The organism is Novosphingobium sp. HR1a (assembly GCF_015594425.1).
GTDB classification, from domain to species: Bacteria; Pseudomonadota; Alphaproteobacteria; order Sphingomonadales; family Sphingomonadaceae; genus Novosphingobium; species Novosphingobium resinovorum_A.
The window spans coordinates 1-57,671 of sequence record NZ_JABXWS010000062.1 but is presented as its reverse complement, the minus strand read 5'-3'; the positions used below and the strand labels follow the sequence as shown (position 1 = coordinate 57,671).

Annotated in this window: 40 protein-coding genes (1 of these 40 running past the window's edge); 18 read left to right on the top strand and 22 right to left on the bottom strand. The window is 68.1% G+C overall.

All coding sequences use genetic code 11. The annotated features are described in order from the left end of the window. Positions 1–554, top strand: the 3' end of a protein-coding gene (egtB, locus tag HWN72_RS17415) for an ergothioneine biosynthesis protein EgtB (protein ID WP_211150852.1). 697 nt of this gene lie to the left of the window's left edge; the window shows 554 of its 1,251 coding nt (coding positions 698–1,251); its start codon lies off the left edge, out of view; its stop codon occupies positions 552–554. A gap of 3 nt (positions 555–557) precedes the next feature. Then, on the top strand, positions 558–1,544 hold the full coding sequence (egtD, locus tag HWN72_RS17410; protein ID WP_211150851.1) for an L-histidine N(alpha)-methyltransferase: 987 nt from the start codon (positions 558–560) through the stop codon (positions 1,542–1,544). A 5-nt stretch (positions 1,545–1,549) separates the two neighbouring features. Here egtD and HWN72_RS17405 read toward each other — a convergent pair whose 3' ends face one another. The 10 genes from HWN72_RS17405 to HWN72_RS17360 form a co-directional block, all read right to left on the bottom strand. After that, positions 1,550–2,842 carry a glutamate carboxypeptidase gene (locus HWN72_RS17405; RefSeq protein ID WP_211150850.1) on the bottom strand — a complete coding sequence of 431 codons (1,293 nt, stop codon included), beginning with the start codon at positions 2,840–2,842 and terminating at the stop codon, positions 1,550–1,552. Between the two features lie 145 nt (positions 2,843–2,987). Next, positions 2,988–5,285, bottom strand: a complete 2,298-nt coding sequence (locus tag HWN72_RS17400; protein ID WP_211150849.1) for a TonB-dependent receptor — start codon at positions 5,283–5,285, stop codon at positions 2,988–2,990. Positions 5,286–5,527: 242 nt separating this feature from the next. Continuing rightward, on the bottom strand, positions 5,528–6,802 hold the full coding sequence (locus tag HWN72_RS17395) for a M20/M25/M40 family metallo-hydrolase (protein WP_211150848.1): 1,275 nt from the start codon (positions 6,800–6,802) through the stop codon (positions 5,528–5,530). Positions 6,803–7,072: 270 nt separating this feature from the next. Continuing rightward, the gene (locus HWN72_RS17390) at positions 7,073–8,044 is read right to left on the bottom strand and encodes a sugar phosphate isomerase/epimerase (protein WP_211150847.1); all 972 of its coding nucleotides are present in this window, start codon (positions 8,042–8,044) and stop codon (positions 7,073–7,075) included. A gap of 32 nt (positions 8,045–8,076) precedes the next feature. Beyond that, positions 8,077–9,357: an MFS transporter gene (locus HWN72_RS17385; protein ID WP_211150846.1), complete on the bottom strand. Its 1,281-nt coding sequence runs from the start codon at positions 9,355–9,357 to the stop codon at positions 8,077–8,079. After that, positions 9,354–9,689: a zinc ribbon domain-containing protein gene (locus HWN72_RS17380; protein WP_211150845.1), complete on the bottom strand. Its 336-nt coding sequence runs from the start codon at positions 9,687–9,689 to the stop codon at positions 9,354–9,356. The genes HWN72_RS17385 and HWN72_RS17380 overlap by 4 nt, the downstream gene beginning before the upstream one ends. Continuing rightward, entirely contained in the window at positions 9,686–10,858 is a 1,173-nt protein-coding gene (locus HWN72_RS17375) for a thiolase family protein (protein ID WP_211150844.1), read from the bottom strand. The genes HWN72_RS17380 and HWN72_RS17375 overlap by 4 nt, the downstream gene beginning before the upstream one ends. A 5-nt stretch (positions 10,859–10,863) precedes the next feature. Further along, positions 10,864–12,468: an AMP-binding protein gene (locus HWN72_RS17370; protein WP_211150843.1), complete on the bottom strand. Its 1,605-nt coding sequence runs from the start codon at positions 12,466–12,468 to the stop codon at positions 10,864–10,866. Between the two features lie 158 nt (positions 12,469–12,626). Further along, positions 12,627–13,325 (bottom strand): GntR family transcriptional regulator, encoded by a 699-nt coding sequence (locus HWN72_RS17365; RefSeq protein WP_211150842.1) that lies wholly within the window; start codon positions 13,323–13,325, stop codon positions 12,627–12,629. A 104-nt stretch (positions 13,326–13,429) separates the two neighbouring features. Next, positions 13,430–13,603 carry a hypothetical protein gene (locus HWN72_RS17360; protein WP_211150841.1) on the bottom strand — a complete coding sequence of 58 codons (174 nt, stop codon included), beginning with the start codon at positions 13,601–13,603 and terminating at the stop codon, positions 13,430–13,432. A 179-nt stretch (positions 13,604–13,782) separates the two neighbouring features. On the opposite strand from HWN72_RS17360, the gene HWN72_RS17355 reads away from it, so the two are divergent. The 16 genes from HWN72_RS17355 (at position 13,783) to HWN72_RS17280 (ending at position 35,149) form a co-directional block, all read left to right on the top strand. Beyond that, a complete protein-coding gene (locus HWN72_RS17355; RefSeq protein ID WP_211150840.1) occupies positions 13,783–15,912 on the top strand; it encodes a TonB-dependent receptor domain-containing protein in 2,130 nt (709 codons plus the stop codon). 217 nt (positions 15,913–16,129) lie between these two features. Next, positions 16,130–16,789: a TetR/AcrR family transcriptional regulator gene (locus tag HWN72_RS17350; protein ID WP_051587124.1), complete on the top strand. Its 660-nt coding sequence runs from the start codon at positions 16,130–16,132 to the stop codon at positions 16,787–16,789. A gap of 370 nt (positions 16,790–17,159) precedes the next feature. Then, positions 17,160–18,749 (top strand): carboxylesterase/lipase family protein, encoded by a 1,590-nt coding sequence (locus tag HWN72_RS17345; protein WP_211150839.1) that lies wholly within the window; start codon positions 17,160–17,162, stop codon positions 18,747–18,749. A gap of 95 nt (positions 18,750–18,844) precedes the next feature. Continuing rightward, positions 18,845–21,349 (top strand): TonB-dependent receptor, encoded by a 2,505-nt coding sequence (locus tag HWN72_RS17340; protein WP_211150838.1) that lies wholly within the window; start codon positions 18,845–18,847, stop codon positions 21,347–21,349. A 175-nt stretch (positions 21,350–21,524) separates the two neighbouring features. Next, the gene (locus HWN72_RS17335; RefSeq protein WP_008831716.1) at positions 21,525–21,857 is read left to right on the top strand and encodes a DUF2322 family protein; all 333 of its coding nucleotides are present in this window, start codon (positions 21,525–21,527) and stop codon (positions 21,855–21,857) included. Positions 21,858–22,148: 291 nt separating this feature from the next. After that, positions 22,149–24,377: a TonB-dependent receptor gene (locus HWN72_RS17330; protein WP_211150837.1), complete on the top strand. Its 2,229-nt coding sequence runs from the start codon at positions 22,149–22,151 to the stop codon at positions 24,375–24,377. Between the two features lie 92 nt (positions 24,378–24,469). Beyond that, complete coding sequence (locus HWN72_RS17325; RefSeq protein WP_211150836.1) at positions 24,470–26,998, top strand: glycoside hydrolase family 3 protein; 2,529 nt, start codon at positions 24,470–24,472, stop codon at positions 26,996–26,998. 133 nt (positions 26,999–27,131) lie between these two features. Next, complete coding sequence (locus HWN72_RS17320) at positions 27,132–28,049, top strand: LysR family transcriptional regulator (RefSeq protein ID WP_248006084.1); 918 nt, start codon at positions 27,132–27,134, stop codon at positions 28,047–28,049. 220 nt (positions 28,050–28,269) lie between these two features. Beyond that, entirely contained in the window at positions 28,270–28,503 is a 234-nt protein-coding gene (locus HWN72_RS17315) for a DUF3311 domain-containing protein (protein ID WP_211150835.1), read from the top strand. Next, positions 28,500–29,954 carry a sodium:solute symporter gene (locus HWN72_RS17310; protein ID WP_211150834.1) on the top strand — a complete coding sequence of 485 codons (1,455 nt, stop codon included), beginning with the start codon at positions 28,500–28,502 and terminating at the stop codon, positions 29,952–29,954. Before HWN72_RS17315 ends, HWN72_RS17310 begins: the two co-directional genes overlap by 4 nt. A gap of 222 nt (positions 29,955–30,176) precedes the next feature. Next, complete coding sequence (locus HWN72_RS17305; protein WP_248006083.1) at positions 30,177–31,103, top strand: dihydrodipicolinate synthase family protein; 927 nt, start codon at positions 30,177–30,179, stop codon at positions 31,101–31,103. A gap of 2 nt (positions 31,104–31,105) precedes the next feature. Next, positions 31,106–32,320: an FAD-binding oxidoreductase gene (locus HWN72_RS17300; RefSeq protein WP_248006082.1), complete on the top strand. Its 1,215-nt coding sequence runs from the start codon at positions 31,106–31,108 to the stop codon at positions 32,318–32,320. Next, entirely contained in the window at positions 32,317–32,610 is a 294-nt protein-coding gene (locus HWN72_RS17295) for a (2Fe-2S)-binding protein (protein WP_211150832.1), read from the top strand. The genes HWN72_RS17300 and HWN72_RS17295 overlap by 4 nt, the downstream gene beginning before the upstream one ends. Beyond that, a complete protein-coding gene (locus tag HWN72_RS17290) occupies positions 32,607–34,007 on the top strand; it encodes an NAD(P)/FAD-dependent oxidoreductase (RefSeq protein WP_211150831.1) in 1,401 nt (466 codons plus the stop codon). Before HWN72_RS17295 ends, HWN72_RS17290 begins: the two co-directional genes overlap by 4 nt. A 223-nt stretch (positions 34,008–34,230) precedes the next feature. Further along, positions 34,231–34,722 (top strand): VOC family protein, encoded by a 492-nt coding sequence (locus HWN72_RS17285; protein WP_211150830.1) that lies wholly within the window; start codon positions 34,231–34,233, stop codon positions 34,720–34,722. 22 nt (positions 34,723–34,744) lie between these two features. Beyond that, positions 34,745–35,149: a RidA family protein gene (locus tag HWN72_RS17280; RefSeq protein ID WP_008831705.1), complete on the top strand. Its 405-nt coding sequence runs from the start codon at positions 34,745–34,747 to the stop codon at positions 35,147–35,149. 41 nt (positions 35,150–35,190) lie between these two features. Here HWN72_RS17280 and HWN72_RS17275 read toward each other — a convergent pair whose 3' ends face one another. The 12 genes from HWN72_RS17275 to HWN72_RS17220 are packed head-to-tail and all read right to left on the bottom strand — an operon-like array spanning position 35,191 to position 57,553. After that, a complete protein-coding gene (locus HWN72_RS17275) occupies positions 35,191–38,670 on the bottom strand; it encodes a DUF6519 domain-containing protein (protein WP_211150829.1) in 3,480 nt (1,159 codons plus the stop codon). A gap of 19 nt (positions 38,671–38,689) precedes the next feature. Beyond that, positions 38,690–40,870 carry a hypothetical protein gene (locus HWN72_RS17270; protein WP_211150828.1) on the bottom strand — a complete coding sequence of 727 codons (2,181 nt, stop codon included), beginning with the start codon at positions 40,868–40,870 and terminating at the stop codon, positions 38,690–38,692. A 5-nt stretch (positions 40,871–40,875) separates the two neighbouring features. Further along, positions 40,876–43,551, bottom strand: a complete 2,676-nt coding sequence (locus HWN72_RS17265) for a hypothetical protein (RefSeq protein ID WP_211150827.1) — start codon at positions 43,549–43,551, stop codon at positions 40,876–40,878. Beyond that, positions 43,548–45,968, bottom strand: a complete 2,421-nt coding sequence (locus HWN72_RS17260) for a baseplate J/gp47 family protein (RefSeq protein WP_211150826.1) — start codon at positions 45,966–45,968, stop codon at positions 43,548–43,550. Before HWN72_RS17260 ends, HWN72_RS17265 begins: the two co-directional genes overlap by 4 nt. Next, the gene (locus HWN72_RS17255; protein WP_008831700.1) at positions 45,965–46,351 is read right to left on the bottom strand and encodes a GPW/gp25 family protein; all 387 of its coding nucleotides are present in this window, start codon (positions 46,349–46,351) and stop codon (positions 45,965–45,967) included. Before HWN72_RS17255 ends, HWN72_RS17260 begins: the two co-directional genes overlap by 4 nt. Continuing rightward, positions 46,348–46,692 carry a hypothetical protein gene (locus tag HWN72_RS17250; RefSeq protein ID WP_211150825.1) on the bottom strand — a complete coding sequence of 115 codons (345 nt, stop codon included), beginning with the start codon at positions 46,690–46,692 and terminating at the stop codon, positions 46,348–46,350. The genes HWN72_RS17255 and HWN72_RS17250 overlap by 4 nt, the downstream gene beginning before the upstream one ends. Beyond that, positions 46,692–47,207: a phage baseplate assembly protein V gene (locus tag HWN72_RS17245; RefSeq protein WP_211150824.1), complete on the bottom strand. Its 516-nt coding sequence runs from the start codon at positions 47,205–47,207 to the stop codon at positions 46,692–46,694. The genes HWN72_RS17250 and HWN72_RS17245 overlap by 1 nt, the downstream gene beginning before the upstream one ends. Then, positions 47,204–48,385 (bottom strand): hypothetical protein, encoded by a 1,182-nt coding sequence (locus HWN72_RS17240; RefSeq protein WP_036529072.1) that lies wholly within the window; start codon positions 48,383–48,385, stop codon positions 47,204–47,206. The genes HWN72_RS17245 and HWN72_RS17240 overlap by 4 nt, the downstream gene beginning before the upstream one ends. Next, complete coding sequence (locus tag HWN72_RS17235) at positions 48,378–48,746, bottom strand: hypothetical protein (protein WP_211150823.1); 369 nt, start codon at positions 48,744–48,746, stop codon at positions 48,378–48,380. The genes HWN72_RS17240 and HWN72_RS17235 overlap by 8 nt, the downstream gene beginning before the upstream one ends. Next, a complete protein-coding gene (locus tag HWN72_RS17230) occupies positions 48,743–49,399 on the bottom strand; it encodes a hypothetical protein (protein ID WP_008831695.1) in 657 nt (218 codons plus the stop codon). The genes HWN72_RS17235 and HWN72_RS17230 overlap by 4 nt, the downstream gene beginning before the upstream one ends. A 16-nt stretch (positions 49,400–49,415) precedes the next feature. Beyond that, entirely contained in the window at positions 49,416–50,777 is a 1,362-nt protein-coding gene (locus HWN72_RS17225) for a DUF4157 domain-containing protein (protein WP_211150822.1), read from the bottom strand. Continuing rightward, positions 50,774–57,553, bottom strand: coding sequence for a hypothetical protein (locus HWN72_RS17220; RefSeq protein ID WP_211150821.1), 6,780 nt, complete (start codon positions 57,551–57,553; stop codon positions 50,774–50,776). The genes HWN72_RS17225 and HWN72_RS17220 overlap by 4 nt, the downstream gene beginning before the upstream one ends. Positions 57,554–57,671 lie beyond the last annotated feature (118 nt).

The following is a 57,671-nucleotide window of genomic DNA, read 5'->3' as shown; positions in this document are numbered from 1 at the left end:
CGGAATTCATCGCCGATGGCGGCTATCGTAACCCGGCCTTATGGCTCTCGGACGGCTGGGCGTGGATCAATGCCGAGGGCATCGCGGCACCGCTCTACTGGCGCGGCGAGGCGGCCTTCACGCTGTCCGGCCTCCAGCCGATCCGGCCCGAGGCGCCCGTAACGCATGTCTCGTGCTACGAAGCAGACGCCTTTGCCACCTGGGCCGGGCACCGCCTGCCCACCGAGTTCGAGTGGGAAGTCGCCGCAGCCAGCCATGATCCGGTCGGCGGTGCTCAGCTTGACGAAGCTGTCGGCGTCCATCCCCAAGGCTCGCCCGGCCTGTTCGGGGACTGCTGGCAATGGACCCGTTCCGCCTATCTTCCCTATCCGCGCTTCCGCCCGGCCGCCGGCGCAGTGGGGGAGTACAACGGCAAGTTCATGTCCGGCCAGTGCGTACTCAAGGGCGCCAGTTGCGCGACCCCGCGCGGGCATTCACGCGCTACGTATCGGAACTTCTTTCCCCCCGAGAAGCGCTGGCAGTTCACCGGCGTGCGTCTAGCTAAGGACCTGTAGATCATGGCCACCGCCGTCCGCGAATTGATCGACGCCTCCCGCGATGCCTTGCGCGCCCAATTCCGCCGCGACGTGCTGACCGGCCTTTCGCAGCAACGCAAGGCGATCCCCGCCCGCTGGTTCTACGACCATCGCGGCAGCCAGTTGTTCGAGGAGATCACGCGCCTCCCCGAATATTACCCTACCCGTGTCGAGACCGGCATCCTCATGGCCCATGCCACGCGGATCGGGCGCATGGTGGGATCGAAGCACCACGTCGTCGTCGAATTCGGTGCGGGCAGCGCAACCAAGACGCCGCTGCTGCTCGGCGCGATCTGGACCGCCGCCTACGTGCCGATCGACATCTCGGGCGAATTCTTGAGCGAGTCCTGCGAAGCGCTGGCGGCGCGTTACCCGGACCTTCCGATCTACCCGGTCGAGGCGGACTTCAGCCAGCCCGCCACGTTGCCCGCCGAAGTGGGGCAGCACCCGCGTCTGGGCTTCTTCCCCGGCTCCACGATCGGCAACATGGAACCGATGGCCGCCGCCGACCTGCTGCGCTCGATGCGCCGCACGCTGGGCGCGGGAAGCCTGCTGCTGATCGGCTTCGACCGGATCAAGAGCGAGACGGAACTGGTTTGCGCCTACGACGATGCGCGAGGCGTGACGGCGGCGTTCAACCTCAATCTCGCCGACAGGATCAACCGGGAACTTGGCGGTACGATCCCTCGCGACGGCATCGCTCACCGCGCGGTCTGGAACGACGAACGTGCGCGGATCGAGATGCACATCGCCGCGACGCGCGACATCGACTTCGAGGTCTGCGGCCGCGCCTTCGCCATGGCGACCGGCGAGACGATCCACACGGAGAACAGCCACAAGTACGACCCGCGCAGCGCCGATACCCTGCTGCTGGCTGGCGGCTGGGAGCCGCTGCAGGGCTTTGGCGATGCCGATGACAAGTTCATGGTGATCCTGGCCCGCGCGATCGGCGACGAATTGACCGCGTGATGCCGCTACCGTCCCGATAGCAGCATGATCGTGCGCGCCATCACGTAGAGGGAGGAGGGCATGGAGCCGAGGTCTGCGGTTTCCTCGCCTAAGGTGTGGGCGTGCTCGCCGCCGAGGCCGAAGCTCTCGACCACGCCGGACTTGCCTGAAACCGCCGCATAGGCCGCGTCGCTGCCGCCGCCGAAAGGCTTGTCGAGGATCGTGATCGGATAGCCGAACTCGCGCCCGGCCCTGGCTGCGACCTTGGCCATTTCGCGGGCCTTGTCGGTGGGGACCATCGGCGGGCGGTTGCGACCCAGAGTAAAGCTCACACGCGTGCCCTCCACCGCCGGGGTGGCCGCGAGTTGCCGCAGGTGCGCCATCGTGGCGGTGACGTCGGCCTCGTCGATGTAACGGATGTCGGCGGTGGCTTCGGCAAGGTCGGGGATGATGTTGTGCTTCGAGCCCGACTGCGCGATCGTCCAGTTGAACTTGAACCCTTTGGCCGGATCGGAGAGGGCGGCGGTGCGGCCGATGATGTCGGCCGCCTCGACCAGTGCATTGCGGCCATCCTGCGGAGCGACGCCGGCGTGGGAGGCCTTGCCTTCCACTTTGAGGGAAAGCGTGGCGATGCCGCTGGTGGCGAGGATGCGCTGCTTGCCGCCAGGCTCGCAGGAGAGGACGTAATCGTGCTCGGCGCCCAGTTGCTCGATCAAGTGCCGCGATCCGGGGGAGCCGATCTCCTCGTCCGGATTGAACGCGATCGTGATCGTCCCGTAGTCGCCGAAGCCCAGCTTCCGCAGCATTTCCAGCGTTCCCAGCACCACGGCAATGCCGCCCTTGTCGTCGCTGACGCCGGGGCCGGTGGCGATGTCGCCCTTGATCGCGAAAGGCCATTTCGCGGCCGTGCCGGACTGGTAGACGGTGTCCATGTGAGCGAGCAGGAGGAAGCGTGGGCCGCCGCTGTTCGCACGCTTGCCGTGTAGCGTGGCGACCAGCATGTCGCCCGCGGCGGGCGGCACCGGCTTGCGCTCCACGCTGGCGCCAAGGGCGGTCAGGCGCGCGTCGAGATAGTTCGCCATCGCCTTGAGGCCGGGCGCGTCGGACGAGCCGGAATCGATCGAGACCATCTCGCCGAGCTGCCGGATCGAGGCCGGAACCTGCCGCTCCACCTCGGCTTTCAGTGCTGCTTGCGATGGGGTGGCCGCGGCGGCACCCAACGGCACCCAAAGAGCCCCTAGCGACACCAGCAGGCTACGGAGCACCCGGCTGGGGCGTTTCAGCCTGCCGGAAAACAGGGATGGGGCGGGGTGCGACATGATAGGGGCTCCTTGGATGTTCGCCGATGCGCAATTCAGGATTCACTTCGGTGTTGGGCTGTGGTTCAGGAGCGGCGCCTGCCAAACGAACAAGGGCGACGCTTCGCAGCGCCGCCCCCACAGTCCATTGGGCCGAACCCGCTGCTTACCAGTTGAAGGTCAGCGACGCACCGAAAGTGCGCGGCGCCTGGTACTGGTAGCGATACGACTGGTAGGTCGTGCTCGTCGGCAGGGCGCCGTTGGCGAGGATCAGGCGATCTTCGAGGTTGCGCACGTAGGCGGTCAGCGTCCAGTTCGCCGCGTCCGGGGTGTAGGTCACCATCAGGTCGGAACGGGTATAGCCCTTCTGCCTGTCGGTATCGAAGTTATAGATCTGGAAGTAGCTCTTCGATTCGATATGCGTCTGTGCGCGCGGCGTCAGGGTGCCGCCCAGCACGTGGAAGTCGTGCTGGTAGCCCAGGTTGATCGACCAGTCGGGCGACTGCGGCGGACGCTTGCCAGACAGCTGGTAGTTGTAGCCGACCACGGTGCTGCCGTCGCTGCCGTAGACCGGCTCGGCGCGGCCGTCGGCTTGCGCATAGCGCAGCAGCACGCCGCTGGTGCCGGTGGCGAAATCGACGTAGCGGGCATGCGAGTAGGCGATGTAGACCGAGAACTGGTCGTCCGGCGTCGGCTGCCAGATGGTGTCCAGTTCGATGCCCTTGTAGCGCGACTTGCCCGCGTTCAGGATCTGCACCGAGACACCGCCCGCCGAGTTGATGACCGACTGGCTGACCTGCTGGTTGGAGTAGTCGTACAGGTAGGCCGAGAGATTGACTTGCAGCGTATTGCCGAAGAACCGGTTCTTGGCGCCGATCTCGTAGGATTTCACGGTCTCGGGATCGTAGACGCCGAGGTCGGTGAAGCCGCCTGCCTTGTAGCCGGTGTCGAACTTGGCATAGACCATGTTCTGCGGCGTGACCTGGTAGTCCAGCCCGGCGTGGAACGTCGTCTTGCTCGACTTGGCGATCTGGTAGCCGGTGGTCGTGCTGTAGGCGCAGCTATCGGTCAGGTCGCAGCGGGTGTTGATGTAGGTGTTGTAGTTGGTCGTCAGAATGTTGGTGTGACGATCCTTCTTGTCCTTCGAGTAGCGCGCGCCCAGCGATGCCGTCAGGCCCGGCACGATCTCGTAGGAAGCCTGCCCGAACAGCGCCTTGGCCTCGGCGGTGATGTCGGGATAGGTGAAGCGCTGGATGAGGAAGTAGTCGCCATGCATGCTGTCCTGATCGGGGTAATCGGTGAACAGGCCGACGAAGTCGTTGGTCTCGCGGAAGTAGTAGGCGCCGAACTGCCACTTGAAGGGGCCGGTGGAATTCGATGACAGCCGTACTTCGTGGTTCCAGGTGCCGACGTCTTCGTACTGCTCGAACGAGATGGTCTGGCGGTTGGTGCCGGGATTGCCGCCGAAGGCATACTTGCGGCCGTATTCGAAGTGGCGATAGCCGCCCTGGTAGGTCAGCGTAGCGAAATCGAGGTCGTAGTCGATCTGCGAGCGCACGTTCCATACGGTGTAGCGCATGAAGCCGCCGTCCGGGCTGTAGAAGCTCTTGCCGTTGCCCTTGTCGGGTGCGGTCAGGATGAGGTCGCCGACGTTGAAGCCGCTGGGAACGTTGGCGGCGGTGTAGGTCTGCAGCGGGAAGCCGTTGATCACGGTGCCGACGCCGTTGTTGTGCGCGTATTCGCCGGTCAGCAGCACGTTGAGGCGAGAGATCGGCTTCCACAGCACGTGCAGGCGTGCGGCCTTGCTGTGCTCGTCGTCGCCGTCCTTGCCCGGCGTGTCGCGGAAGCCGTTGCGGTCGCGCGTCTGGAACGAGGCGCGGATGGCGAGGTCGTCGGTAAGCGGCAGGTTCACCATGCCCTTGGTCGAGTAGAGATCGTAGTTGCCGATCTCGCCGCCGAGCTGTGCCTTGAAACCGTCGAGCGAGGGCTTGGCGGTGATCACCTGGATCGCGCCGCCGGTGGCGTTGCGGCCGAGCAGGGTGCCTTGCGGACCGCGCAGCACTTCGATGCGCTCGAGGTCGAAGAAACCGGCCTGCAGGCTGGTCGCGCGCTGGAGGTTGAAGCCGTCGATGCTGATCGAGACGGCGGGGTCGCCGATCTCGGTGACGTCACGGCTGGAGACGCCGCGCACCGCGATGATCGGTGCCGCGCCTGAATTGGTGATCGAGACCGAAGGCGCGATGCGGCTGATGTCATCGACGTTGCCGACGCTGTTGCGCTGGAGCGTCTCGGCGCTCAGCACGGTCAGCGAGAGCGGCGTCTTCTGCTCGGTGCTCGGGCGCTTCTCGGCGGTGACGACGATCTCGCTGAGGCCGCCTTCGGTGCTGGCGGCTTCCTGCGCGAAGGCAGGCAGGCTGATCGAACAGGCCGCCGCGCAAACCGCGAAGACGGACGTTCTCGACATAAAGGATCCCACGCTCATGTTCATTCCCCGATTGTCGCATCCCCCGCCTGTTCGATTGTCCGTCACCGATGGGGTGAGGCTGGTCGCGGAAGATGGATATTTTAGATTTGAAGGTTCATGGTATTTCGGTGCGACGCCCGTTGCGGGCTGCCGGTTCGCTCCTGCCTGCTTGTCTTGTGTGTCCTCGCCCTCTCGTTCGTGAGCCTCGTGCTCGTGCGGCACGATGCGGCATTGTCTGGTCGTTACGGTTTCGCGCCGGCCGCCGCGATGATGGTGGCCAGATCGACGGTCAGGCCCTTGAGGCTGGGTTCGAGCGCCACGTCGATCCATTCGTCGGGCGAATGTTCGGAGCCGCCGGTGCCGCCAGAGCCGATGGTGATCGCCGGGATGCCCAGGCTCATCGGCACGTTGGCATCGGTGGAGACCTCGATGAAGCGGCCCTCGTAACCGAATGCCTCGGCCACGCCGAAGGCGATGGCGGCGATGCCCTTCGTTTCGTCGGTATGGCCCGCAGGACGCTTGCCGATGACCTGGAAATCGACGCTGACCTTGCCGCGCGCGGTTGAGCGCGCGGCGTTCTCCTCGTCCACCGCCTTTTGCGCGATGGCACGCAGTTCGGCATCGACGCGTGCGACTTCCTCCGGTGAGATCGAGCGCATGTCGACGTCGAGGAAGACCTGCGGCGGGATCGTGTTCACCGAGGTGCCGCCGCCCACGACGCTGGCCGAGTACGTCACCTTCGGAGTGGCGGGCACCGCGATCTGGTAAAGCTCGGTCACCGTCTTCGCCAGCGACACCATCGGATTGACGATGCCGAACTTGTCGTAGCTGTGGCCACCGGGGCCGGAGAAGACGATGTGGTAGCGGTTCGAACCGACCCCGCGCGTGACGATCCCGCCCGAGCCCGAACTGTCGATGCTGATGAAGCCGGCGGCTGCCCTGGCGCGCGCGTTCGTGGAGAACAGGTGGCGCATGCCGCGCAAGTCGCCGGGGCCTTCCTCGCCGACGTTGCCGACGAACAGCACGTCGCGGTCGGTCTGTATGCCCGCCTTGTCCATCGCGCGGGCGAGCACCAGCAAGGTGGCGACGCCGCGCGAATCGTCGCCGATGCCCGGTGCCCGCAGCTTCGTGCCCTCGCGCTTCACGGTGACGTCGGTGCCCTTTGGGAAAACCGTGTCGAGGTGCGCGGCGACCACCAGCGGCGGCAGCCTGGCATCGCGGCCGGGACGCAGGCCGATGACGTTGCCGACTTCGTCGATGGAGACCGAGCGGAAGCCGCTGTCACGCATCATCTGCGCCACGAGCCTGCCGCGCTCCGCCTCGCCGAAGGGCGGGGACGGGGTCTGGGTGATCCGGATGATCTCATCGACGAAGCGCTCGTGATCGGCGCGCAGGGACTGCGCGGCGGCCTTGAAAGACGACGTCGCGATAACGCGCTCCACCACCGGCGGGGTGGCTGGCTTGGCAGGGGCAGGCGCTGCGGCGGCTGCTGCCAGAATGGCCATGGCGAAGGGCATTATCTGAATTCTCCTGATGAGCAATCAGGTCACATGATTTGTACGAAATCGCGAGAGTTTGGCGCATTGATGATCCGGGATGTTATCCGATTCGGCGTATTTTTCATGCAATTCTACTGTGTGACGATTTCTTGTATTGCAATGTGGATATCGTTTCAAGCCAAAAGTGAATTCACAAAATCCCAATTGACGTATCGGTTCCTGCGGCCGGAAAGAGGAGGGTTTCCGGCCGCAGCCGCGCCTGGGCTGATCGCGCGGAAGGGCGCGCGATCAGCGGGCGACGTGGTGCTCGACGTAGTCGATCGCGCGGCGCAGCTCGCTTTCGGAGGAGCCGCCGGCATATTCGTATTCAAGGATCAGGGGGATATTCCAGCGGTTCTCGGAGATCGTGCGCACCACGCCCGCGATCGGCGTATCGCCTTCGCCGAAGGGCATGTTCATGCCGAAGTTCGCCTTGCGGTCCTTGAGGTGGACGCTGCAGACCCGCTCGTGGTGCTTGTGCAGGAAGCCCAGGGTGTCGAACCCGGCGGCGGCGAAGTGGCCGATGTCGAAGTTCAGGCGATACCACGGCGACATCGCTAGCCCCTGCTCGAAGCTCTCGGGTGTGGCCAGCTGGTTGGGATCGCGCAAGTTCGAGTGCCCGTGCAGGCCCAGCATCGTGCGGTGCCTGGCCGCGAACGGCACGGTGCGCTTCGCCATCGACAGCGTGGTGGAAGCGGTCATCAGGTTGATGCCGAGCGCCTTCGTGACCGCGAAGCCCCACTCCACTTCGGCGTCGGTGCAATCGTCCTTGAGGCCGAAGTTGAATGCCTGGATCTCGATCCCGGCGGCGCGGAAGCGGCGGCCGATCTCGCGGAAATGGCTGACCGGGGTGGCGAGGCGCCACTGGCGGATGTCCTCGCGGTTCTGCAGCACTTCGGCCGGGCGCGGGCCTTCGGGCGGGCGGCCGTAGAGCGAGGCTTCGGTCGGCTTGCCGCCGGTGAACGCCCAAGGCGCGTTGGCGGAAAGGGCAGGGGGCTGTACGGTCGGCTCGAACAGCTCGATCATGTCGACCTTCAGGTCGCGGCATTCGCGGATCATCTTGTCGACCATGTCGCCCGGCGTCGGCAGCAGGTCGCGCAGGCTGTAGGTCTGCACGCCGATGCGCACGCGGCCGACACCGGCGCGCGCGAAGGCGGGCATCGATGCGGCGGCCATGCCGGTAGCGACGGCGGTCAGAAGGGAGCGGCGGCTAAGGTCCATGACAGTCTCCTGAGGTAAGCGGGAAAGGGGTTTCAGCGCTTTGGGCGCCAGAGCAGCAGGGAGGACGCCGACACCAGGCAGATCGCGCCGAGGAACAGCGCCACCGGGGTCGGGCTGCGGTAATGGGCGTATAGCGCGGTAACGATCAGGGGCGAGAAGCCGACGATCAGCGAGGACACCTCGTGCGCCATGGCGAGACCCGAATAGCGTACGCGGGCGCTGAACATCTCGCTGTACATCGCAGGCTGCACGCCGATCATCGCCGCATGGCACACGCCGTTGCCGATGACGAAGGCCAGCACGATCAGCGTGGTCGAGCCGGACTCGAGCATCTCGAAGAAGGGATAGGCGAAGGCCAGCATCGCCAGCGCGCCGAACAGGTAGACCGGCCGCCGCCCAAAGCGGTCCGACAGTGCGCCGAACACCGGCATCATCACGCTGTCCGCCAGCATCCCGAGCGTCACCCCGAGCATCAGCGTGTCCACTTCGGCGCCCACTGCCTTGCCGTAAGCCAGCGCGAAAGTGATGAACAAGTGTGAGCCGCAAGTCTCGGCAAGGCGCGCGCCGATGCCCACGACCATCTCGCGCGGGTGCTTTCGCAGCACTTCGGCAAGCGGTGCGTGCTGCGGGCCTTCGGCCTCGGCGGCCTGGAAGTCCGGCGTTTCGGAGACGCGGAAGCGGATGAACAGGCCGACCGCGAAGATCGTGATGCTGACGAGGAACGGCACGCGCCAGCCCCAGCTCGCGAAGTCTTCCGGCGGCAGCAGCCCGGCAAGGTAGAATGCGAAAGTGGACAGCACGAAGCCGAGGCCGACGCCGCTCTGGCTAAGCGCGCCGAACATGCCCTCGCGCCCGGCCGGCGCGTTCTCGGTGATCAGCAGCACGCCGCCGCCCCACTCGCCGCCCGCCGCGATGCCCTGCGCCACGCGCAATGCGACGAGCGCGATCGGCGCCCAGATGCCGATCTGCGCATATGTCGGCAGCAGGCCGATCAGGAACGTCGCGAGGCCCATGATCGCCAGCGTCCAGAACAGCGAGGTCTTGCGCCCGTAGCGGTCGCCGACATGGCCGAACACGAGGCCCCCCAGCGGGCGTGCCGCGAAGCCCACGGCATAGCCGCCGAACGAGACCAGCGTGTTGATCAGCGGATCGCGCCCGACCGGGAAAAACAGGTCTCCAAAGACCAGCGCCGCCGCCGTCGCATAAAGGAAGAAGTCGTACCATTCGAGCGTGTTGCCCACGATCGAGGCGGCGATGGCGCGGGTCAGGGTGCGCTTGCGCTCGGCGTGTTCGGAAACTGAATTCACCGTCATGATGCTTGGACCTGCTGCGCCGGGTGGGCGATGATGGCGCCCGGCCGATCCGGGCAGGGCGAGAGGATGACGCACGACCCCGCAGCCACGCCGGGCGCGAGCAAGGCGATGATGCGGACGCCGAGCGGGCTGGCGACGGCGCCGATCCGCAGCGGCCCGCCGGCGACGAGCGCCGGATCGAGCGAGCGGTGGATCGTGCCTTCGCTGACGACTGTGCCGGTGACGGTTTCGTCGCGCACTTCCAGTGCATCGGAAAGGCAGACACGGCAGGCATCGCGCGAAGGGTACTGCGCGGCACCGCAGGTTCGGCAGAACTGGAGCGACAAGGTCATGGCAATGCCTCCAGCAGCGCCGCGCCGGTGGCGAGGCAGCGGTCGTAGGTGACCATGCCGTAGCCGCTCGCCAGCGCGATCCGCGCACCTGGCACTTGCGCACCGAGCGGCTGGCCGGTGACCTGCCGCAGCGCCTCGACCACCGGCAGGAAGCCCCCCGCCGCGCCAGCCTGTCCGCAAGAAAGCTGGCCGCCGCAGGTGTTGTGCGGGAAGTCGCCGGTCACGGTAAGGTCCCGCGCGGCGACGAAGGCAGGCGCCTCGCCCTTGGCGCAAAAGCCGAGGTCCTCGATCTGCATGGCCGAAATCAAAGGGTAGTCGTCGTAAGTCTGCAGGCAATCGACGTCGCCCGGCGCTATGCCCGCCTGCGCCCACAGGGCATCGGCGTCCATCGCCCAGCCGCCGCGAATGGCGACGGGATCGGCGAAATAGGCATTGTGCCGCTCGATCGCGCCCATGATCCGCGCGCCCTTGAGGCCGAGTTCGCGTGCACGCGCCTCGCTCATGACGAGGAAAGCTTCGGCGCCCGCACACGGCATCACGCAGTCGAACATGTGGATCGGTGAGACGATCGGCGGCGCGGCGAGGTAGCCCGGCATGTCGAGCGGCTTGCCGCCCAGCAGGGCATTGGGATTGTCCGCCGCATTGGCACGCTGCGCCACTGCGATCCGGCCGAAGTCCTCGCGATGCGCGCCAAAGCGGCGCATGTAGTTGTCGGTGATCAGCGCGAAGACGCCGTTCGGCCCGGCCTTGCCCTGCGGCAATACGGCTTCGTTTGAAAAGCGGCTGAAATCGCCGACGAGCTTCGCGAACGTCTGCGCATTGGCGGTGTCGGCGGCGATGCAGGCGACCACCGAGGCATCGCCGCACTGCACTGCCCGCGCCGCGCGGCGTAGCGCCATGACCCCGCTGGCGCCGCCAGTCGGCAGCCATTCGATCCAGCGCGGCGACATGTCGAAGTGCTCGGTCAGCGCCACCGTGGTATCCGAGCCCAGCGTGAAGGAGGAACAGGCGAGCCCGTCGATCGCATCCTTGGCGATGCCGCTTGCTTCGACCAGCGCGGCCAGCGCGCGGCCGAAGAACCAATGCGCCTGGCGTTCGCTGGAACGCTGGTAGGGCACCGTGACCGGACACGCCACGGCGACGCCCTGATAGGATGCAATGGGGGCCACGTCGATCAGCCTTTCTTGCGCTTGAGCGCGCGCAAGTCGAAGGCGCGGCCCTCATCGACGATGGCACGGCCGAGCTTGCGGATCTCGCCGCGCTGCAGCTTTTGCGAACTGGTGGTGGGAAGCGATTCCACGAAAGCCAGATAGCCCGGAATCTTGAAATACTGCAGCGTCTGCAGGCACGAACCGGCGATTTCCGTCGCCAGCGCCTCGTCGCCGTCGCCTTCGATCAGTGCCAGCACCTCCTCGCCGCGGATCTCGTCGGGGACCGGGGTGACGGCGCAATGCGCGACCGCCGGGTGTTGCATCAGCGCGCCCTCGACTTCGACCGAGGCGATGTTCTCGCCCGAGCGGCGCACGATGTTCTTGCTGCGATCGACGAAGAACAGGCTGCCCTGCGCATCCGCGCGCACGATGTCGCCGGTGTGGAACCAGTCGCCTTCCCATGCGGCCTCGGTGGCGGCGGGATCGTCGTGGTAGCGGGTGAAGAACCAGCGGCGCGGATCGTTGCCGCGGGCGCGCACCAGCAGTTCGCCGGGGGTGCCGACGGGAACGTCCTGCCCTTCCTCGTCGACGAGGCGCACTTCGATGTCTTCGCCCGCCTTGCCGAAGCAGCGCTGGCCGACGTGCCGCGGTTCGTGGCTGGCGGTGATCCACGCCCCCGCGCCGGTCTCGCTCATCGCCCAGGCTTCGATCAGCGGGAAGCCGTAGCGCTCCTCGAACACCGCGTGGTGGCGCGGATCGACACCGGCGCCGAAGGCGAAGCGGATCGCGTGGCCTGCCCACGCCTCGGGCGCGTCGTCGCGCTGGAGCAGGATCGCGGGCATTACGCCAAGGTAATGCACGATCGTCGCGCCGCTTTCACGCACGGTGCACCACCAGGTCGAGGCGTGGAAGCGGTCGAGCTGGATCAGGCAGCCGCCGCTGGTCATCGCCGCCATGAACGAGCAGGCGAGAGCGTTCATGTGCGTGACCGGCAGCGGCGTCAGGATACGCTCTTCGCCCGGGCGAAAGGTGCAATAGCCGCCCAGTTGCGTGTAGTACGTGCCGATGCGGGTGAAGTAGGCGTTCGACAGCACGCAACCCTTGGGGGTGCCGGTAGTGCCCGAGGTGAAGATCATCGCCGCCTCGCTGCCGGCATCGGCCAGGCCGGGAAGGGCGGGGCGACCTGGCGGTGGCAGCGCGCCTTCCTCCGCCTCGACGACCGGCACCGTTCGTGCCGCCAGAGCGGCGAGGCGGTCTCGATGATGCGGCAGGCACACCAGCATGTCGAGCTTGGCCAGCATCAGGACTTGCGCGAGTTCGCCGTCGCTCATTCCCGAATTGATCGGCGCGATGCCGGAGCCCAGCGCATTGAGAGCAAGGAAGTGCAGGAAGAAATCGGGATGGTTGTCGAGCGCCAGCCCGACGCGGTGGCCATGGCCCAGGCCCGCCCGGGCGTAGCGGTCCCGCAGGCCGGCGACCCGCACCATTGCCTCAGCGTATGTGAACGAGACTGCGGCATTACCGGCCATTGCCTCGGCCGGAGCATGGAGGAAAGGGCGGCCGGCCCAGGTGTCCGCGCTCTGTGCGAAGGCCGCATGGAGTGTGCCGGGGCTTGTGTCGATCTGCATCGGTGCAGGTATCTGGATCATTCGTTGTCTCGCGATTCTGGCGATGTCTGGCGGCGCTATGTCGGACCATGTCGGAAGCAATTGCTTTGCAAGCATTGCTAAATGGAATTCATTTCATACTTAAAATTAGTAGGCAAACGGCCCTGGCTTTAATGCGGTCATCCCATGAAGGCGCGACCTTGCGTGGATTCTATGCTCGTCGCGGCGATGAATGCCTCGCGTGCGCGTACCACGAACTGCAGCGTCGCATCCTGTACCAGCAGGGCGTCCTTGCGATCGAATCCGTCGAGCATCCGGGTCAGCAGGTCGAGCACGACGTGCTGCGTTGCCGCGTCGAAGATCGTTGCCCGGCGAACGATCTGGACATGGTCGACGAAGCGGCTGATCGAGGTGGCAAGCCTGCGGTTGGGAACCGCGTCGAGCCAGATCTGCCGGAACCGGTCATTCGCGATCATCATGTTGCCGAGCCTGACTTCCGCGACGGCGCGCCGCGCTTCGGCGAGCGCCTCGCGCAAGGCGGCAAGGGCTTCGGGGGCGAGCGTGCGGCAGGCTGAAGCTGCGGCGCGGGGTTCCAGCAGCATGCGCACCTCGAAGATTTCCTCGATATCCTCGTAAGTCAGCCGCGGCAGCACGAAGCCGCGCGTGGTTCCCACCAGGTAGCCTTCGTGGACGAGGCGCAGCAGGGCTTGCCGCACGGGCATGCGCGACAGGTTGAATTCGGCCGCGAGCTTGGAATCGACGATTCTTTCTTCGGGCTCGATCGCACCGCTTTTGATCCGCGCCAGCACGGTGGTGTATACTTCCGAATCCGCGCTATTCAGCAGTGTGCCGGTTTGTGCGGGTGCTTCCTGTTTCATCTTCGTCGTATTCTCCACAACGAGATTCAGAATACACTTTTGAAGTCTCGTGGCAAGGCCTGGTTGTCATGGATGCGGGGGGGCGTGCGAAAGCGGTAGCGGCTTCAGGAAGTGGAAGAGATACCGTTTTTTCGTGAACCTGCGCGTTCATCCTCGGTCCATCCCATCATCGCGGCATCTGGATAAAGATCTGGGCAGCGCCGGACGTCAGCTACATCCGTATAGCGCTTGCGATGGTGCTGGCGGGGCAAAGCAGCTTGCGCCAGCAATTCAGCCATGATTGGGAAACTATCCCGCAGCGTCTTTTTTCTTGGATGCAAGCGATTGGATTCCCGTCTGTAATTTTTGATTGCCAGCGGGGCACCACATTGGTCGCCAGATTGACACCTCCGACATTTGCTTCGACGAGCGCCCCGCAAATGCGAGTCAGTCGCATTACCAATACGGGGGTTTCAACATGTCCGCAGCAGTCCATCGCCGATCCAGCCAGCGTGCCCGCCATTTGGCGCAGGCCAGTCTCGCCATCGTTTCATGTCTTATCGCCCGGGCCGCCCATGCCGACGAGGCGGGCGCCGAGGCCGGATCGCCGATCGTCGTCACCGCCGCCGGTTATGCGCAGGACATCGTCGAGGCTCCGGCCAGCATCACGGTGATCGACCGGGCTGACCTGCAGGACAAGCGCTTCGGCAGCCTGGCGGAAGCGCTGCAGGACGTTCCCGGCGTCGATGTCGGCGGCGAGGCGGGCAAGACCGGCGGCCTCAACATCTCCATCCGCGGCATGCCCAGCGACTATACGCTGGTGCTGATCGACGGCCGCCGCCAGAACGCGCCGGGCGGCGTGACGCCCAACGGTTTCGGCGAGACGTCCACCAGCTTCCTGCCGCCCTATTCCGCGATCGACCGGATCGAAGTGGTGCGCGGGCCGATGTCCACGCTCTACGGGTCGGACGCGATGGGCGGCGTCGTCAACATCATCACCCGCAAGGTCGGCAACCGCTGGGTCGGCACCGCCACCGCCGAGACGACGATCCAGGAGGACCAGCGCTTCGGCAACATCCAGTCGATCAACGGCTTTGCGCAAGGGCCGGTGGTCAAGGACCTGGTCGGCCTGACCCTGCGCGGCAGTGTGTTCCACCGCGAGGGATCGAGCATCGAGATTCCCGGTGATCCGGCACTGACGCTGGGCCGCAACCCGGTGCGCTCGGACATCTACACGTACGGCGGCCGTCTGAGCTTCACGCCGCACGCCGACCACGATCTGTGGGTGGAATTCGACCGCAACGAGCAGACTTACGACAACACCGAAGGCCAGCTCGGCACGCTGGGTTCGGGCGGCTATGCGCCAAGGCAGCAGTTCAACCGCACCAATTACGTCGTTGCGCATAGCTGGCGCATGGGCGACTTCGGCCAGCTCGACACCACCCTGACCCGCAACGACACCGAGACGATCGGCCGCCTGATCCCCAACGGGACCCCCGGCGCCACCCCGGGCAGCGCCCGCAACCTCGAGGCGCGCAACGACATCATCGACAGCCGCTTCGCCGGACGCGCCGGACCGCTCGCCTTCACCGTCGGCGGCCAGTACTGGAAGGCCCGGATGATCGACGGCGTCGCGCCCGCACCGTTCAAGTTCACCCAGTGGGCGGGCTTTGCCGAGGCGACCCTCACCGTCGTCGATGGCTTCAACGTGACTGGCGGCGTGCGTTATGACGATCACTCGACATTCGGGAACAAGTGGTCGCCGCGCGCTTACGCGGTGTGGAACGTCACCGATGCGCTGACCGTCAAAGGCGGCGTCAGCCGGGGCTTCAAGACCCCGCGCGTCGAGCAGATCGCCAGCGGCATCATCGGCTTCGGCAGCCAGGGCCGCGTGCCGCTGATCGGCACGCCGGGCCTGACGCCGGAGACGAGCACGACTTACGAAGCAGGCATCTACTTCGACGACAAGGGCTTCTTCAGCGGCAACGTCACGCTGTTCAATAACGACTTCGACGACAAGATCGCCACCGGGCCGGGCATTCCCAACTGTACTTTCTCGACCAACCTGAACCGTCCGGGCTGTCTCGACGTCGGCAACTTCCCGAATGTCGATCTTTTCAGCCAGTCGATCAACATCGACAAGGCCCGCACCCGCGGCGTCGAAGTGGCGAGCCGCTTCGCGTTCACGCAGGCGGTCTCGCTCACGGTGAACTACACCTACACCGAGACCGAGCAGCTCAGCGGTTCGGAAAAGGGCCTGCCGCTGGTCGGCATGCCCAAGCACATGCTCAACGGCAACTTGCGCTGGAAGGTGAGCGACGTGGCCAGCCTCTGGGCGCGGGGTGAGATCCGTTCCAGCCGTTATCGCGGCAGCAATGCGCAGCAGGCGGCGGTGGGCGACTTCCGCAGCTACGAGGTGTTCCACCTTGGCGGCTCGTACCAGATCGCGCCCGCATTCCGCCTCGCCGCCACGGTCTATAACGTGCTGAACACCGACTATGCGGTCTACGTGCCGTATGACAGCGGCACCGCCACGGCCTTTACACCCGCTTATTCGATCAACCAGGAGGGGCGCAGGTTGTGGCTTTCCGCGACCGTGGATTTCTGATCCTGCGGATCCGTTCGTAAAGCGCCCGAGCCGTGTCGCCGACATGGCTCGGGCGCTTACGCGCCGGGACGTTCCGGCTGTGAAGCCGGTCAGGCACGCCCGGCAGGTCCGACAAATCGCATGCCTTTCGCCGTGATCCATCTGGATTTCTCGCGGGCTTGCAGGCAAGCCTTCCGCCCGGCGACCAGCATCATTGCTCGTTGAAAAAGAGAGCGGAATGAAACATGCGAAAGCGGGCGATCCGGCCCAGCCCGGAGCGGACACTGCCGCCAGGCGCTACGGCAAGGGTTCGGCGATGCGGGAGAAGATTCTCGCGGATACCGTGCGGCGCTACTGCTCGGATGCCGCGGCGCCGGTCAGCCTTCGCGCCTTGAGCCGCGAGCTTGGCATCGAAGCGGCGCATGTCCTCTATTACTTCGGAACGTTCGAGCACCTGCTCGAATGCGTGCTCAACCGGTGGGACGAGGAGGCGGCCGGCATCGCTGTACCCGGCGATGGCGCGCTGGCGGTTCTGAGCCGCTATGTCGCCTCGGTCCGCCGCAACCTGACCGCGCCAGGGGTCGTACGCCTTTATTTCCAGTTCGCTTCCGACGCTCTGGAGCCGGGGCACCCGGCCCATGCCTACTTCACGGCGCGGTTCGAGGGCATCCGGCGCGAACTGTGCGATGCGCTCAAGCGAGGGCAGCAGGCAGGTGTCATCGCGCCGCACGTCGATGCCGACTATGCTGCGCAGTCGCTGATCGCCCTGTCGGACGGATTGCAGTTTCAGGCGCTGCTCGGCGGAGCTGTGGATGCCGCAGAGCACCTTGATCGGGCCGTGAGGCAACTTCTCGTGCGACCCGGCCACGATCAGTCGGCTGCGGCCGAAATTCATTGAACGAAACTGTGACCGGCTGTCGCCGCGATGACAAAATTGTGCCGAGGTTTTAAATTTTTAACACTGCATAAAATTAATGACAGGGCGACCGATGGGCTTGTTTCACTAGGGTGCACCCGTCTTTAGGTCTATTTATAGTATTCCGTAAATTCCAGTTTGTTGAAAAATTCTTCTTAGTTTTTTGCGATAATCGATAATATCTTTGGGATTTTTACAAAAGTATGATTTTGTAAAAATCGTTCCGAAATATATCCGCCAGACGAATACGCGCCTCAAGGGACTGCTAATTTATTTATCACTGACGCAGTTTATTTCCATCACGGAATCGGACGGGTGCGTCATGTCGCGGCGAAGCATATTATCGTTTTGTATGGTGCCCATACTGGTGGGCATTTCGGTGCCTTCGCCGGAAGCCGCTACTGTGCCCGCCAGCCTCCGCGTGGATGGCGGCGCCATCGCCCAGGCACCGGCCCGTGCCGATGGTGTCCGGGTCTACAAGGGCATCCCTTATGCCGCCGCGCCCATCGGCGAACGGCGATGGGAGCCTCCCGCTGCGGTTGTCCCATGGCAGGGCGTGCGCAGCACCGATACGTTCGGCGCCGACTGCATGCAGGCGGTGAACGAGAACAGCCCGGCCGAGCGGCCGCGCTCCGAAGACTGTCTTTTCCTCAATGTCTGGGCGCCGGCCAAATCGGGGCGCCACCCGGTATTCGTGTGGATCCATGGTGGCGGATCGCGGGTCGGGTCCGGGGCACAACCGACGTTCGATGGCTCCGCCTTCGCGCGCAAGGGGATCGTCGTGGTGACGATCAACTACCGCCTCGGGCCGCTGGGCTTCCTGTCCACTCCGGAACTGAGCGCGCGGAGTGGCTACGATGCCTCGGGCAACTACGGCTTCATGGACGTGATCGCTGCGCTCGGGTGGGTCCGGCGCAACATCGGCCGCTTCGGCGGCGAGCCGGGCCGGGTCACCATCGGCGGGGAGTCCTCGGGTTCGGTGGCCACCAGCGTCATGATGGCTTCGCCGCTTGCGAAGGGGCTGTTCGTGCAGGCAATCGGCGAAAGCGGCTCATCGCTGCGCCGCGCGGAGCCCGCCAGCATGGGCGCCACGACCCTGGCGTTCGAGGAAAAGCGCGGCACCGCGCTGATGCAGGACTTGGGGGCGAGCGATCTCGCCGCGCTGCGCCGGGTACCTGCCGAGCGCGTCCTTGCCAGCGCCGCAAGGCTCGCCAACGGCCAGTTCTACAATCTGCCGGTGGTCGACGGGCACCTGCTGCCCGATGCCCCCTGGCGCATCTTCGCCTCGGGAAAATTCAACGACGTGCCGCTGCTGGCGGGCTGGAACGCGGACGAAGGTTCGCTGACGCTGCTTGGTCCGAAGCGCAGCTTCGCGCAGATGCTGCAGGCGACCTACGGCGCCGGGGCGGGCGCAGTCGCACGCCTCTATCCGCATGCACCCGGCGACGACCAGGCAGCTCTGGTCGCGGCAGCAGGGCATCACAACATCGCCTACCCAACCTGGCTCTGGGCTTATGCCGCGGCGCGTTTCGGTCGCAGCCCGGTCTACCTTTACGAGTTCGACCACGCACCGCCCGTGCCGGAGGGAACCTTCGGCACCGGTTTTGACGTGCGCCTTGCCGGAGCATACCACGGTGCCGAGATACCCTATGTGTTCGATACGCTCGAGGCGCAGCAGGGTTGGCGCATCGCCGAGGCCGATCGCGCCGTCGCGCGGCAGATGAATGCCTGGTGGGCGGCGTTCATAAGCACGGGCGCTCCGGGCGGCGAAGGGGCGGCACACTGGCCGCGCTATGTCCCCGGGGAGGCGGCGAGGCGCATGCAGGTTACCGAGCATCCATTGGCTGTGCCAGACCCGGACCGGACGCGGTTCGACGGGCTGATGAAGGTTCACGCGGCGATCGATCCGCCGCTGCCGGGGCCGCCCGCGCCGCGCCGCTGATTACTGAATAACACAAGCAGAAACCAACGTTGCGAGCACCTCTTCGGGGGAGGGTGGCGCTCGTCCATGACAAATCCAGAGTGAGGACAACGACCATGAAGTTGAGGGATTTCATCAAGCACGACGCTGCGCGGGTATCGATCGTCGCATTGACGGTTTCGGGGGCCATCGCGGGGTCGGCGCCCGCGTTCGCGCAGGAAGCAGCGAGTCCGCCCGCGCAGCAGGAACCCGCGAGCGGCGAGATCTTCGTCACCGCGCGCAAGAGCGCCGAGAGCATTCTCGAGACGCCGATCGCGGTCTCCGCGTTGACCGGCGAGGACATCCGCGCACGCGGCATCGTCTCGGTGCAGGACATCGCCGCCTATACACCGGGCATGAAGGTCGTGAACAACGGCGCGGGCCGCAACGACCGTTCGTTCCAGCAGATCATCATCCGCGGCTTCACCCCGCCCAATGCCGTCGCCCAGACCGCCTCGGTGTTCATCGACGGCGTGCCGGTCAGTTCGGCCACGGCGATCAACAACATCACCAATCCCGAGCGCGTCGAAGTGCTCAAGGGACCGCAGGCCGCCTACTTCGGTCGCCAGACGTTCGCCGGCGCGGTCAACGTCGTGAGCAAGGCACCCAGCGACCACTGGACCGGCACCGTCGATGCGATGATCGGCACGCGCAACAGCTACGACGTCATGGGCGAAGTGAGCGGCCCACTGGTCGATGACCTGCTCGGCATCCGCGCCACCGTGCGCAAGTACGCCAAGGACGGTTCCTACGAGAACGCCGGGGTCCCGGGACAGACGCTGGGCGACCAGAAGACCCGCACCGGCACCCTGGCCCTCACTTTCACGCCCGCCTCGAACCTGACGGTCAAGGGCTTCGGCATGATCACCTACAACGACGACGGCCCCAGCGCGCAGGGTCTGATCGGCGCATACCAGGCGACCGACGACAATGGCCGGGTGATCGTGCAGGACCAGTCGAACTGCAGCTTCAACGTCACCAATTCCAGCGGGGTCACCCGCACCAACCGCTATATCTGCGGCACGGCGCCCAAGCTGGTGAACTCGCCCTCGGCGAACACCACCAACGACGCCTTCATCAAGAATTTTCTCGCCAATCCGAAAGGCCGTCTGATCTCGCCGGAAGACGGCGTGCAGGGCTATGGTCTGCGCAGCCGCTTCTACCACCTGCATGCCTCGGTGGACTGGGAAGTGGCCGACGGTGTGACGCTCAGCTCGCTGACCGGCATGAACAAGGAGCGCAACAGCGAACTGGCCGACCTGGACAACTACTACAGCGTCGGACAGGCCAACATCTTCGGCTCGGCCGGATCGCGCAGCTACTTCGATTTCCCGTTCCTGGTGGAGCGCAGGCAGAGCGACTGGTCGCAGGAATTCCGGGCGCGCTACGACACCGACCGCTTCAAGGGCACCGTCGGCGTCAGCTACCTCGACGCGCGCTACCAGAACGCCAATGGCGGCGGCAACAACGCGCTGGGCATCTCCACCTTCTCGGCCGTCTTCGGACAGTCGCGCAACCAGACCCTGGGCGCATTCTTCGGCCTCAGCTACGACCTGACCAACAAGCTGACCATCAGCGTCGACGGGCGCTACCAGATCGACAAGCTCTATGCCTATGCTCCGCCGGGCGGCCTGACCGTCACGACCGACGCTTTCGCCCCCGCCGGCTTCTATGCCGAGGGCCAGACTCTGGCCCATAAGAACTACCGCAATTTCATCCCGCGCGGCATCGTCCAGTATCAGTTCGATCCCGACACGATGTTCTACGCCTCCTACGCCAAGGGCATCAATCCGGCGGGCTTCAACACCCAGTTCCTGACCGGCATGCCGTCGGTCCAGCAGACGGCGGCGGCATCGGGCCTTGCCATCGAAGTCGATCCGGAGAAGCTGGACAACTACGAGATCGGGCTGAAGGGGCGCCTGCTGGGGAAGAGCGTGCGCTACACGCTGGCGGCCTACAGGGCGATCTGGAAGAACCAGATCAACTCGGCGGACGTGGTGTTCTTCGATGCGCAGACCAACACGCCGCAGGTGATCACCGCATTGCGTAACGCGGGCAAGGTCATCATGACCGGGTTCGAGGCTGAAGTCTTCGCCGACGTGACCGACAACCTGTCCATCACCGCCAGCGGCGCGATCAACGCCAGTTCGATCCGCAGCCTGACCGCGCCGTCTTCGACTGCGCTGACCGGCATTACCGACTTCCGGGGCAACGAGAACCCGCTGACCTCGAAGTATTCGGCGGCGGTCAGCGTCAGCTACAGCCATCCGATCCCCGTGGCGGACGGTGCCAAGGCGTTTATTCGCGGTGACCTCAGCTACAAGTCGGGCGTTTACTCGGATGCGTCGAACGTGCTCAAGTCGCCCGACCTGACCCTGGTGAACATGCGCACGGGCATCGAGACCGGCAAGGTCAACGTCGAGGTCTTCGTGAACAACGTGTTCAATACGCACGCCTATACCAGCGTTGCGTTGGGCACTCTGTTCACCAACGACTTCCGCTATACCGGCACCAACACGGCCGCGATCGTCGGCCTGCCGGACCTGCGCACGGCTGGCCTGCGTATCCGCTACAGCTACTGAAAATGACGTCGGCGTCAGGCCCTCCCTGACGTCGGCGCCATGGTGGAGGCTGCCGTTGCCGGTGCGGCCTCCACCACCTTTTGTCGCCGGCCTTTGTTGTCGGGGCATCATCGATGGCGGGTGTGGAAGGATGGTGTTAGAGGCCGCCGCCCCATCAAAGCAGGAATTCAATTCGATGATTCAGCCCGGCGCGACGTTCAAGGACAATCTGCAGAAGCTCCCGCCGATCGATGGGCTGGAGCGCATCGACCTTGTCGCGGTCGATGGAACGGTGGTCGCCAGCATCGAAAACCAGCCCGGCAAGCAGGGGTCGCTCGCCGTGTATCAGCACCTGAAGCAGTGCTTCCCCGCCCTTGACGCCGCAGCGGCCGAGCATGGCCTGGGCGTGTTTGCCGAGCACACGGCCGATGCCCGCAACCGTCCCGGCGCCCATCCCAATATCGACCGCCTGCTGGACATTGCCGCCGGTGGCAGCCCGCTCTCCATCGAGATCATTCCTCAGTCGTAAGGCTGAGGGCGCTTGGACGAACGGCCATGGTGACCGCCGAAATGCCTGAAATACGGCTGTGAACATGGGGTGGCAGCTCGGAGGAGCTGCTGCCCCATGTTCGCGTAATATCATGTGAAACCACCCGAATTCGGGAGATCTGCCTGGAATAGCGTTGCGCTCATCGCAACGAACCTCACGGATTGGCTGCATTGAAGGGCAACCGCGCTCGTGTGACGTTTCTGTCATCCGGCGATGCGGGGACACTTGCTGTCGCGCCGGTTAAAGCACAATCGGGTTGAAAGGGGTTCCATGAAGATCGAGACGAACGCAGCGCTGAGGCTTTTCGTAACCGGCATGATGGCCGGCACCGCGCTGTGCGCCGTGCCCGCGTTCGCGCAGGATACCGCGACGGCCGCTGACAGCTCCGGCGGCGACATCGTCGTCACTGCGTCGAAGCGTACGTCCTCGACCGTTCAGGACACCCCGATCGCCGTGCAGGCACTGGGCGGCGACGCGCTGAAGGACAAGGGCGCGGTCGATTTCGCCGACTTCTACCACGCGATCCCGGCGCTCTCGGTTCAGGATGAAGGTCCGGGCGACAAGCGCTACGTCATTCGCGGCGTCAACTCGGCCGGTGCCAGCACCGTGGGCATGTACCTCGACGAGACCGTCATCACCGGTGAGAACGCGCAGGACGGCGGCGGCCAGGCCCCCGACATCAAGCTGTTCGACATCGACCGCGTCGAAGTGCTCAAGGGCCCGCAGGGCACCACCTTCGGCGCCAGCTCGATGGCGGGCACGATCCGCTACATCACGAAGAAGGCCGATCCCGACGGCGGCGTGAACGGCTACGTCCAGTCGGCCCTGCGCGCCACCAAGGGCGCATCGCTGGGCATGCAGACCGACGGCGCCGTCAACCTGCCGGTCATCCCCGGCGTCCTCGCCGTGCGCGCGTCGGGCTTCTATGCCGACCTGCCGGGCTGGATCGACAACCGCTTCCAGAAGGGCGCCAACGCCGAAAAGAGCAAGGCCGGCCGCCTGACCGCCCGCCTGCAGGCAACGCCCGACCTGACCGTAGACCTCACCGCGATGTACCAGGACGTCCATCAGGACGCGAAGAACTTCTACAACAAGCTGGATTACGACGGCAACGCGCTGCCCTCGAACTATCAGGCCGACGAAGTGCGCGCGCCCTACAGCGACAAGAGCGAAATCTACAACGCGACCGTCAACTACAAGCAGCCCTTCGGTACGTTTACCGGCACCGTCTCGCGCTTCGTGCGTGACACCAGCTTCGTGCGCGACGCCTCGCTGGCGGCGCAGGCGTTCCTTGGCCTGCCGCACGACACCACCGGCCGCAGCGCTCTGAAGCAGGACAAGCACCGCCGGGTGGACAGCGGCGAACTGCGCTTCGCCTCGGACTTCGACGGCCCGTTCCAGATCCTCGTCGGCGGCTTCTTCCAGAACGAGAACCGCTTCTTCAACAGTTCGTGGCCCAAGGCCGATGTGAACGGCAACCTGCCTGCCGATGCCGACATGCTGCTCGACCGCACCGTCGACACCCGCATCAAGGAACGCGCGCTGTTCGGCGAACTCAGCTACGAGATCGTGCCGGACCTGACCTTCACCGCAGGCGGCCGCCTGTTCGACTTCAAGCTTGAGCAGCAGTCGGTCGCCAACGTTGCCTTCGGCGGCGGCACCGGCGCGGGCGCGGGTCCCAAGCTGCACACCAAGGACAACGGCCTGATCGGCCGCTTCAACCTGGCGTACAAGCTGAGCGATCAGGTCAACACGTACGTGCAAGTCGCGCAGGGCTACCGCTCGGGCGGCACCAACGACCAGACCGCCGCCGCCATCGCCAATGTCGTCATCCCCGACGGCTACGGCTCGGACTCGCTGTGGTCCTACGAGTGGGGCGTGAAGACCACGCTGCTTGATCGCAAACTGTTCCTGAACGGCGCAGTCTATTACATCGACTGGTCGGATATCCAGGTCTCGCAGCAGGCGACCGACGGCACCGTGTCGTTCGGCTACACCGGCAATGGCGGCAAGGCCGAGGTCAAGGGCATCGAAATGACGCTCGATGCGCGTCCGGTCCCGGGCCTGCAGATCAACCTGTCGGGCAACTACAACACCGCCAAGCTGGCGCAGGACAACCCCGTCGCGGGCACTGGCAACAAGGGCGACCGCATCCCCTACGTGCCGGAATTCACCGGCGCGGGCAGCGTCAACTACACGACGTTCGTGGACGCACTGGGCGTCGACGCTTCCTTCGGCGCGGACGTGAGCTATCAGGGTTCGATGGCCACCAAGTTCAACCCGGCCATCGACAACTACCAGCCGCTCGACTCCTACTGGCTCGTCGGCATGCACGCCGGCATCAGCAAGGGTCCGTGGCAGGTGAACCTTAACGTCACCAACCTGTTCAACGACCAGACGACGATCAACTACAACGAGATCGTTCCGGGCGTGTACCCGCTGGGCTACTACATGAACCGTCCGCGTACGGTCAGCCTGTCGGGAATGGTGAAGTTCTGATCATGACTGCTGCTTCCAAGTTCGTCCTCGGGTCGCACCAGGTGGCAAACGCATCCCGGAGAGCCTTGCTCTCCGGGATCGCGTTTTGCGCCGTGGCGACCGGTCCCGCTTTCGCGGCCCCGGCTGACAAGCCGTGGCTGGACGCCGCCCGCACGCCCGAACAGCGCGCCGAGCTGGTGGTCGCGGCGATGACGGACGACGAGAAGCTGAAGCTCCTTCAGGGCGATACCGAGCTTGATGCCAACGGCACCGGCGTCAACGCCTGCGTCGGCCACATCAGCGGCATCGCCCGCCTCGGCCTGCCGCGCCTGTGCATGGGCGACGGCCCGGCGGGCGTCGGCAACGGCATGAAGGGCGTGACGCAGTTCCCCGCACCCGTCATGGGCGCGGCGACCTTCGACCGCGATCTGATGACCGCCTACGGCAAGGCGCTGGGCGCGGAGCACGCGGGCAAGGGGCGCAACGTGGTGCTCGCCCCCACCATCAACATCATCCGCACCCCCAAGTGGGGCCGCCTCGCTGAGACGCTGAGCGAAGACCCCTACCTGACCGCGCAGCTGGGCACCGCGATCACCGGCGGCATCCAGTCGCTCGGCCTCATCGCCACCCCCAAGCACTTCGCGGCGAACAATCAGGAATGGCTGCGTCTGGGCGACGGTCCCGCCTACGAGGCGGTGGACGCGATCGTGCCCGAACGCGCGCTGCGCGAGATCTACTACCCCGGCTTCGAGGCGGTGGTGAAGCAGGGCAAGGCCGGCTCGATCATGTGCGCGTACAACCGCGTCAACGGGCACTACGCCTGCGAGAACCCCGGCACGCTGGGCAATCTCAAGCGCTGGGGCTTCGACGGGTTCGTCGTTGCCGACTGGTACTTCGCCCACCGCTCCACCGCGCCCTCGGTGAAGGCGGGGCTGGACATTTCCATGCCCGGCGGCGTCAGCCCCTTCGGGTTCGCCGAGTTCTACGGCGTCAAGGAACTGAAAGCCGCCCGCGCGAGAGGCGCCATCACACAAGCTGACATCGACGGCATGGTGAAGCGCATCGTCACCCCGATGTTCCGCCTCGGGCTCGTCGATCATCCCATCGCGGCGGCCGACGCCAATGCCAACGTGCGCGATCCGGCGCACCTCGTCCTGTCGGAAAAGATCGCCGAGGAAGGCACCGTCCTCCTGCGCAACGAGCGCGGCGTTCTGCCCCTGAAGGCCAAGACGATCGCCGTGATCGGCGACGATGCGGGCGCGAACGTCCAGACGTCCGAACGCTACGGCGGCTTCGTGAAGACCGAGGACGTCGGCACGCTCAAGGCCCCGGTCGATGCGATCAAGGCCGTACTGGGCGACAAGGCAAGCGTGACTTACGCACGCGGGACTCTCGGCATCGCGCCGCTGCCCGCCATGCCCTCCTCGGCCTTCGAGGATCTGACGGCGCGCTATTACGCCTCGCCCGACTGGAAGGGCGAGCCGCTCGTTACCCGCAAGGAAGCGTCGATCGACTACGCCGAGGCTGGTCCCAAGGCGGGCGTGCAGGGCTTGCCCTCGCTGTGGTCGGCGCGCTGGACGGCGGGCTTCGTGCCGCCGAAGACCGGCACCTACCGCTTCTCGCTCAACGGCGGCGGCGAGATCGCGCTGTTGATCGACGGCAAGCGCGTGGCCTACGTGCCCAAGCAGAGCTTCCGCCTCGCCACGCACGGCACCGTCTGGCTGGAAGCGGGCAAGCGCGTGGCGTTGCAGCTTGATTATTCCAACGCGCCGACGCTCTCGGCCAACGAACTGCGCCTCGGCTGGCAGGCTCCGGATCGGGCGCTGATCGACGAGGCCGTCGCCGCCGCGAAGAAGGCGGAAGTGGCGGTGGTCTTCGTCGCCGATCACGTTTCCGAAGGCGCGGATCGCACCGACCTCAAGCTCCCCGGCGATCAGGACGCGCTGGTCGAGGCGGTCGCGGCTGCCAACCCCAACACCGTCGTCGTGCTCCACACCGTCGGGCCGGTGCTGATGCCGTGGCGGGACAAGGTCGCGGGCATTCTCGCTGCCTGGTATCCGGGCGAGCAGGCAGCCGATTCGATCGCCGCGCTGCTGACCGGCAAGGCCAATCCCTCGGGCAAGCTGCCGGTGACGTTCCCGGCGGACGAAGTGAACGGCCCCGCCGACCAGCCCGCCCGCTACCCCAGCATCGGCACCACCGCGCGCTATGATGAGGGCATCCTTGTCGGCTACCGCTGGTACGACGCCAAGGGCATCGCGCCGCTCTATCCGTTCGGCCACGGCCTGTCCTACACGAGCTTCGCCTACAGTGGCCTGAAGCTGACGAAATCGGGCGATGGTTGGTCGGTGCGTGCCACCGTGCGCAACACCGGCAAGGTCGCGGGCGACGAAGTGGCGCAGCTTTACGTCTCGATGCCCGCCGCCGCCAACGAACCGCCGCGCCAGCTCAAGGGCTTCGCGCGCGTCTCGCTGCAGCCGGGCAAGTCGGCCACGGTCGCATTCCCGCTGGACCGCCGCGCCTTGTCCTACTGGGACGAGACCACGCACGACTGGCAACTGGCCAAGGGCGGCTACCGCGTCCAGATCGGCTCCAGTTCGCGCGACCTGCCGCTGGGCAAGGACTTCGATCCGGCGCGCTGACCTGCTAGGGACTGGCTTCGTCATTGCGAGCGAAGCGAAGCAATCCAGAAGCGGCCCGGCGCTGCCCCCGGATTGCCGCGCCCCTTCTGGGCTCGCAATGACGAGCGGTGTGCGAGTCCCAAAGGAGTTCGATTTGTCCGAAGCCGGAATGCGATACCTGCTGGAAGCGCTCAGCGCCGGATCGATGCGCGCGGCGGGGGATCGGCTCAACGTCGCGCCGTCCTCGATCAGCCGCCAGATCGCGCAGTTGGAGAGCCAGTACGGCCTCGCCCTGATCGAGAAGGGCCGGCGCGGCGTGCGGCTGACCCATGCGGGCGAGATCGTCATCGCCCACTACCGCAACCAGCTGGCCGACCGCGAGGCGCTGCGCGCCAAGCTGGAGGAACTGCGCTCCGTCCGCACGGGCCAAGTGACGGCAGCGATCGGCGACGGTTTCGCGGGCCAGAGCTTCACCTCGATCGTCAGCCAGTTCTCGCAGGCGAACCCGCTGATCCGGCTGGAGATCCTCACCGGCTCCACCACCGAGATCCTGCGCATGATCGCGGATGACGAGGCCCATTTCGGGCTCGTCTTCTCGACCCCGAACGACATGAAGATCCACGTCCGCTCGGTGATCGCGCAGCCGCTGATGGCGATCATGTTGCCCGACAACCCACTGGCCGCACAGCCCAGCGTCACTATTGCAGAGCTGGCGGGGGTGCCGCTGGTGCTGCCGCCCGCCCACTTCCGCATCCGCCAGATCCTGAGCGCGGCGGAGGCCAATTCGAAGACCTATTTCCAGCCCGCGATCACCTCCAACTCGATCCACGTCATGCAGGACATGGTGCGCGCCGGGATCGCCGTTGCCATCCTGCCGCAGATTTCCGTATGGTCCGAACTTACCGAGGGCGCGATGGTCAGCGTGCCGATTGCCGACGACAGCATCGAGGAAACCACCACCAGCCTCGTCCTGCGCTCCGGCCGCCAGCTGGAAGGCGCCCCGCTGCGTCTGCTCAAGCGTATCGAGGCGCAGCTGCGGCAGTGGAACCGGCCGGTGGGGCGGGAACGGTGATGTCAGGTTACCTTCGGATCGTCATTGCGAGCGCAGCGAAGCAATCCAGGGCAGTATGAGGTCGCCCTGGATTGCTTCGCTACGCTCGCAATGACGAGATGGGTGGAAGGTAATCATACGGGTCGGCGTTTCGTTTTTCGCAACGTTTCGAGCATTGATTCGTCATTGAATGCAACGTTGACGGCGTCCACGCTGCTCATTGCAACATCCGAGAGCACTGATGACTGACCCGACCGACAACCCCGAAGACACCGGCCTGTCGCGCGCCGACCTGCTGCTGTTGCTGCCGTTCGTGTGGCAACTGGGCTTCGCACCGTGGGCCAACGGCGTCGAGTGGGCGCCGCTGGGCCTGCCGTTCGGGATGGTCTGGCAGATGGCGGGCATCCTCTTCGCTACCGCCGTTATGGGCCTCCGCTTCATGCTGGACGCGCGCAATAAGGAGGGCGGAGCATGATCCTCTCGCTCATCCTGCTGATCGTGTGCGGCACTGTCGCCGGATCGATGCTCTACGGTCGCCGCAAGCAGAAGCGCGCGCAGACCATGGAGGAGTGGGCTCTCGGCGGCCGCAAGCTGGGCACGCTGGTGTTCTGGTTCCTCAACGCCGGTGAGATATACACGACGTTCGCCGTGCTCGGCATCTCGGGCTTTGCCTGGGCTTACGGCGCGCCTGCCTATCTGGCGTTCTGTTCGGTCTCGCTGTCGGCGGCGCTGGGGTACTGGCTGACGCCGATGATCCATGCCTACGGGCGGCGCCATGGCCTCGTGACGCAGGCGGACTTCTTCGCGCACCGCTATCAGGCGCGCTGGCTGGGCATTTGCGTCGCAGCGGCGGGGCTGATCGCGCTGGTGGTCTACGTCCAGATCCAGGTCACCGCGCTGACCCTGGTGGTGCGCCTTGCTGCAGGGCCTTGGGTGAGCCAGGGCGCGGCGGCGGGCTTCTCGGTCGTGCTGATGCTGCTCTTCGTGTTCCTCGCGGGCCTGCGCTCCGCCGCCTTCGCTGCGGGCGTAAAGGACGTGCTGATGCTGATCGTGGTGATCGTGCTGGCCTGGACCGTCGCGAGCGTGGTGGGCGAGGCCTCGGTGCTCGACGTCTTCCGCACCGTTGGCGAGCGCTTCCCCGAGGCCACCCGCTTCCCCGGCCTCAAGCCCGAACTCGGCCTCGACGTGACCTGGCTGGTGACCTCGGCAATCAACGTGGCGCTGGGGACGTACATCTTCCCGCACATGTTCCAGCTGTGCTACTCGGCCGACAGCGGCACGACGATCCGGCGCAATGCGGTGTTCCAGCCGATCTACTCGCTCTCGTATTTCTTCATCATCCTGCTCGGCTTCGCGGCGCTGCTGGCCGGGACCAAGGCGCCCGGCGGCGACCCCAATTCGCTGCTGCTGGCCTTCGTGGAGCAGCGCTATCCGGCCTGGATGCTCGGCGTGCTGGCGGGGACGGCCTCGCTGCTGGCGCTCGTGCCCGGCTCGGTGCTGCTGCTGACCTGCGGCTCGATCTTCGGCCGCAACATCGTGCGCCCGCTGGTTCCGACCATAGACGACCGCACCGAACTGCTCGTCTCGCGCCTCGCGATGGTCGTGTTCGCCGCGATCGCGCTTTACCTGACTTTGGGTGCGAGCGGCTCGCTGGTCGAGATCGGGCTGTCCGCCTATGCAGCGATCGGTATGCTGGCGCCGGGCGTCTACTGCGCCTTCCTGCTGCGCCGCACCAGCGCCGCCGCCGTATTGTGTGGATTGCTGACGGGCTATGCCGTGCTCTGGGTGCCCGCACTGTCGAGCCTCGCTGCCGGGTGGTTCCCGCACTGGGAGATCGGCCTCGTCGCGCTGGTCGCCAATGCCGCGGTCACCGTGGGCCTGTCTCTGGCAAGCCCGCGCAAGGTGCTCGTCGCCCAACCCGCCTGACGACACTGAGGCGCAAGACAACGCCGCGTCCGGTCCCGACCGGGCGCGGCGTCTTCGTGTCCGGGCCATGTCCGACGTTGCGGCCAGCGCAACGTTTTCGCCCGATGCGCGCCATTGTTGGAAAACAACCCCGCTGGCATCGATCGTCTGAAGGCAGAGAGCGGGACAAAGATCGCGCCGCTGCAGCAGGAATTTCCGCAGGTCAGGAACAAGGACGAAGCAATGACGGTCAGCAAGCGGTCACGGGTGAACTGGCAGGGCTATATCCCCGCGATCACGACCCCCTTCATCGACGAGGACACCCTCGACGAAAAGGGCCTCGGCCTGCTGCTGGAATGGCTCGTCGATCAGGGCATGCACGGCCTTGTGCTGGCCGGTACCACCGGCGAATGGACCAGCATGCGCCCCGACGAGCGCAAGCGCCTGTTCGCGCTGGCGGGTGCCCAGATGGCGAAGAAGGTGCCGCTCATCGCGGGCTGCTCCAGCTTCACCGCGCGCGAGACGATCGCTTATGCGCAGGCCGCCGCCGAGGCCGGTTTCGAGGGCGTGCTCATCACCCCGCCGCCTTACGTGCGTCCGCTGCCGAACGAGATCGTGGCGTTCTACGAGGAAGTCGGCGCCGCCATCGACCTGCCGATCTGCGTCTACAACTGGCCTCCGGGCACCGGCATCGACATGCCGCTGGAGACGCTGCGCCGCCTTGCCGACATCGACGCGATCGTCGCCATCAAGCAGTCCACCCCGCGTTTCACGCACTTCGCCGAGACCGTTTTCGCGCTGGGCGAGCAGGTCCGCGTGTTCGGCTATCCGATGGACGAACTGGGCCTGACGATGCTGCGTGTCCACGGCGGCGACGGCACGATGGGCGCGGGCGGCGTGCTCGGCCGCAACCAGACCGGCTTCTACGACAAGCTGTGGGCCGGTGATATCGAAGGTGCCCGCGAATGCGGGCGCAAGGACCGGGTGCTGATGGAGGAATGGTATACGCCGGACCTCGTCGGCCGCTTCGGTTCCGGCCCGGCGATCCTCAAGGCCGCGCTCGATGCGATGGGTCTGCCCGGTGGCCCGGTGCGCAAGCCGCTGATCGACGTCACCGGCAAGGACCGCGAAAGCATTGCCGAGACGCTGCGAAAGCTCGATATGCTCTGACCATGAGCATGCCGACGACGACCCACTGCGATATCCTGATCGTCGGCGGCGGACTCGTCGGCTGCGCTACGGCCTGGCACCTTTCCCGCTTGAGATTCAAGGCCTTGCTGGCTGAGCGGGGGCACCTCAACGCGGGTGCCTCCGGGCAGAACGCGGGCTCGCTGCACTTCCAGATCGAGCGGCGCTTCCTCGAACAGGGCGAGAAGGCCGCCGCCGACGGGGCGCGCATCGTCTCGCTCAACCGCCTCGCGATCGAGGAGTGGAAGGGCATCGAGGAGATGCTCGGCCGCCCCCTCGACGTCGCCATGCACGGCGGACTGATGGTGGCCGAGACCGAGGCGGAGATGGACCTCCTTGCCTTCAAAGTGGCCCGCGAGAACGAACTTGGCTTGCCCACAAGGGTACTCAACAGCACCCAACTGCACCATAAGGCCTCCGCACTGTCCCCCAACCTTGCCGGAGCCGCTTGGCTGAAGGACGAAGGCCATGCCAACCCGCGCATCCTCGTCGATGCCTTCGCCGATGGCGCGCGGGGGCAGGGGGCGTTGGTGAAGACCGGCACCGCGCTTGCCGGACTCTCGATGCAGCGCGACCGGACCTACCGTGCCACGCTGCACGGACCCGACGGCGAGATCACGGTGAACACGCCGCGCGTGCTGTTGGCGGCGGGGCATTGGGTGCCGCGCCTTGCCGGGCTGCTCGGGCTCAACGTGCCGCTCTATCCCGCGCCGCTGATGATGAGCGTGACCGATCGGACCGAGCCGGTGCTCCCTTACCTCATCCAGCACGTCGGGCGGCGGCTATCGATGAAGCAGACCGAGGACGGCAACTTGCTGATCGGCGGCGGCTGGCCCTCGCGCCTTGCGAAGCGCGCCGACGGCACCCCCGATCTCGACCGCCCCGCGATTGTCGAGCCTGCCAACTTGCGCGCCAATCTGGAAGTCGCCGCGCGGGTCATGCCGGGGCTGGCCGAGCGCTCGCTGCTGCGGACATGGACCGGCACCACCTGCATTTCCGCCGATCAGCTTCCGATCGTCGGTGAGGTCGCCGCCGCGCCGGGGCTGTTCGTCGCGGCGGGCGGATCGCTGTTCACGCTCGGCCCGGTGCTGGCGCGGCTGCTTGCGCGTACCATCGCGGAAGGCGCCGCGCCGGAGGAACTGACGATGTTCACGCCGCGCCGCTTCGCGCACCTCGATGCCTTCGCGGTGTTGCCGTGAAGCGCGTCGAACAGGGCGTCACCCGGCCCGCGCCGATCGCGGTGGAACTCGACGGTGCGCAAGTCATGGCGCACCCCGGCGAGACGGTGGCGGTTGCCGTGCTATCCGCCACGCCGCGCTTTCGCGACGACCGCTCTGGTCGCGCGCGGGGAATGTTCTGCAACATGGGCACCTGCAGCGAATGCACCGTCTGGGTCGCGCGCGGGGATGCGCCATGGCGGCGCCTGCGCGGCTGCCTCGTGCCCGTAGAGCCGGGCCTGCGCATCCGCACCGAAAGGCCGGAAGCATGAGCACTTACGACGTCGCCATCGTTGGCGGTGGTCCGGCAGGCCTCGCCGCTGCGGAGCGGACGCTGGCGGCGGGCCTCTCGACATGCGTGATCGACGAGCAGCAGCGCCCCGGCGGCCAGATCCTGCGCCAGCCTCCCGCGACGTTCTCCGTCCCCGGATGGCTCGGCGGCGCGCCTTATCGCAAGAGCCGCGCGCTGCTGGACCGGGTGAGCGGCGACGCGCGGCTGCAATGGCTGGGTGGCCGCTCGGTGCTGGGCGTCATGCCTGACGGCGAAGGTTTCGCGCTGACCCTCTCGGGCACGGCGGGCGGTATCGAACAGGTGCAGGCGCGGCGGGTGCTGGTGGCCGGGGGCTGCTACGACATGCCGGTGGCGCTGCCGGGCTGGACACTGCCCGGCGTCATGAGCGCGGGCGCGGTGCAGACGCTCATCAAGGCGCAGCAGGTGCTGCCCGGCCAGCGCGTGGTCCTGTTCGGCACTCATCCTCTGATGATCGTCCTCGCGCAGCAGATCGTCGAGGCCGGCGGAGACGTCGCGGCCGTCTGCTTCGCGCAGCCCTTCGCGGCGATGGCGCGCACGGCGCTGGCGCATCTGCCGCGCGCCCTGCGCACGCCGGGGCCGCTGCTTGCCGCTGCAGCCGGGATCATGGCGGTGCGCCGGGCCGGGGTGCCTGTTCGCTACGGTGCGCAGGCGTTGCGCTGCGAAGGCACCGACGCGGTGGAGCGCGTCGTCTTCAGCAACGGCGAAAGCATCGCCTGCGACGTCGCCGCGATGTGCTACGGCTTCCTGCCGCAAGCCGACCTGATCCGCCAGATCGGCGCCGAGGTACGCTCGTCCGACCCCGCCGGAGGCTGGGAAGCCATCCACGACGCATCCATGCGCGCGACCGTGCCGGGCCTCTACGTCGCGGGCGAGACCACCGGTGTCGCGGGCAGCGATGCGGCGATGGCCGAGGGCGCGTTGGCGGGGCTGGCCATCGCGCAGGACGCGGGCGCGCTGTCGGACGGGGAAGCGGCTGCGGCTATACGCAAGCCTCGGGCCGAACGGCAGGCGATGCAGGGCTTCATCGATCTTCTGCGGAGTGTCGCCGATCCCCGCCCATGGCTGCCGGAGCCGGAGCCGGAAACCCTGCTCTGCCGGTGCGAGGACATCTCCGCCGGGACTGTCGATCGAGCGATTGCCGATGCCTTGGAAGTCGGTCCCTCGTTCGGGGCAAGCGCGATCAAGCTGCGCTGCCGGGCGGGCATGGGGCTGTGTCAGGGCCGGACCTGCGAGCACGCGCTCGTGCGCCGCATCGCCTCGGCGCGGGGCTGCGCGGAAGCCGAGGTCACTGGCTTCCGTCCGCGCTTCCCCGCGCGTGCGGTGTCGGTGGCGGACTTGCTGGAAGGCGCGACATAGAGCACCTCGCGGTCCACACGCCGTCATTGCGAGCGCAGCGAAGCAATCCAGGGCAGTATGAGGCCGCCCTGGATTGCTTCGCTGCGCTCGCAATGACGACGTTTGGGGATGCGTAGGATCTGATTCGCTTACGTTGCGTCCATCGCAACATCTTCGCTCAGTCCACGCCATTGCCGGAACACCCATGCGGCGTAGGCTGGCCGCTTCCCAGCCGGAGATTCCCATGACCGACGCCGCGTCCGACCGCCCCATCTTCATCGAGGCCGACCACGTATCCTGGACCGTGGCCGATGCCGACGCCGTCGCGCAGTGGTACAAGGATGTCTTCGGCGCCACCGAACTGTTCCGCATGGGCCCGCTCGACGCCGCCGATATCCCGGTCGGCGAGGACGGCCGCGACTGGATGGAAAGCCACGTCAATGTGCCGGGCGCCTGCCTGACGCTCATCATGCTCAAGCTGACGGCGAACCTCAACTTCCAGCTCGTCCAGTACGACAAGCCCGCCGATCGCTCCGCGACCCTGCCGCGCAATTGCGATGCGGGCGGCCACCACCTCGGCATCAAGGTGGACGATGTGGAGAAGGCCAAGGCTTACCTCGCCGCCCACGGCTGCACGCCGATGGAAACCATCGACATCACCGAGGGGCCGCTGGCGGGCAAGAAGAACCTCTATATCCTCGACCCCTGGGGCCACCAGCTCGAGATCGTCGACTGACCTTTCCTGACAGGAGCCTGCCATGACCAGCACCCGCATCAATCCCGAGACGCTCTATCCCAGCGTCCAGTACGGTTTCTCGCACGCCACGCTCGACGAGGCGACCGGCACCCTGCACCTCTCGGGCCAGGTGGCCTGGGACAAGGACTACAACGTGGTTGGCGGATCGGACGTGGGCCTTCAGGCGCGTCAGGCGCTGGCGAACATCAAGGACGTGCTGGCTTCGCAGGGCGTCGGCCCTGAAGCGGTGCTGCGCCTGCGTACCTTTATCGTGAACTACGACGTCTCGATGCTGGCCGCGATCGGGCCGGAATTGGGTGCGTTCTACGGTGATGTAGTGCCCGCCTCGAACACCGTGGTCGGTGTCTCGGCGCTGGCGATGCCCGAGTTCCTGATCGAGATAGAGGCCATCGCTACGGTGAAGTAAGCCGCACTCGTCGTCCCGGAGCAAGTCCGGGACGACGATCATCACGGCACGTTGTCCCGCAGCCGCATCCAGCCCGGCGCCTCGACACAGACCCCCGCGCCGACGGCGAGGTTGTCCGCCGCGAGCCACTGCACTGTCTCGTCCTGAGGCTTGCCTTCGGAGACCACGCGGATGCCGATGCGCGCCAGCGTGATGGCGTTGGCATTGGCGTGCAGGAACCGCCCGAGCCAGCCCCAGATACGGATGCCTTCGTGGAAGCGGCGGTCGTTGCCGGGGGCGAAGTCCAGTTCGTTCTCGTTCACCCGCACCTGCGCGGCATTGCCCACGTAGATGCCGTGACCGCCCCACAAGTACTCGACCGGCAGGCGCAGCGCCATGCGATTGGCGATGACGGCGACGCTGGCGAAGTCCCGGTGGTCCCCGGGGCCGTCGCCCTCGCGGGCCAGCGCGACGTGGACGCCTTCGAGGAAGGCGGCGATGTCGTTGCGGGCGATGCGGGTTGTCCGGCCTTGACCACCGGCGACGACGATCGCCTGTCCGCCGACCACGCCGAGACCTTTGCGCAGTCGCTCGAACCACGCCGCGACGGCGGGGAACTTGGCGCGCAGGTCGGGATCGGCGACGAAGCGGCGGGTCAGGTCAGCGATAGCGTCCCAGGTGCGCTCCTCGGTTTCGGCCGTGATCTCCTGCGCGAATTCGCGGGCGATGCGGATCCAGGTTTCCTGATCGATCTCGGATTCGAAGGCGACGCGCCATTGCCCGGCAGGAATGGTGATCAGGCCCTTGCCATCCGTGGCAGCGGGTTTCGGGGCCTCGGCCACGGTCATCTCGCCGCCGCGGATGAGGTCGCCGAGCAGTTCGGGCGATAGCTGGATGCCGGTCTGTCGCCCCATGACCTTGCGCACCCGGTCGGCAGGCGCGCGGAAGGCGGACGTGGCGGACGTGTCCGCCAGAGCCTTGTCGGTCAGGCGGCGCATATAGGCCTGCACCGCGTCGGTGCTGGCGGTGTCGGCGACGGCGGGCGGTTCGGCGGCGACCAGCTTGCGCCATTCGGGCGCCTCGACCATCGAGGCCATGCTCACCGCGTATGGTCCGACGAGGACTGCATTGCCCGGCACCGGCGTGCGCGTCTCGGCCGGGGCGAAGTCGCGGGCAAGGTGCCTTGCCAGCATCCCGTGGCGACGCGGATCGGCGGCGAGTTCCTCCAGCGTGAACCGCTCGGGCAAGGGAGAGACGCGCAGGCGGTTGCCCTCGATAACGGAGTCGATGGCGTCGGTGACCAGCACGCCGTCCTGCCCGAAGCCGCAGGTGAAGGCGCAATCCACGATCCGCACGAAGCTGACCGGAACGGGCTTGCCGTCGCGCTGCGTGCCGGACACGGTCACGCAGGTCCGCTCGTTTCCGCGCGCGGTGCCGCACGTGACGGTCAGGTCCTCGAGCGTCACGGTATCGACCCCGATGGCGGTGATCGCGCCCCGGCGGCGGGGCTTGTGGTCGAGGAGATCGGCGATCGCGGCGATGGTCAGCTCGCGCATCGAGAGGCTGGCGCAGTCGATGAACTCCAGTGCGCTCTCCCCCTCGCTGCACAGCACCTGGCTGGCCGCTCCGCCGCCGTGGATGACGACGTGGCCGAGGCCGGTCAGGATCACCGGCTCCCTGGTCTCGAACCGGCCCTGCCGGAAGCAGATGGTGACGTCCTCGCCCTTGGGCAGTTCGCTCAGGGTCTTCACCCAGTCGGTGCCGGGCGAGAGCGTGACTTCCACGCAGCCGCCGCCGACCCGATTGGCCAGTTCCTCGATTGCGCGCTGGACGGTGACGATCCCGGCGAGGCTGGGCGTGGCCGCCGGGTCGTAGGACACGCGCGCGGCGGTGGAGAGGCTGGCCCCGAAGGTGACGGCAAGGCCCACCCGCGCATCGGTGGAATCGATGAGTTCGGCGCGGACCTGCTGGGTCGCGGTAGCGGCGTCGAGTGCCCAGGCGACGGTCGCCTCGCCCTTGTCGTCGGTGAGGGCGATGACGCTGGAGAAGCCGCTCGCGGGCGGGATGACGTTGAGCCCCCCGCTGCCCGACAGCACCGTGAAGCGCACGCGGGCATTCTGGACCGGCATGGTCCCGCGAAACACGCCGACACGCAGCAGGTCGGCGAGGGGACACAGGCGCGTCGGCTGGGTCGGATCGGGCAGCGCCTCTTGCCCGTCGCCGCCGAGTAGCGCCAACTGGCGCATCCGGGTGAGCGGCGGGAACAGAGGGCGGCAGTCGCCCACGATAGTCCACGCGCCGCCGGTGCAGTCGAGCACGGCGAGGCGGGCATAGGCATGTTCGATGCCTTGCGGTGACTGCTGTGCGGGGGCACCGCCGCTCTCGGGCCAGTCAATCCCGCTGCCGCTGCGGGCAGGGATCACCCACCAGTCGCCCGAGCGATAGGCGCCCCCGGCGAGGAAGGCGACCTCCAGCCCGCTTTCCAGCGGCAGGAAACCGTCGTTGGTGCCGGGCACGGTGATGGCAACGGCACCGGGCGAATCCCACGCGCGGACCTTGGGATTGCGACCGAAGGAGTTGATCGCGATCGGCCCGTCGGCAGTCGGCGCGTCGAGCCGGACGCGGTTGCCGGTCAGGCTGACGATGCGCACCAGCGTTCCGGGGCGGCCGGCAAGTTCGGCGTCGTCGTCGATCAGTTCGATCCACTGGCCGGGGCTCAGGCCGCTTACCGCGTCGCGGCCGGTCTCGGCGAGGGTCAGGGTATCGCCATTGCTTTCCAGCCAGCGCGTGGCGAAGGCAGCATTGTCGCGCGACCACTTGAAGGTCGCCCCTCCGCCTGCCGTGCCGGGCTTGTGGATCTCGACGCGGTAGAGGTGGTTTTCGAGCCGCTGATAGCCTGCGGTCTCGGGAAAGGCGCAAGGGTTGGTCTCGGCGTCGGCGGGCTTGCCGCGCGCGGCGATCGTGCCGTTCGGGCGCTGGATGAAGGAGGTCCACCCCGGCACTGCCGCGTCGCAGGTCACCGCGCCGTCGCCCGCATCGCCTGCTCGAAGGAAACCGACCTGCTCGACCACCTGCAGCCGCGTCGTGGTATCCACGCCCAGCGCTTCCTCGACGAGTTCATCGTCCTCGATCGCGGTGACGTGGCGGTGCCAGACGTCGACGAAGGCGATGTAGCGCCCGTCCGCCGGGCTGGCCGAGCGGCTGCCATCGGCCGCGATGAAGACCGGGGCTCCTGCAGGCAGGAAGGGCTGCGCGTCGTGAAGGAACTTGCCGGGGTTCACGCAGCGCACGCCATCGACGTAGAGCGTGCCCGCGCCGACCCCCAGCTTGCCTGCCGCCTCGACGGTGATCGCGAACCCGGCATCGCCCTGCGGCGCGCCGGATGGGCCGATCAGGTCTGCGGCGGTGCGCCTGTCGCGGTGGAGCTGGATCGCGCTGGCCTCGTTACTGTCGACGTCGAGCGCGACGCGGCCCTGTTGCAGCAGGACGGCCTCGTACTGGCGGGCGGGATCGAACCGCAGCCGGGAAAAATCGCCTTTCATTCGTCCTTCTCCTGCATGATCAGCTGGCCGGCAGCAGTCCGGCTTCGAGGCCGAGGCCCAGGTATTCGTCGAGCGCGATGGCAAGGTTGGCGCGGCGCTGCGGCTCCTCGAGGAAGCGCCAGACGCCCATCGGACCGCCGTTCGCCGCGCCTTGCGTCAGCGCGGGATCGCTGCCCCACGAGAGGCGCGCGAAACCTGCAGCGCCCGGCTCCAGCGTCTCGAAGGCGAGGCCCAGACGCGCGGCGATGGCGGCCTGATCTGCGGCCGCGCCGGCTTCGCGAATGGCGAGGTCGGGCTGGCAGCGGAACTGGCGCGGGCCAGTGGAGCCGGGAGGCACCAGCGAGTAGCGCAGGCATCCCACCTGCCGCCGCGTCGCCGCGAGCGTGCGGGCGAAGATGCAGTCGCTGGCGGTGATCGAACGCACCTGTGTCTGGCCGAGAACGGTCGCTCCTGCGAGTGCCGCGCGCGCTCCGGGCATCGTTAGAGCGCCGAGCACCACGCTTTCCGTCACGTCCAGCCCCGGCACCGTCGCGGGCGCGGAAAGAGCGGGCAGGACGCTGCGGCGCAGGGTCACGTTCAACCGGTCATGGTCCCCGGCGATGGTGAGGCCGTCCGCGCCGAGCACGGTGCTGTTGGACACGACCAGTTCGCCGAGGTTCGCGGACCCGTCCGCCGCCACCCTGAGCGCGCCGCCGACCAGCAGGCCGTCGATCACCAGCGCGCCGGGATCGAGCGCATCGGCCGGAGCGGTCCCGGTGACGGCAATGTCGCCGGTCACGCAGGCGCGCCGGTCGCGGGCGGTGAGGGAGCCGGGGCGAAGGTCGCTGCCGCCGCCCTCGCGCGGGGTTTCCGGCCAGTCGGCGCTAGCGAGGAGCAGCAGGCTGCCGCGGGGCAGGGCGATCGTGCGGGGGCCGGTCAGGTCCTCGTCGAAGCGGTCGTTGTCGAGCAGGACGATGGCGCCCACTGTCCCGGCAGGCTGGGCGTTCCACAAGGCCACGGCCTCGGCCACGCTGGCGAGCATGATTCCCGGAAGCGGAGCGCGGCGACGGCTGACGCCGACCTGCCAGGTGATCTCGCGCCCGCCGAGCAGCGTGGCGATTGCGGTGCTGCGATCGTAGGGGCCGCCGCCGAGGTCGCCCGGCGCCGCGAGGGCGTGGCTGACGTGGACGCCCGCAGGCTCCACGCCCTCGGGAAAGGCGATGCGGCCGCGCACCGGGTCGAAGGCGGCAGTGATGGCCCGGGTCACGGTGCTTCCCGTGGCATCAAGGTAGTCGAGCGTCGCAGGAGGTCGTCGCCATCCGCGCGCGTCGGCCACGTCATGCAGGTCCGCGCTGGCCAGTTCGGCGGAGGGCACCGCGACGAAGGCATCGCCCATGCTGGCTTGCACCCAGAGTTGGACCGGTGGGCGATCGTCGAACCACAGCGGCGTGGGCGTGCGTCCAGCCGCCATGTCGGCGCGCATGGCTTCCAGTTCGAGATACAGCCTGCGCCGGTCGAGTAGAGTGGGCAGGTCGGCCTCGCCCGCCGGAACGTCGGCAGCAAGCGGGCTTGGCGGGTTCCACAAGGGCAGTTCCCGCCCCGCAGGATCGCAAAGGAAGCGCCCCGGTCCGGCAGGCGCGGCTTCCACGGCGGCAAGCGGGTAGACCTGCTGGCGCCACGCGAAGATGCCGATGTTCGGCACGTTGTAGCGGCCCCGCCCGCGCGCGATGGGGCGGATGTCGAGCGTGTGCGGCAGCGCGTCGAAGGCGGTGTCGTGGCGGCGCATCCGCTCCGCTTCGCGCACTGCGGCGGTAGCGGGCGCGTCGAGGCGCAAGTGGCGCAGCGCCTGCGTGGTGGCGAGGCGGCGGAACATCTCGGCCGGCACGGCGGGCCAGCCCGTCGTCGCGCGGGTCAGGGTGCCGATGATCCCCAGCGTGCCCTTGCGCCGCCGCAGGCCGACGGTCTGCGCCACCCATGCACGCTCGGAGAAGTTCTCGGTCGGGGTCAGCGCCCGCACGGCGAGGAGGTCGGCGATGTAGGGCACCGCCCATTCGGGGCAGGTCTCGATGAACCAGCTCTCGCTCAGTTCCTCGATGGCGCGGGCGACGCGGTCGGCCTCCCCGCCCATGATGTCGAACAGCGCGGTGACTGCTCCCCCGGCATTGAGGTCGGCCTCGCGCAGATAGGCGGGCAAGGCGGCGTATAGGCGATCTGCATCCATGCGCATCATTGCACCTGCGTCAGCTGGAGGGCGGCGGGATCGATCGTCAGCAGTTCCGCGCCCTGCCACCCGTTGCCGAGGCGCGCGGCGATGGCCGCGGGAAGGACGGGGGCAACCGAGGCGGACTGGTCCTGCCGGTGGAAGCGGGTGAACCGCGCGGCGGCCACGCCGTCGACCGCGTGCAGCACGGCGGAGACTTCGGCGAGGCTGGCGGGATGGGCGAAGGCGCGCGCCGCAAACCCGAAGGCGGTCAGCAGCGCCTCGCGCGCGGCGGCCATGACCACGGCGGCGACCGCGTCGGCGGCAAGTACCAGCCCGGCGTGCAGGACAAATCGGCGCGATCGATAGGGGGCGAGCGCGATCGGCAGGCCGTGGCGTTGCCCGGCATAGTCCCCGCCGCTGCGCACGGCGGCGATCGATTGCTCCAGGTTGTCGAACAGGGCGTCGCCGGGCAGGGGGGCGCCGCCGCGCGTGTCGGCGATTGTCAGGACGACGGCGCGCAGCGTCCGGTCGCGTACAAGGGTGGCGTCGGCCTTGCCGATCCCGGCGAACGTGCGCGCATAGTCCGCCGCGTCGGCGAGGCTGACTATGCGGGCCATCGTGCGCACGGTGCTCGGCGCATTGGCGCGTGCGGTGGCGAGGGTCTCGGGGTCTTCGGCGCCCGATGCAGGGAGCGGGTTGATCACGCCCGAGAGTCCGGCGGGCCGCTGCAGCGGCTGGCTCAGCTGCCCGGCCCTGAGCATCCCGACAAGGCCGGTGCCGATGCGGTAGCGGGCGATCAGGTTGCCCTTGCCGCTCGGCGGGCGCGCGCCGGTCACGCCGTCGCCGAACTGGATGGTGACGGTGCCGTCGTCGGCGGTGCGGGTGGTGAACACCCGGTCGCGCGGGCCTTTGCCGACGAAGTCCGCGACTTCGCGCCAGCGGGCGGGTCCGATGCGCAGTTCCAGCGTGCTCGCGCGGCCGAGCGGCGTGGGGGCCGATACCCAGGTCAGCGGCTTGCCGGGCAGCGCCACGGCCTGGAAAGCGAGCGTTGCATCGCCGTTGCCGATGGCGTCCTCGCGCGTTTCGCCGTGGCTGGCGGCGACGACGTTGGCGTTGATCCGCAGGCTGCGCGGCGTGAGCGGCGGGTCGATCTCGGCGGTAAAGGTCAGGCGGGTGGCGTCCCGCGCCGGGGGAGCGAGTTGCGGCGCGTCGCCGCCCGCCGCGACCGTGCCGATCTGGGCGATGGTGAGGATGCGCGCGGCCGCCGCGCCGCTCGCGGCCTCGGAGCCGGTCAGGGCGACGCGCTGGCCGACCGAAAGCCCGGTAACGTGGCGGCTTAGCGTCACGCTCTTGCCGCTGACGGTTTCGGTCACCGGCGTCATCGCCCAGCCGAGCAATTCGCTGACGCCGTGCACGGTGGTCGAGCGCGGCGAGAAGGCCGTCATCGCAGGGCCGCTCAGCTTCAGGCGGGTGACCTTGCCGGACATGCCGAAATCGCTGACGCTGATCTCGCTGGCTTCGGTGACCTTGTAGGTCTCCATAGTCGTCCCGGCGCGCAGCACGACCCAGCTTCCCGCCACGAAGCGTTCGTAGACCTGGTCGAGATCGACATAGTCGCGGGTGGCGGGGAACGGCGCATCGGCCCAGCTGGAACGCCTGCGCGCATAAAGGCCGGGCGCGAGCTTGCGGGTGGTGTCGAACTCGATGATCTCGCTGATGTCGTCCAGGATGCCGCCGTAGCCGATCGCGCTTACGGCGGTGTCGCCGATGCCGCCCACGATGGCCCGCTTGATCGCCTTAGCCTCCAGCGCGGCTGTGGCGATCGGCAGGAATTCGCCGACGCGCAGGGCGAGGGGCAACGACTCCCACGCGGGCGCATTGTGCCCGAACAGGCTGGCGCGCTGGCGCAGAGCGAAGACGCGGGGCGCCAGCTGCGGAATGGCAGCGGCGGTGCCGAGCGGTGCTTCGAGGACGACTTCGCTGCGCGCCGGGATCTGGTCGGCGGTGTCGGGAGGCACATCGGTCACGCCTGCGACGCGGCGGGCCTGCCAGCGGGGGCTGGTGGTCGCGGTGTCCCGCTCGGAGCCGACGATTAGCACCATGTCGCCGGTGCGCAGCTGCGTGGGCGGCTGCAGCATGAGCCTGTCGTCCCCCGCCTTCGGGGCGACGTAGCGGACGCTTTCGGCGCGCAGGTCCTGCCAGTCCGGGCGGGCGTCCATGGCGGCGTCGGTTTCGAAGATCTGGGGCTTCTCGTCGGGACCGGGGATGCTCATTACCCCTGATCCAGCGGGCAGCGAGACGACCTCCGGCGAACCGGGAATGGTGTCGCAGGTCACCGCCAGCCAGGCCGAGGCGGAGACGCCGGGTGCGGGCGCATAGCCGATCAGCCGCGCCAGTTCGAGCACCGAACGCCGCTCGGTGGCGGGGCGCAGGAAACCTTCGTTGCCGATGCGCTCGCTGTAGAATGCGAGGATGTCGAGCGCAGTGGCCCAGCCGTCGAGCAGGGCGATGGCCGGGTCGGCGGGGTCGCGCGTGGTCAGCCGGGCGAGCGCCGGGGCCTTGTGCAGCCGGTCCAGCATCGCGCCGTTGAAGCTTGCGTGCGTGGCCAGTCGCCACGGGATCATGGCGAGGTTCGCAGCGGGCGTGTCCGGCTGCGTGTCTGCGCCACCGAAGCAGGCGCATTCGGGGTCAGTGGTCATCGTCCGCCCTCCATGTCGAAGCGGATGCGGCCCCGGTCGGGATGGTCGGGGTCGTTGTCGAGCCGCAGCAGTTCCGGGCCAGTCGGTGCGATCACGCCGTCGGCGACCGGGTCTATCGGCGGCGCCCCGGCGCGGCCGAAGCGCGTCAGCATCGCCGATCGCACGCCTTCCACGCCTACGGCAGCGGCGAGGATCGCGCTGGCGTGCACCGGGTCGCCGAAGCTGCGGCGGTCGGGATGGAAGAACCCCGGCGTCCCGTCCGGCGCGGTGGCCGCGCTGAAAGTGCGCTCCAGCCGCTGCCGCACATCGGCGAGGATCGCGTCGGGATCGACGCAGACGTGCATCACGATGTCGAGCGGCACGTGGACCGGGTCGGCGACTTCGAGGTCGAAACCGGCCATGCGCTTCGCTTCCAGATGGGCGAAGAGGTCTGCGGCGAAGTCCGGGTCGTCCGTCGCGGACAAGCCGCCGATGCGGTCGACGATGAGGAACACGGTGTACCAGCTTCCCGTCCAGCGAATGCGCGCCTGTGCGCGCTGGACGCCGGGCAGTTCCTCCAGTGCGGCTGCATAGTCGGCCTCGGTCACCGCGCGGTCCTGCCGGGCGACGCGGGCGGGGGCGAAGCGGCGGATGTGCGCGGCATCCTCCCGGTCGCGGCCGCCCTGCGCCGGGAGCGGGTTGGTGACGGCGACGATACCTTCGTGCGGGGGCAGGGCGACGTGGCGCAGCACGTCGCGCCCGACGTTTACGGCCGCGCCGCCGCCCAGACGGTAGGCGACGGAGAAGCGTGTGCCCAAGGCAGGCCGCACGCCCAGCCGGTCGTCGCCGAAGCGCAAGCTCACGGTGCCGCCGTGCTCGACTTCGGCGACGGCGGCGCGGGCGAAGCGGTCGGCGCCGAGCAGGTCGGGCAGGATGTCCCACGCCTGCGCTCCGTCGGTCAGCCGGATCGCGGCATGGGTGGGCGCTTGGGCGGGCGGGGCAAGGAAGCCGGAGACCGGCCCCGATGCGGCGAAGTCCGGTGCGAAGACGACGCCGGCATGCGCCAGTTGCGGACGATAGGGCCGGTCCGTGTCCCGGGCGGTGTCGGGCAGGAGCGTGGCCTGCGGTTCCCAATGCCCGGCATCGGCAGGGGCGAGGTTCGCCATGGCGAGGGCGCAGGGACGCACTTCACCGGCAAGGCTCAGGCTGTCGAGAGGCAGCGCGAAGGGCAGGGCGTCCTCCTCGTCCCACGCGACGTCGCAGACCGGGGTGCCGTCCACCGGATCGACGGCGTGGCGCACGGCGGTCAGCCGCACCGCATGGCGCAGGCGCGGGTCGGCGTCAGTGGCCGCGCCGGTCTCTGGATCGGCGCTCTGGAGCAGCATCAACAGGTCGCCGGGGGCAAGGTTCAGCCGGGGCTCGTCCACCAGAGTGACGCCGAGCGCGCCGGGCGGCAGGCAGCAGGCCGCATCGGACCAGGTGTGGATGGGGATCGCGTCGTGGGCGGACCACAAGGTCACGTCGGCCATCGTCTCGAAGATCGCCGCGCCCGAGCGTAGCGCCGCGTCGCGCTGCGCGGCGGTCTTCAGCACCGCCTCGCGCCCGGGCTGCATCCCGGCGACGAGCTGACCGGCGGGCAGCACCCGGCCGTCCATCGCCGATCCCGCCGCGACGCCGAAGTGGACGAGCGTGCGGGCATTGGCGCCTTCGTCCACGCGGTAGTCGACCAGCCGCGCGTGGCGGCGCAGGGATATGCGGCTGCGCGCGGTGCCGAGGTAGGCCTCGGTGCCCGCCGCGTCCTGCGCGTAGCTGAGCCGGTCTGCGTGGTACGCCAGCGTCTCCACCAGTGCGAGGTAGGGATCGGCCGCGCCCCGGTCGCGCCAGCCGGGCATCAGCACCGCCAGCCTGTCGAGCATGACGCGGCGGAAGCTGGCGTAGTCCTTCGCGAGATAGTCGATGCGCGGTTCCTCGGCCACGACCGGGGGGCAGCGGTGCACGGGGGCGCAGTCGAATTCGCTGGGGCAACCGGCCTTGAACAGGAAGTCGATGGCGGCAAGGCGCGGGTCGAAACGCTGCGGTGGTTCCTCCTCCCCGCTCGCGCTGACGAGGTGCAGGACGTAAGTGGAGAAATCCCCGGCGGCATTGACGCGCAGGCGTATCCGGTTGCCGTCGGTTTCGATCAGTTCCTCCACGCCGATCCCGGTCACGCGGTCGCCGCCGGTCACGCTGAAGTTGGCCGCGACCAGCGGCGGCGAAGCGGGAACGCCATCGGTCTCGCCGGGCAGCGCATGGACGAAGAACACGTCGATCAGGGTCTGATCCGGGGAGGCGATCTCCAGATAGTCGAAGCCGTTGATGGCGTCGGGCTGCGGGTCGCCCAGGGTATCGCGCACCGCCGCCACGCGGCGCGCCTCGCGGCAGAGGTAGCGGGCGGTCATGGCAGCGGCCTTTCGATCGTCGCCAGCTTCGTTTCGCCGCTGGCGCGCAGGACGTAGGCGACGCGGATGCGCAAGGTGGCCTCCTCGATGGTCACTTCCACCTGCCCGACCTCGATCAGATCGCCGAGCCACTGGCCGAGCGCGCCCTGCAGGCCGAGTTCGACGGCCACGGCGATCGAGGGATCGTTGCCGCCGAACAGGATCTGCCGCAGGCCGCTGCCGAAGTCGGGCCGCATCACCCGCTCTCCGGGAGAGGTCAGCAGGAGCTGGCCGATCAGCATCCGCACATAGCCCTCGGCGTCCATGGCGGCGGTGCGACCACCGGAATCGAAGGCGAGGGGGAAGGCGATGTGCGGCGCCTGCGAGGTGGCTGGCTGGGTCATTGCGCGATCACTCTCGTCTGCACGGTGGTGACAGTGGGCGGGCCTTGCGGGATCTGCTCGGCGCTCTTGCACAGGCCCGGCGAGGTGGAGAGGATCAGCGGCTGCCCTCCGGCGGTGACGCGGGTGGCGGGCACCAGCCACTGCACGGTGACGCAGGGCTGGGGCTTGGCGCCCGCGCCTACCGGGACCTGGAACGGGCAGGCGGCGATCGTCGCCATGTCGGCCGTGGTCGCGGCGGGCATCCCGCCCAGCATGACGCGCGGCGACCCGGGGGCGATGCTCATCTGCCCGGAGTGGGGGCACATGCCGAGCGCGCCGACGTGGAGGATCGGGCCGGGCATCAGGTCACCACCAGCGCGCCCTGGTTCACGGTCACGGTTGGCCCCGTGAGCATGATCGTCGCGCCCTTGCCGTTGGTGATGGTGATGCCGACGTCGTTGATCGCGATCATCGCGCCGGTCATGGTTTTGAGCAGGAAGCCCCCGGTCGGCCCGGGGGTGTCGCTGATCATCAGCGTGTTCTGCCCGGCGGTCTGGATCACGAAGTTCGACAGGCCGGGCGTGCCCGCCATCGCCAGCGGCGGGACTTCGCTGGTGCTGTGGTAGTAGCACCCGGTCCAGATCGGGTAATTCAGGTTGCCCTGTTCGAACTCCAACCACACGCCCGCGCCGATCTGCGGCAGCCAGTGCATGCCCATCTGCTTGCCGGTGGCGGGAAAGCACGGTTCCGCCCATGTCGAGGGGGCGAGGCCGGGACCGTCGGGAACCTGCACCATCAGGCGGCCAGTCTGCATCGGGTCGATGTTGTTGATCACCGTGCCTCGGTACTTTCCGTAATAGCGGCGGGTCTCGGTCATGCGGCCACCTCCTGCGTCCATGAGCCGTGCGCATTGCGTGTCAGCTGGAAGTTCTGGCGGAGTTCCCCACGCTTGATCGAGGTCGTCACCGACTTGACGAGGTAGACGCCGTCGTGATGCGGCCCGGCCCCGCGCACCGGCACCAGCCGCCCGGGCACCAGCACCCGGCCGTAGCGCGCGACGTCGAGCGTGCCCGAGGCACCGACCACGCGGCTGGCCTGCGCGGCTTCTCCCAGCCCGCGCATGACCAGTTCGGGGACGTCGAGCCGTGCCTGCGTCTCCCGGTCCGAATTGCGGCCGAGGTCGGCGAGCTTGGAGAAACGGGCATAAGGTATCCAGCCCGGCCCCATCGGCGGGCTCAGGACCTCTCCGGGAATGGGGATCGGGATGGTGAGGCCGGTGCCGCGCACTTCCTGGCTGAGCAGGTAGGGCAGCAGCTTCTGGGTACCGTCGAAGGTGAAGTTCAGCGACTGCACGTTGGATGCCTGATCCATGTTCACCGTCAGCGCGGGCTGCATCGAGAAGCCCTGGCTGTTGAAGTTGCCGCCCGGCGTCAGGCCGCCGAGGTCCGGCCCCCAGTAGGCGGTCGTCACGCCTTCCTCCTCGGTTGGCTCGACCATGAAGACGTAGCCGCAATCGCGGGCGAGACGGTTGACGTGGCCGTAGTCGGTGCCTTGCTGGACGTGCCAGCCGTTTACCGGATTGGGGATCGTCCAGCTCGGCGGAGGAAGGATCGCGGCGATCACCCCCAGCGGCGTCCACCGGGCCAGGATGAAAGCGACCTGGCCCATTGGCGGCATGCCCGGCATCGGCAGGCCGGTGACGTCGTACTGGTCCATCAGTTGCGTCACGTCGCCGCCGGTGACGCTGAGGGTGGCCTTGCCGCTCTCGTTCGACTGCGCGACGTCGTAGCGGGCCACGAACCCGTCGAGCAGCACCGTGCGCAGGCCGTCGATGGTGAGCGAGAAGATGAACCGCTTGCCCGGCGTGAACATGCCACCGGGGAGCATCTCGGTCTCCACCGCGCCGCCTTTGGCGAGGTTCAGCTTCATCTGGAAACCGCCGCGCGGGGACTGGCGGGTCACCTGCAGTTCGGTGATCGCGTCGATCAGCGCGGGCGGCACCGGGTCATGGGTGATGAACCCGGTCCGGATCGAGAGCTGCGCGCCCCTAAGCATCGCCCTGCGCCTGATGCGTGGGGCCGGGCAAGGGCACCATGACCCGCGAGCCGGGCGTCGCGGCGAGCGCGTCGATGTCGGACAGCCCGGCCGCGTCGGCGAGGCGCCAGTCCAGTTCCGCCCGGCCGTAGGCCCGCGCCGCTACGAGGTCGGCGCGGTCGCTCACTCCGATTTCGGCGACCCCGGCGGGGGAGAACGCCTCGGGCGGCGGGATCAGCCGCCGGGTGACGTAGGCCGCGTCACTGCCGTCTGGCAGCGTGACGGTGGCGAGCGGCAGGCCTTGATAGCGGCTGGTCGCGCCGAATGCGGGCTCGGCGCCGGGGGTAAGGCCGGGCAGGACGGGAAGCTGCGACGTGCTCATTGCAGCGCCTCCAGCCCCAGATCGGACAAGGCCCGTCCGCCGAAGCGCCCGGCGAGGCTCTCCTTGCGCCCCTGATAAGCAAGGTAGAGCGAGGCAGGCCAGCTGGTGAAGCCGAGGTCGTTGGCATTGAGCACCCGCAGCGACAGCTTCACTTTCGCGCGGATCGGATTGAGCGCGGTGTCGAAGGCGTCCTCGGTCACGCTCATGTCGGTCAGGCGCACCGGCATCACCCGCGAACGGCCCCAGACGAAGACGGTCAGCGGTTCCGGCGCGGGCAGCACCTCGATCGCACCGCGCGCCGCCTGTGCGTGGGCCGCGCGCATCGCCGCGAGGCCGGGGTAGAGCATCCGTTCGAGGATCGCGAGCTGCGGCCAGAGGCCGAGCGTGGCGGCATCGTCGGTCGGCTCGGCATTTTCCAGCGCATCGGTGGCGTCGAGTTCGGCTTCCAGCGAGATCGTCTCGGTCGGCGGGCCGGTGAGGCGGGTCGCCTCCTCCGCCGGGGCGCCATCGGTCGCGCCGCGCGGCTGCAGGGTGCGGGAGAGGGTGTCGGGGTTGTACTGCAGCGGCACGACCTCGATCAGCACGCCGGTCTGCGCCTCGACGCGCACGAGACCGGCCTTGAGCAGACGGGGGGTGAGGGGGGAACTGGCCATCGTCGCGCCTTTTGCTTCAGGGTTTCTTTTTTTTCTTCTCGGCCCAGGGGGGATCGAGCAGGTCGATCGAGAGCCCGCGCACCGAGGTGCCCCGGATCTCGTCTTCCTGCTGCCAGCGGTCCCACTGGTTCGGGTTTTGTCGGTACTGGTAGGATTCGTAAGCACTGGAGATTGAGCGGCGGGCCAGCCAGTCGCCGATGTCCGCGCCGAACACGCCGCTCCAGAACGGTAGCAATCCGCGATAGAGAGACTCTGCCGCGGCGGCGTCCCGCAAGTCCACCGACTGCCCGCGCAGCGCCGCGGAACGTGCAAGGGCGGTCCAGTCCACACCCTCGCCGCGCCATGGGAAGAGGCTCTCGCCACTCAGTGGCGGCACCAGCGTGGCATCGAAGCGTGGCGCGTAATCCGAGGGTAGCAGGCTCGCTCCGAAGTGCGGCGCGAAGCGGGGATCGAGGAGGGGGGCGGACGCCTCCGGCTCGCTTCCGGCAGGCGGCGATGCGACATCCGGACGCCCCCCGACCAGCGGGCTCGGATCGAGCTGCAGGCGAAAATCGCCGAGCAGGCCGATGCTGGAAAGCTCCGGCGCATCGCGCAGGCGGATGCCGACGCGCCGGTTCTCTTCCACGGGGCCGAAGTCCTGCACTTCGCCCTGCGCGTGGACGTCGAGCAGCGAACCGGGCGGTAGCAGTGGTTCGATCGCCCTGCGCACGGCGACGCCGCGATGGGCGGACAAGTTGGCGTTGTAGGCGTCGTCGCCCTCCAGTGAAGCGTAGCCGTAGACGTCCACCCACAACCTGCGGCTGCGCCCGCGCATCAGGCCCTCGATCGTGGCGACGTCGCCGGGGTCGAGGTCGGCGCTGTCGCGCTCGAACAGGACGTGGCCGGTCTCCGGCATCACGCCTTCGCCGCGCTCGAACGCATCGCGCGGGGGCGCCGAGCCGATGCCGCGCGGGCGGGGCGGATCGTCGTGGAGCGCGATCGGCGGCGCGGCTCCGGTACGGGCCTGCGCGACGTGGGCGAGTTCGTGAAGCAGTACCGGCGCGCCCGCTCCGGCGCCCAGCACGACCTCGTCCCCCAGAGCGAAGGCATTGGCGCCCAGCACGTGCGTGCGCTCCCGTGCCTCGGCCCCGGTGTGGAGGCGTACTCCGGCCAGGTCGATGCCCAGCTGTGCTTCGGCCTGTCGCCGCACCGTGCCCGGCAGCAGGGAGCCGCCGCTGCGGGGGAGCAGTCCGGCCTCGTCCCGGGCTGCCCGGCGGGATGCGGGCAGCCCGCCGAGCAGCCCCGGTGCGGCCAGCCCGCGCACGGCGGTATCGCGCGCGCGGTTCTCCAGCGTGGGGCGTGCCGCTTCGGGAGAAGCGCGGGGGGAGGGCGCATTCATGGACGGTCCTCCCGGGGCCTGCCGTTCGCGTCGAGGCTCCGGAATTCCCCGGCGGTGTCGAGTGCGGGAGCCCCTGCGCGGCGCGGGGCGGGTGTCCCTGGCACCGGGCAGACCTGATCCGGATTGAGCGTGACGATCAGGTTGGTGACGCTCGCCTCGGACAAAGTTCCTTCGGCCGTACGCGGGGTCAGCCCGGCAAAGCCGATCTCGGCATCGGCGATACGGCCGATGTGCACCGCGCCCGTGCGAACGTCACGCGATCCGCGTCCGCGCGTCGGGAAGCGCAAGTCGAGCGCGCTGAGATCGAAATGATCGAGCCGTACCGCCAGTGCGCCGGGGCGCTCGGGATTGGTGATGCCCTGACGGCGGAGGCTCGGGTAGGCGTTGAAGATCGGATCGAGCGGTTGCAGCGCCCCCGTGACCGTGAGGCCCCCGAGCGCGTGCGGCGCGAGTGTCGCCGTCCCCATCGATCCCAGCGAGACGGTGAGATCCGAACCGTTGTCCAGCCCCAGCGCGAGCGCCAGCCGGTCGATCCTGAGCGGCGCGGCGTAGTCCGTGCCGCCGGAGTCCGAGGATGCCGACGGTGCGCGGGGAGAGCGTGCGCGCAGCAGGGTTTCCAGGTCGATCCGGCCCGCCTCCGCCTCGCGCAGGTGATTGCCTTCGAGGTTCCATTCGAAGAAGTCGTGATAGATCGGGATCGGCTCCGGCGTGGGCCCCATGCCTTCGGGATCGCCCGGCGGGTAGAAGTGGAAGCCGGCCCCGATGAAAAGCGTCGATCCTTCGAGGTGGAAGTCCACCAGGGCATCGGCGAGGTTGGGGATCTGGCCCTCGAGGTCGGCGTAATTGATCGAACCGTTGGTGATCGGAACGTTCACCCCGAAGGTGTAGTCCAGCGAAGGGATGCCCAGCGCCCCGTCGATCCCGTAGGCGCCGGCGAGCGTGAAGCTGCCGTTGACGTGGCTGAACAGCTCGTGGTTCGCGGCGAGCCATGCCGCGCCCGCATCTCCCGCCAGATAGCGCGAGGCTGTTGCCCCGCCGCCGCTGCCGCCGCCTGACGGGATCGGATCGATGCGGAACCACGCGTCGGTGATCGTCGCCGAGGGAATCTCGATGACCCGGCGGCCCTGGTTGTTGCCGCCGAGATCCACCGCGACTTGCGGGGACTCGATGCGGCGGATGTCGAGGTGGATGCCCGCACCCTCGTCGTCGTAGCGCAGGCCGCGTGCGTTGAGGCCGGCGAGGGTGACGTGGCCGCCTTCCGCCGCGTTGTAGGATAGCCGATCGCCTCCGATGCCGGTGCCTTCGCCGAACATGTCGTGCCGGGTGCCGCCCGCTCCCCGGCGTACGCGGATGCGCTGGTCGGGATCGCCCATCACGTAGCCGACGATCTGGGTGGCGGACCAGTTGAGGAGGTCGATGCTCATCGGCCCGTCGCCCGCGAGGTTCGCCTGAAGCACGTCGGCATCGAAGGCCATGCGGGCATTGAGCGAGCCGACCAGCTGCGCCTGCAGCCGCTCGGTGTGAAGTGCTTCGGCGCGTACGATCCCGGTGATCGCGGTGCCTCCGGCGGAGGGCACGATCTCCAGCGGCTCGTTGGTGGCGGGATCGGCAGGGCGGCCGACAAGGACAGGGCCGACCGTGAAGGGCTCGCTCTCCGGCAGGTCCAGCCAGAGGTCGAGGCTCGCAAGGTGGATACGCATCCCCGAGGCGGCCACCTGGCCAAGGCGCAGTTCGTCGATGACGATGCGTTCGTAGGGCGTGCCTGCAGCCGCCGCTGCCGCGGGCGTGGGATGCAGGTGCACCGAGAGCCGCGCGGTGATGTCGTTGACCGTGATCTCGCTGGTGTCGGGGGCGAGGATCTGCATCGACGGTCCCGAAAGCTCCAGCTGGGAGAGGTTCAGGCTGTCCAGATGCAGCGGCGCGCTGCCGTTCGCGCCGATCGAGACGACATTGCCGGAATAGCGGATCAGCCCCGTGTCGAAGTTGCGGAACCCATAGCCGAGATCGACACCCGGCCCGGTGCCGTCTCCGTAGTGGACCGTGCCCGCGCCGGAGATTCCCGTAGCCCGTCCCTCGATCGCACCGCCGGGATCGAAGGCAAAGTCGATCCTTCCGGCGTTCAGCATGCCGCTCGCGCGCAGTTGCTCGCCGTAGCGCACGAGGAAGTCGGTCTCCACCGAGCCGATCGAGCCGCGCGCCCTTGCTGCACCGGCGGTCGGCCCGATGGTGGTCGCCGCGCCGCCGAGGCCGATCAGCAGGTTGTGGACGTTGATGTCGGACAGCGTCGCCGCCTCTCCCGGCACGAAGCGCCCGCCCGGTGCGGCCTCGGGCAGTTCCAGGTGCAGCGAACCGGCATCGACGACGATCCGCGCGGCGCTGATGCGGTCGACATGGAGGCTGTCGATCGCGAATTCGCTGCGCTCGTCCGCCAGCGAGGAATAGCGGCCGGAGAAGCGCACGCCGGTGGCCACCGTCGGGCCGTCGGCGCGGATCGTGGTGCCGTCGGCGGTGTGCCAGCGGATGCGGCTGAAGGTCAGGCTGTCGAGCCACAGCGCATTGATCCGCGTGTCGCCGCCCGCCAGGACGACCTGCCCGGACACGTCGCCGCGCGTGATATGCATGCCCCCGCCGCTGCGTCCGTCCGCGCCGCGATAGGTGACGTCGGTGTCGGAGGCGACGAGGGCATCGAGGGCGACGGTCATCGTGCCGTCGCTGGCCATGTCGACACTGACCGCGCGAGGCGCGCGCTCGGCCCCTTCCGGCCGATCGAGCTGGCCACCGGCCTCCAGCATCCGGCCCATCGCGAAACGGAAGCGCATCTGGTCGAATCCGGCGACCTCGATGGCGCCGGACATCCGCGTCTCCTCGCCGCCGAGGTCGATGTCGAACCCTCGCAGCGCCAGCCCGAGCAGGGCGCCGGAGGTGATCTCGATCCGGTACGAACTGCTGCCAGCAACCAGTTTCTCGTAGCCGAGGCCGCTGCCTTCGATCCGGCCGATGCGGAAGGTCTCGATGTGGATGTTGCGGAAATCGATGCCGCCGTTCTCTCCGGTGCGGCGGCGCAGCAGGATGTCGGCGGTGATGTCGCGCGCGGTGCTCAGGCCATCCGCCCAGATGTGATGGGTGCCGTTGTTGTAGTCGAGGGCCTGCAAGTCGAGCTGGCGCACCACGAGCCCCTCGACATGCAGCCCGTCGGTAGCCACCCGCAACCCGGCGCTGACACCCGAGAGGGCGAGGGCCTGTCCCTCGCGCTCGGTGATGCCCGCGCCGTGGATGCCGCGCACCGCCACGGAACTGGCCCCGATCCGCGCGGAAAACGCCTCGCCGCCGCCTGCCGAGATGGTCGGTCCGGTCACGGTGACTTCGCGCACGCGGATGTCGAGCAGTTCGCCCAGCTGGCGCGACACTTCCAGCAGTTCGCGTTGGTCCTGCGGCGAGCGGGCCAATCCTTCCGGCACGCCGATGCCGAGCGAACGGCTCCGCAGTTCCTCGTAGCGACCGACCAGCGGGCGCAGGTGCAGCAGGTGCTCGCGCTCGGCGGGCAGAGGAGGCGGATCGGCGCGCAACTGCGCCTCGATCGCGGCGAGCGTGGGGATCGTCGCGGGCAGGGCAAGGTCGCGCAGGGTGAATTCGTCGGCGGTCACGCTCGGCCCGCTCGCCGCTGTGCCGAGGCGTGCGGGCGAAGGGGGACCGGCGCTGACGAAGCGGCGGATCGCCTCCTCGCTGGTCATCTGGCGGAAGGCCAGCGCGGCAGTGTCGCCGCCGCCGCGTATGCCGGTCAGTTCCGCATGGCCAAGGCGGACCGGGCCGTCCACGCCGTCGACGCTGACCCGCGCAATGGCGATGGAGAGGCCGCCGACACCGCCCACGCCCGTCTCGGCCTGCAAGGTGTCGAGCCGTGCCTGCTCGGCGGCGCTCAGGCGATGCCCTGCCTGCAGCCGCGCCATGAGCCCCAGCATTTCCGCCTCCAGCGGCTCCAGTGCGGCGAGCCGGGGCCGCAACTCCTCGCGATCGGCGACCAGCCCAGCGACTTGTTCGGGCGCGGCGGCGCGCGCCCGTTCGATCCGCGCGTCGAGGACGAAGATCTGCGCGCGCAGCGCCGCCGCGCGGTTGCCGCCTGCCGCCGCCGTGAAGCCCTCGACCGAGAGGCTGGCGACGCGCAGGTCGCCCATGTGAAGGCCCTGCGCGTCGATGCGCCCGACCGAGATGGTCGCGGTGCCCAGCGAGGTGTTCGCCGCCGCCCGCTCGGTCAGCGCGTCGCGGTTGAGCGCGAGGTCCCACACCAGGCCGAGCACATGGCCCAGGACCGGGGAATCGGGCAGCGGTGCGGTCTGGAAGCTGGCGCTGGCATCGACTCCGGCGATGCCGAGGTGGCGCAGGCCGGTCGGTTCGGCGTCCCCCGCGCGGGTGTGGACGATCTCGTCGAGCGAGACATCGTCCACATGGAAGCGCCCGGCACGCGGCGCCCGCAAGTCCTCTGGCGCAAAGGTGAGCGCGAAATCGAGGTCGGTGAGCGAGACGGCGCCCGCGCGCAGCGTCGATCCGGTCGAGACGGAGGCGAACCGGGTGAGCGCGATCCGGCTGGCCCGCACGCGCATGAAACCGGCGGGCCCGTTGATCTCGATATCGACGACGTTGGGCTGGGCGAGCGCCGCCTCGCGGTTGTCCGAGCCGATGGAAATCCGCTCGCCCGGCGAACGCGCCAGCACCGCGCCGGTGTAGAGCGGAGCCCCGGCGTTGCCCTCCAGCTGTTCGAGGTCGACGGTCACCCTGAGCCCGGTGGTCTCGGCATACGTCGCGGATTCCCCGGTGAAGGGGTCGGTGCCGTGGACGGGGCGGGTGTACTCCTCCAGTTCGTAGGCGCCGGTGCCGAACAGCATCGCCAGCAGGTGGCGGCTGCTCCGCGCGGCGCTGACCGTGTGCGGGCGCGGGAACGTGCGCCCCACGCGCGGGTCGTAGAGCGCGAAACGTTCGACCAGCGGCCCAAGCGGCTCGCGGGTCCAGGCCCGTTGGCGGTGCGACTGCTCGAAGATCCAGTCGAAGTCGCCCGCCGTGATGCCCATCTGGACCAGCAGCGCCAGATCGGCCGGGTTCGTCCCGTCCCATGCCGCCGGGTCGGCCAGTTGGCGGCGCAGCGGGGTTTCCCCGCGCTCGTCAGGGCGGGTGAAGGCGAACGACAGCCCTGCCTCGTGGAGCATCGACTGCGACAGTGCCCCGGCGATCCGGGCGGCATAGGCGCCGCGATCCTCAAGCTCGAAGGCGCGGCGCTGGTCCTCGGGCAGGGCGCGCAGGATGTGGAAGGCGAACAGCGCCTCCTCGAACGTCACCTCGTCGATGGTAATGATCCACAGGAAGGTGCTGACGTGGAGCAGCTGCCGCAGGTCCTCGCGGTTGAACGCCGGATCGCGGGCGCCGAGGACAGTGGCGAGATCGTTCCAGTAGCGTCGGTCCTGTTTTACTCCGTCGGAGAGGGCGGAGAACAAGCGGCGCATCAGGCCCAGGACGTCAAGCCTTCGCACGACGGCCTGCAGGACGGACAAGCCGGGCGCCGGGCGCGTGGAGGCGGGCGCGGTTCCTTCCGGCGGCGCGTGGGCAGGAGCCGGCACGGCGAGCGCGGCCAGTCGCACGAACAGGCGATAGGCCGCCTCGGCGCTGTCGTCGAAGGCGCGGGCGGCGGCGATCAGTTCGGCCTGTCCTTCCAGCAGCGCGCCCGCCTCTGCGGTGAGGTCGGACAGGGAACCGTCTTCGCCGCGAACCACGATAAGCCCGGCCATGGCGGCTTCGGCGCGCAGGTCGTCCGGCAGTTCCTCGATCAGCCGCAGGTAGAGGCGGCCCTCGTCGAGCGACTGGAAGCGCGCCTGCTCGGCCGGCGGCATGGCGCGCAGCATGTCCCAGGCGAGCGAGGCCTCCCAGTCCCGCACTGCCCAGTCGAAGAAGCTGCGGCTCAGCAGGGTACGCATCCGGGCCATGGTCCTGTCCGGCCGCCGGGTGCGGACGAGCATCGCGAAGCCGCGCGCTTCGGGTGTCTCGCCCCGGCGGTCGACGGGTTCGAGCGCGCCGATCCAGCGATCGACGATGCCTGCGCCGTCGAGCCGGGCGATGACGCTCTGCAGGCTGCTTTCCGGCAAGGGGGGAAGGGCGGCGTCCGGTGCAGGTGTCGGTGCGCCCGAGAAGCGCGGGTCCGGCACCGCGAGTGCGGGGTTTTCAGCCAGCAGCCGAAGCGCCTCACGGGCGTCCTCGCGGCTGGCGCCGGTGAGCATGATGGAGAGCGTGCGGCGCAAGTCCTCTTCGCGCCGGGTGAGGTCGGGCGCGGCCGCACGCCGTCCCGCTTCGGTGCGCGCGGCCCGGCGGCCGGCCTCCTCGCGGTCGTATTCGGGCAGGGCGGTTGTGCGCAAGGCGCGCAGGTCCGCGCCGTTATCGCCGCCTTCGAGGCGCGTGAGCTGGCCTATCGGCACGCGGCGCAGCGTGGTGACGGCGGCGTGATGTTCGGCCGGACTGAGCGAGCCGGGGTCGAGCCGCATCGCCCGGAAGATGCGATGGCCGTTGTCGGCGCGGTCCAGCATGTCCGTGGTGAACGATTCCGCTGCGGCCAGAACCTCGCGCCGATGGCTGCGTGCATGATCATCGCCAAGGCCGTTCGCGAGCGCGGCGAGCGGCCCGGTGCCCAGCTGCGCCGCCAGCACCCGCGCCGTCTCGAAAGGCAGCGGCGCGAGCAGGTCCAGCACGCGGGTCACGGCATCGGCGGACGGGGTTTCCTGCGCGAGCAGGCGAACCATGTCCTCGCGCTCGTCCCGGTAATTGGCCTCGACAACGTCTTCCAGACTGCGTGCGGGTGACGGCTCGGCCCCGTCGAAGTGCAGCGCGCCGCCGGTCGCCGCACGCGGGCGCGGCGCC

Excerpts from the sequence above, each read along its gene's own strand:
- egtD (WP_211150851.1), top strand. The coding sequence starts at position 558 with ATGGCCACCGCCGTCCGCGAATTGATCGACGCCTCCCGCGATGCCTTG.
- HWN72_RS17405 (WP_211150850.1), bottom strand. The coding sequence starts at position 2,842 with ATGTCGCACCCCGCCCCATCCCTGTTTTCCGGCAGGCTGAAACGCCCC.
- HWN72_RS17400 (WP_211150849.1), bottom strand. The coding sequence starts at position 5,285 with ATGTCGAGAACGTCCGTCTTCGCGGTTTGCGCGGCGGCCTGTTCGATC.
- HWN72_RS17395 (WP_211150848.1), bottom strand. The coding sequence starts at position 6,802 with ATGCCCTTCGCCATGGCCATTCTGGCAGCAGCCGCCGCAGCGCCTGCC.
- HWN72_RS17390 (WP_211150847.1), bottom strand. The coding sequence starts at position 8,044 with ATGGACCTTAGCCGCCGCTCCCTTCTGACCGCCGTCGCTACCGGCATG.
- HWN72_RS17385 (WP_211150846.1), bottom strand. The coding sequence starts at position 9,357 with ATGACGGTGAATTCAGTTTCCGAACACGCCGAGCGCAAGCGCACCCTG.
- HWN72_RS17380 (WP_211150845.1), bottom strand. The coding sequence starts at position 9,689 with ATGACCTTGTCGCTCCAGTTCTGCCGAACCTGCGGTGCCGCGCAGTAC.
- HWN72_RS17370 (WP_211150843.1), bottom strand. The coding sequence starts at position 12,468 with ATGCAGATCGACACAAGCCCCGGCACACTCCATGCGGCCTTCGCACAG.
- HWN72_RS17365 (WP_211150842.1), bottom strand. The coding sequence starts at position 13,325 with ATGAAACAGGAAGCACCCGCACAAACCGGCACACTGCTGAATAGCGCG.
- HWN72_RS17360 (WP_211150841.1), bottom strand. The coding sequence starts at position 13,603 with ATGGCTGAATTGCTGGCGCAAGCTGCTTTGCCCCGCCAGCACCATCGC.
- HWN72_RS17355 (WP_211150840.1), top strand. The coding sequence starts at position 13,783 with ATGTCCGCAGCAGTCCATCGCCGATCCAGCCAGCGTGCCCGCCATTTG.
- HWN72_RS17350 (WP_051587124.1), top strand. The coding sequence starts at position 16,130 with ATGAAACATGCGAAAGCGGGCGATCCGGCCCAGCCCGGAGCGGACACT.
- HWN72_RS17345 (WP_211150839.1), top strand. The coding sequence starts at position 17,160 with ATGGTGCCCATACTGGTGGGCATTTCGGTGCCTTCGCCGGAAGCCGCT.
- HWN72_RS17340 (WP_211150838.1), top strand. The coding sequence starts at position 18,845 with ATGAAGTTGAGGGATTTCATCAAGCACGACGCTGCGCGGGTATCGATC.
- HWN72_RS17335 (WP_008831716.1), top strand. The coding sequence starts at position 21,525 with ATGATTCAGCCCGGCGCGACGTTCAAGGACAATCTGCAGAAGCTCCCG.
- HWN72_RS17330 (WP_211150837.1), top strand. The coding sequence starts at position 22,149 with ATGAAGATCGAGACGAACGCAGCGCTGAGGCTTTTCGTAACCGGCATG.
- HWN72_RS17315 (WP_211150835.1), top strand. The coding sequence starts at position 28,270 with ATGACTGACCCGACCGACAACCCCGAAGACACCGGCCTGTCGCGCGCC.
- HWN72_RS17310 (WP_211150834.1), top strand. The coding sequence starts at position 28,500 with ATGATCCTCTCGCTCATCCTGCTGATCGTGTGCGGCACTGTCGCCGGA.
- HWN72_RS17305 (WP_248006083.1), top strand. The coding sequence starts at position 30,177 with ATGACGGTCAGCAAGCGGTCACGGGTGAACTGGCAGGGCTATATCCCC.
- HWN72_RS17300 (WP_248006082.1), top strand. The coding sequence starts at position 31,106 with ATGAGCATGCCGACGACGACCCACTGCGATATCCTGATCGTCGGCGGC.
- HWN72_RS17290 (WP_211150831.1), top strand. The coding sequence starts at position 32,607 with ATGAGCACTTACGACGTCGCCATCGTTGGCGGTGGTCCGGCAGGCCTC.
- HWN72_RS17285 (WP_211150830.1), top strand. The coding sequence starts at position 34,231 with ATGACCGACGCCGCGTCCGACCGCCCCATCTTCATCGAGGCCGACCAC.
- HWN72_RS17280 (WP_008831705.1), top strand. The coding sequence starts at position 34,745 with ATGACCAGCACCCGCATCAATCCCGAGACGCTCTATCCCAGCGTCCAG.
- HWN72_RS17275 (WP_211150829.1), bottom strand. The coding sequence starts at position 38,670 with ATGAAAGGCGATTTTTCCCGGCTGCGGTTCGATCCCGCCCGCCAGTAC.
- HWN72_RS17270 (WP_211150828.1), bottom strand. The coding sequence starts at position 40,870 with ATGGATGCAGATCGCCTATACGCCGCCTTGCCCGCCTATCTGCGCGAG.
- HWN72_RS17265 (WP_211150827.1), bottom strand. The coding sequence starts at position 43,551 with ATGACCACTGACCCCGAATGCGCCTGCTTCGGTGGCGCAGACACGCAG.
- HWN72_RS17260 (WP_211150826.1), bottom strand. The coding sequence starts at position 45,968 with ATGACCGCCCGCTACCTCTGCCGCGAGGCGCGCCGCGTGGCGGCGGTG.
- HWN72_RS17255 (WP_008831700.1), bottom strand. The coding sequence starts at position 46,351 with ATGACCCAGCCAGCCACCTCGCAGGCGCCGCACATCGCCTTCCCCCTC.
- HWN72_RS17250 (WP_211150825.1), bottom strand. The coding sequence starts at position 46,692 with ATGCCCGGCCCGATCCTCCACGTCGGCGCGCTCGGCATGTGCCCCCAC.
- HWN72_RS17245 (WP_211150824.1), bottom strand. The coding sequence starts at position 47,207 with ATGACCGAGACCCGCCGCTATTACGGAAAGTACCGAGGCACGGTGATC.
- HWN72_RS17240 (WP_036529072.1), bottom strand. The coding sequence starts at position 48,385 with ATGCTTAGGGGCGCGCAGCTCTCGATCCGGACCGGGTTCATCACCCAT.
- HWN72_RS17235 (WP_211150823.1), bottom strand. The coding sequence starts at position 48,746 with ATGAGCACGTCGCAGCTTCCCGTCCTGCCCGGCCTTACCCCCGGCGCC.
- HWN72_RS17230 (WP_008831695.1), bottom strand. The coding sequence starts at position 49,399 with ATGGCCAGTTCCCCCCTCACCCCCCGTCTGCTCAAGGCCGGTCTCGTG.
- HWN72_RS17225 (WP_211150822.1), bottom strand. The coding sequence starts at position 50,777 with ATGAATGCGCCCTCCCCCCGCGCTTCTCCCGAAGCGGCACGCCCCACG.
- HWN72_RS17220 (WP_211150821.1), bottom strand. The coding sequence starts at position 57,553 with ATGGTTCGCCTGCTCGCGCAGGAAACCCCGTCCGCCGATGCCGTGACC.